This window comes from Mycobacterium sp. SMC-13, assembly GCF_045311035.1.
Lineage (GTDB): Bacteria > Actinomycetota > Actinomycetes > Mycobacteriales > Mycobacteriaceae > Mycobacterium.
Map to the genome: position 1 here is coordinate 56,460 of NZ_JBJIAI010000020.1, position 49,653 is coordinate 106,112.

Genomic DNA, 49,653 nt, shown 5'->3' on the forward strand with positions numbered 1-49,653 from the left:
GAGATGTGGGGAAGGGAGATCGTTGCGGGGTGCACGGGAGCTCCGGCGAGCAGCGGCGCGAAGGCAACCGCTCCGGCGACGCCGAGAGCAATACCCGGATTGAGCCGGGGACGGGCGATAGATCGGGCGTGAGACATGGGTGTGTTCCTTCGGGAAAGAGGGTGACCAGGCGGGTCAGAACACCCGTACTCTATATTAAGACACCATAATAAGACGATAGATGTTCGGATTTATTTACCTGCAGGGGAGTATTCGGCCCCAGTTGTGTACACGCTGTGCTACATCGGGGATACACTGTGCTACATGAAGAGTTACGGCGTCCGGGAGCTACGCCAGAACGCCACCGAGGTGCTCCGCGAAGTCGCCAGCGGCGAAACGGTGATCATCACCAACAACGGCCATCCCGTCGCCCAACTGATCCCACCGGTCACCAACCCCTGGGCCGCACTGATCGCCAGCGGGGAAGTCACCCCCGCCCGCACCGGCCCCCGCGCCATCCTCAGCCGCACCTCCGGACCCCACACCCCAGCAGCCGCCGCCCACCTCGAGGACATGCGCCGAGGCGAGCGGTGATCTACCTCGACACCACGGCCATGCTCAAACTCATCGCCCCCCAGACCGAAACCCCGGCCCTGACCGACTACCTGGCCGCCCGCACCGACACGGTGTGGTTCACCTGCTCACTGGCCCGCGCCGAACTGCTGCGCGCCACCGCCGCCATGGCACCCGAGGCCACCGACCACGCCCATCACATCCTCGACGGCCTCGACACCGTCGCCATGACCGACCGCCTGGTCGCCGCGGCCGCCGCCCTCAACCCGCCGCCGCGACGCACCCTCGACGCCCTGCACATCGCCGCCGCCCTCACCGCCGGCCCCCAGCTCCACACCCTGATCACCTACGACCCCGAACTCACCGAGGCGGCCAGCCGCCACCACATCACCACCACCCACCCAGGAGGATCACTGTGATACGCGCACTGATCACAGCGGTGCTCATCGCCGGCGCCGCCACCCACTACCTCGACGTCCCCCTGGACGCCGCCCTCGGCTACGCCTTCGCCGTCTCCGTCGGCGGCTGGTACGCCTGGCCCGTGCTGCGCCGGCCCCTGCGCTACGCCACCCGTCTCCTGCTGCGCCAGCTGCGACCCCGCCGCCACACCGGCCGCGCCGTCGCGCCCCGACCCGCGCCAGCCCGCGCCGCCACCGCGCCACGCGACGTACCAGCGCAGATCACCCAGATCAACCATCACCACTACTACAACGGGGCGCCCCCACAGCCCGGCGCGCCGATGCGCCCCGACTACACCCTCACAGCCCTGCCCCGTCGAACAGAAGGCCGTATCGCCAGCGATGAAATCCTTGACGGCATCATCGTCGACATCGACGACGACACGACACGATGACCACCACCATGACTGACCCCGATCAGCAGACTGATCACTCCTGGGACAACCGCCGGCTGATCCTGGCCTCCCTCGCGCCGCGCACCATCACACGCCCGGCTCGACGCGGCGCGGCCGCCGCCCCCGACGCGGTCCTGCCCGACGACACCGCCGCCGGCGACAAGAAACCCAGCCTGCTGACACGGGCCCTGCGCGGCGCCGGCCGCGCGGTCGCCGCCGGCGGCCGCGAGTTCAACAAGCGCGTACCACCCAACCGACGCGTCCACACCGCGATCCTCACGGCCGCGGCCCTGGTGGTGCTGCTCGTCGCCGTAGCCGGCGTCAGTTACCTGACCTCCGACGTCACGCCGCAGACCCAGACCAACACCAGCGGCGCCGCACCCCAACCATCCGCGCCGACCCTGCCACCGATCAGCCGGGACACCATCATCAGCGGCGTTCACGCCACCGACATCTGCCCCCGCGACGCGAACTACTCGGACACCAACCGCGCCGTCGACGGCGATTTCAGCACGGCCTGGGTGTGCACCCGGGTCAAGAACAAGGACGGCCAGAACATCCAGTTCGATTTCGGCCGGCAGGTCACACTGAGCCAAATCCGCTTCACCAGCGGGTTCGACGCCGCCGCACCCGATGGCACCGACCAATGGTCCAAGCACCGCATCGTCACCAAGTACATCGTCTATTTCCCCAAGGAGCTCAACCGGCCACCGGTGACCACCGTGACCAACGGCGAACGCGACTGGCGCCCCCTGAGCATCGACCCACCCGCCACCGTCAGCAAACTTCTGATCAAGGTTGCGGAAACCTCTGACCCGCCCCAATCAGCCACCCCGACAAAAGAATCCACGGAGTCCAAACCTGAGGACGTTACCACCGTGGCAATTAGTGAGATTCAGTTCATCGGCGTCGACGGCAACCGCCCCACCTAACCCCCAACACCGCCGGATGGGGCGTCGAACTCCGACGTCGCCGCGTCGGGAATCGACGCCCCGCCCGGCCCCGAAGTACCCACTTCACCCGCTCGGCACCGACCCTGCGGCATGATCGGCCGATGACCGAACTCACCCGCCACAGCACCGCCGTGCCCTCGGTCTACACGCTCATCGGCACCCTCGAAAACGACCTCACCGCAGCCCTGGGCTACACCCTCAGCCGCAGCGCCACCCTGCGCGCCACCATCCTGCGACGGGTCTGGCCGACCACCACACCGCCGCCCACCGACGACGCCACCCTGGAGCTCGAGGTCCGCGACACCGAAGGCCGCACCGACCTGGAAATGCGACTCCCCGGGGCCTTGGTGATCTTCGAGGCAAAACGCGGCTGGCTCGTACCCACCGCCGCCCAGCTCGCCAAGTACGCCGGCCGCATCGCCGAGCAGCCCGACGGCGGGCTGCTGGTCACGCTGTCGCAAGCCTCCACCGACCTGGCCACCGCCGCCGGCCTACCCACCAGCATCGACGGAAGCCCTGTCGTGCACCTGCCGTGGACCGCCGTCCTCGACGACATAACCGCCGCCCGCCGCATGTGCCGGGGCACCGAACGCGTCTGGCTCGATGAGTTGCAGGCCTATCTGAAAGAGGTGATCCAGATGCGCAAACCGGAAGACTGCAAGACCTACTGCGTCGTGCTCAACCAGGCCAAACCCGGGGACGGGGGAGAGCGCACATTCCTCGAGTACGTGACCGACGAGCACTGCTACTTCCACCCCTACGGCGCCGGCAACGGCTGGCCCACCGAGCCGCCCAACTTCATGGCGTTCCGCTGGGATGGGCACGTGCACCGCATCCACCGCGTCACCCACGCCGAAGTGATTCCCTCACTGCTGCACCGCTTTCCGGATGTACCGGCCACCGCGGTGACCACCACCCAGCACGCGTTGTACACCCTCGGGCCGCGCATTCCTCCTTTCGATCCGATCCCCACCGGCAAGAACTACCGCGCCGCACGCCTGTGGGTGCTGCTCGACCAACTGCAAACTGCGCCCACCCTCGCCGACGCGATCGAGGGGACCCGCCGGCTGCTCGGCTGAGCGGTTATGCATGCTGCATAACCGCTCGGTCACAAACACAACACCGCGTCATCACGGGCACCTACGCGCTGTGCACCAGCCACACCAGGGCTCCGATCGCCGCGGCGAGTGGGGTAGCGCCGATTGCGGCCAGTCCGGTGGTGGCCCCGGTCTTGGCGATACAGTAGAAGCACAGCCCCAGGTACACGAAGATGAACAGGCTGAGGATGACGATGGCGGCGATCTTCATGGAGATCGACCCCTTCCCGGTGGTTCTGCGGCCGAGTCTGCGACCCGGCCGTGCGCGCCCGGATATGTGTGGACGTCGCTACACATTCCGGTTGAGTTCGCCGCACTATTGCAGGACCGGGTGCAAACACGGCCCGGTGTGATCGGCCCGACCCTGTACAACGCCCACCGAGGACCCACCAACGCCCGTCACGTGACGAAATACTCCGAATGTCCCCGGGACAACTGAAACCGGCCACTGACCCGCCCACGGCTTCGAGGTTGCGCAGATCGCAGCGCCCCGAGACCAGCTTCTGTTTCTGGCCCCGCGCCCGGCGAGGTCACTGCACACCTTCAAATCCCCCGGCCGCCGCCTACCAGGCGTCAGCCCTCCCGAGCCCGTTTGACGGGTAGCCCTGGAGCCTCCCAATATGCAGCGTGCATCACGGGCCGGTCACATCAACCGGTGCGCCGGGCGCCCCACCAGCGCTTATCGGTGCGCCACCCGTGCGCCAGAACCCTGGCGCACCCATCCCGGACCGCGCCAACCCGGATCGCCGCACGCGCCACCAGGGTTCGTCCATCGTGTCGCATGCGCCACCTACCGTTGATCCATGAACATCGTCGACCAGCTCGTGATCGGCTATCACTGGTCGCCCCGCACCCGGCACACCGCGATCCGCAACACCGGTCTCATTATCGGCTGCCCGCCCGTGGTCAATGCCGCAGGAGGCAACGACTACCGCAGCACCTGGGTGTCACTGTCGCCCACGCCGTCGCAGGCATGGTGGTTGTCCGGGGATGCGCTGGCCGTCGGCGGCTTCACTGCCGAAAGCGCTACCTGGGATCTGTGGGAAGTCGACCTCACTGGCATCGACACCCGCCACGTCATGAGCGGCTACCCCGAAATCCAAGCGCTGCACAACATCCCACCGGATCGGCTCACCTGGATCGCCAGCCGGGACATCACGTGAGCCACCGCCGCGCGGCGGCCACCGGCGACCACCCACTACCGCTCGAATGCGCCGGCTGCGCCCGGGCCTGGCCAGACCAATGCCGCTGCCCCCACCCGGGAACATGCCGTGGCTGCGGCACGCCGCTGCGCAAGCCGTATGCCGTCACCGCCGGCTATTGCACCCTCTCTTGTTTCCTGCAGCAGCCCGCCACCCAGTAGGTGGAACCCGCAGCCAGACCCCCTCGCGTTGCGCCCCACCACCGGCTGATGGTTCACCCAGGTTGGACGACCTCAAAGCAGCGCGCCGCATCCCACGACGCACCTCGCGGCGTGTCCCACACCTCGAGCTGTTTGATCGGAGCCGGCCCGGGCGCCGACAGTGGATAGCTGCCGGCAGGCGGATGCTCTAACGCCCAGTCGTACTCCCACCGCTTGCGGTCGATCGCTTCGAGCGCTCGCTGTCGTGCGGCGCCGCGCTCTTGCGCGGAGTCGTAGCAGTGCACCCCTGGGCGCAGCAATTGTTCAACGGACGCATCATGATTCGACAGCATCTCACCAGACCGGCTGTCAAACCACGCGGTAAGCACAAGCATCGCGATCCCCATAAAAATAATGGCGATCACCACTACCTTGAGTTGGAACATTTCGTCTTTTGATTGCGACGCTTGCGTTTTCAGTGCCTCGATTTCGGACTCCGCTGCAGCGAGCCGCCCTTCGAGCGTCGGCTCGGCTTCGGTATCGGTTTTCGTATCGTGCGCCATGGTTGTCCCCCGAACGTGGTCGATGTCGGGACTGTACCGCCGACGACCGACTTCCCGCAGTCACCTTTCCGAGGCCTCGGGCCGCCGCTGAGAGGTTGGCCATCGTGTCCGGCCTTGGCCTTAGCCTCACATCAGCAGGTGAAAAGCACACACCGAAAGGGGGCTCCGGTGGCCAACCACCTCAACAACGTTCGTCGGCATCGTCGACCAGCCGACACGCAAGAGCCGAGACAGCCATGACTGATCCAATCGTGTTGAGCGCCACCAGCATCTACTCACTGGTGCGCTGGCACGACGAGCAGCAGGTCCCCGATTCGGTCCGCGTCCTGCGGATCGCTGCCGACAGCGGCCAAGCCGTACAGGCGTACCTGCAATGGACCGGCGCCGACTCGCACAACGGCATCACCCTCGACGACATCTACGCCCATCTCGCCGCCACCGCCCTCAGCGCACTCGTAGCGATCGGGTCCCTCGGCGGCGACCCCACCACCGAGATCAGCAAGCACCTCACCGACATCACCCACCGCCTCCATCTGCCCTGAAAGGCACCCATGCCCCGCATCAGCCGCACCGCTGTCCTTGACGCACTCGCACGCCACGTCCCCGAGATCGGGTTCGACATCGTCGACGTCGTCCACGTCGCGATTGCTGACACCCGCTGCAAGGTCTCGGTGAAGACCGATCAGCCCGGCGTCGACGCCGCACAGGTGTGCATCGGGAAAGGCGGCTTCCGCGTCCGGGCCGCCGCCACCACGTTGGCCTTGGATTCGATGTCGATCGTCACTTACAGCGAGGACCCCACCACTTACCTGGCCAACGCCATTGGCGCACACAACATCACACCGCTGAGTGTCACGATCACCGATACCGCCGAGCGCCATGCGCGGATCGTTTTCGACACCACCCCCACCGCCGGCCGGCCGTCGCCGTACGTTCGGGCCATCGGTGCCCGCGGGCTAAACGTCCGCCTGGCTTCGTTCCTCACCGGCTGGCACATCCAGCTCTGCACCCCACTGTGCACCACCGACCGGTGCATTCACCCCACACCAGCGGCCCCCCGAGCGATCGCCTCATGACGTCAACATCATCAGTCGAAATCTGGCAGGACGCCGACACCGGATGGCTGCACTGTGAGCTCGGCACCATCTCTCCGGCGAACGTCTGGCGCACCGACCCCGGCCGCATCCACGACATGGGGGAGCTGATTCTGGTCACCGTCCCGTTCGCGCGCGACACCCGCAACCTCGCCGAACTCGGCATCGAATTCACCGTCACCGACGGCGTGGCCCGCACCGTGGCCACCAACGGAACCTGGCACCACCGTCTCCAGCCCGCCCACTGGCGCGCCGGACTCGTCCCGAAGGGTTGGTCCGAGACCATCATGCTCGGCCGAGCACAGCACTGACCGCTAACAGCCATGCCCAGAGACTCAAGGAGAGAGACCGATGAAACACCCACGCACAGTTGCGATTTCCGATGTGCAGAGAGATGACGCACCGGCTGTCGAGGCACCCGAGGACGATTCGTGGTCGTACACCGATGAAAAGGCCGTTCCGGCAACCGTGACCGTTGAGCCGACCGCCAGCAATGCCTACGGCCCGCCGATCTTCCTGAAAATCCAGCGCGGTGACGATGCCGTCGGCGTCTGGCTCGACCGAGACACCTGGGAAGCGATGTACCAGGCGGGTATTGCCGCCCACGATGTTCGCGTCGAACTTACCGAGCAGGGCTGGACATAGCGACGCTGCTGCACCCGTAGCATCAGCTTCCAGCGAGTGGATGACTGACGCGGGTGCATCCGTGACTGGAATCCCTGTCTTGAGGACGCGGCGTTAGGTGCTGGCGAGGCCAGCGCGTTCTGCGGCTTTGTTGTGGGCGTGGCGGTAGCGCACGAACGCCAGCTTGCCGATGGGGATGGTCAGCGGCCACAGCAGTGGCGTAGGCAGCCAGAGAGCGAGGAAGGCCGACCAACTGCGTACCAGCAGAGGCGGTTTGGTGTAGGGACTGCGGTACTGGGCTTTCCAGTGTTCGGAGGGGTGTTGGCGCCATTGTTCTTTCATGATGAATGCGCCGAATCCGATGTATCCGAACAGGACTGGCGTAGCCACTCCGAGTAGGTAGTTGGTCATGCGGTGGGCTTCCAGAGGACGTGGGCTGGGTAGGCCTCGGGCGGGAAGTAGTCCGAGGGCAAGGGTTCAGTGTCGCCGGGGGCGTACCAGTTGAGCTCGTCGAACTGGTAGACCAGGCGGGTCTTTCCGCGCAGGCCCGGCCCGCGGAATTGGACGACGGACATGTTGGGCAGTGCACCGAGTTCTTCTGTGTCGCTGACCGTTTCAGTCACATCATGCTCGTGGAGGGCGGCTTGCACGTGTTCGGTGTTGTGGGGGTGGCTGCGCCAGCGTGTGGTGATTCGGTAGTTGCCTACGTTGTCTCGCCTGATGTCGCCGTGGGATTGGACGGCGGTGAGCAGCTTTCTCGTGCGGTCGGCTTCGAAGTCGAGCTCGTAGTTGAGCTCGCTGGCGAGCTCACCGGGGGTGTGCCATTGGTCATCGGCCAGGAGTTCAGCGACGATCCGTGTCGCTATGGCGCAATCGGTTTCGCGGTGGATGTCGAATCCGCTCCACGGTCTGATCGGTGGCGGGCTGGTGCACGGGTAGGCGGGGTCGTTACGGACACTGGTCATGGGGAGCTCCTACGGTAGGTGAGCAGCCGCACTGGGCCTCTCGGTGTTTCGGCGCGCCAGTCCGATAGTCATGTCCGTGCGCCGGCTGGGAGCGGATTGCCCGCGGGGTCACTGTTGCGCCCCGGGCATCGGGTCACCGTGGGCGGCGCAGAGCCAGTATGGCTGGGGCCAAGGCTTGCGCCGGCGGTGATCGACGTGGGGCATGACGTAGTGGATTCCGGGTTCGCCGCAGTCACGGCAGCGCGGCTGCTGAGGACGGGGTGGTGTGGTGAAGCGGCTGTGGGCATCGATTAGTTGTCCACCGGCGGGGTCCTCCCGGGGTGCGTCTAGGTCGACGATCTCGCCACGGTAGGGCGGGACGTCCGATTCAGGCCTGCGTGTTGCGCCGGTAGCGTCGGGCCCGGGGTGGTCGCTGACGTCGGGGTCAGGGTCGGGCTGATACCGCCAGTAGGCGCCGCGGTTCGGGCCGGCGGACCGGATGATCCATTCCACACTGCGCTGTTTAGCCAGGGAACGCAGGCCCGGATAGGCCTGGCTGTACCAGCACGCGTGGGTGCAATCGGAACCTGGGGGTGCTGTGCAGCCCTCGAGGAGGGAGACCGGGACGAAGCGTGTCTTGTCGTGGGCGCGGCGGAACGTGTGGTTGCAGCCGTACTGTTTGGTCAACTGCGCCAACACTTCTCGTGTGGACAGTTCCTCGGGGTAGGCGTCGGACAAGACGCGGACGATGTTGTTTCGGACGCGCTGCGTGATCGGGTGGATGCTCATGGTGTTTCCTCGGGGTACTCACGGCACGTGGGTGAATCTGTCGTGCGGTTCGTCCGTGGTGGGTTGCACGGGTGGGTCGAATTCGGTTGTGCTGCAGTGCTTGCAGCTGCGCATCTGGCCCGGCAGGGTCAGGTGTTCGAGGGATTGCCAGGGCGTCCAGTCGTGACCGACGAGGCTGCAGCCAATATGGCTTTGACACTCGGGGCACAGCACTCTGGTTCCGGTGACTGCCCAGTCGTTGGCTGTGAGGTCGTCCTCGAGTCCTTTGGCGTCGGGGTAGTGGACGATGACGCTGTCGTCTTCGCAGCCGCCGAACCCGGCATCGCATTCGTCGCAGCGCGCCTCGAAGCAGACGGTGGTGTGGATCATCGGGCATCTCCCGGGGTAGGGGCGTGGCGGCGGGTAGCCCTTGGGGTTCCGATGAATCGCATGTGCCAGATGGTGCCTCGCAGGTTGGACACGACCTAGCGATCGCGTTTTCGGTGCTGGTCGGGGGCTGGGGAGACATCGGCCGCGGTGTCGCACCGAGCGGGCATCATGAGGCCATGGAGGAGATTCGGACCACCGCTGAGGTTTTCGACGAGGACTTCGGCCGGGGCAATGGCTGGCGGCGCACTGAGGTGAGGGCGCAGGGCCGGCAGGTTCAGCCGAACTCCATCCACACAGTCGCGATCCCTCGGTACGGGTACACGTGGCTCCAGGTGTCGTTGTGTCCGGTCAGCGCCGGGCTGTGGGTCGTGATGTGGATCAACACGATGGCGCTGATGTTCTACGGGATGGCGTACGTGACCAGGAACGTCACGACGGCGGTCGGTGAGCTCAGCGTGCGGCAGCTCGAAGCGTGGGCTCACCAGGTCGGTGTTGAGTGCGGCGATCTGCTGGCGGGCCAGTTTTCCGGCGTCGTCGGGTACCCGCCGGGGCCGGCGGCGGCGGCAACGTTGGCGGCGGGGGCGTTCGTGGGCCGGCGGGTGGTGCGGGCCGTGTCCTCGGGTCTGGCTCCGCGGCGCCAGACAGTTCACATGCCTCCTACGGCCGCCGCTCCGGCAGCGAAGCCGCGCACCCACCTCGACGGTGTCATCCCTTGCCTGGCCGAAGCTCGTGAGAAGCGGGCGGCCAGGATCGCCGGGGTACAGGCGGCGCTGGCCCAGCTGGATGCTGAATGGCTCTCGTATGAAATGGATTTGGACGCCTACTACCTCACCAAGCCGTTGCTGCGCGACCCGGCGGTGGCGCAGACCGCGGCCTACCGGTCGGCGCTGTATGAGCTGCGAGCCCTGGCCGAGGACTTGGGGAGTCGTCGGCTGCGGCCGAACTCGATGAGGCCGAGCGGGCCGCGGAAGCGGCGTTGATGGCTTGGGGCGCAGCCAACGATCACGCGCTGGCGGTCGGGCTGTCTGACCGCAGTCCGACCGAGCGGGCGGCACTGCGGCGGCTGCATGCACTGACCGCTCAGTTAGCTGACCCATCGACCCCGAAGCCGATGTGGCCCAGCCTGATTGGGGCGATCACCCGCGAGATGAGCAAGCTCGCGACCGTGCCGGCGTCGTGGGAACATTTGTCGCGGGTGCCGGCGCTGGAGCAGCGCAATCCCGTGGCGATCGCGGCCACGGACTCGGAGTAGACGGTCATGCCGGCCGGCGGGGATCAACTCGGGTTTGAGTTGTGAACGCGAGCACGATCTACCGCCGCGCTGGGACGGGCTGCGTGTGGAGTGGGGCGACTGGGAGGACACCGGCCGCATGTTCATCTGCCCGTCCCCGAAAAAGCCGTCACGGTGCGGAAAATGCGGTAGTACGCGGCCGCCGATGATTTGTTCTGGCCGGGTGTGGACCGACTCGAGTACGGCGGTACGTGCAATTGGGCGGGCGCGGTTACAGGGTGGCCGGCATCTGGTCGGGTTGATGTCGGCGTTCCGTTGCCCCGAGTGTGAGCACGACAGCGTGATCGACTGCAATGGGCGGCCATGGGATTTGGACGAAACGGACTATTCGGACGAGGGTTCGTTCGATGTGTCCGGGTAGCCGCCACGGCCGTGGGCCGGCGGTGGCCGACCTGGTGCCGGCTCAGCGTGTGTCCCGGTCGAGGATGTGGGCCAGTTTCGGGCGGTGATGGCGACCCCGCTGGTGTGTGCACAGCGGCTGGGTAGGGCGGTGGCGAGCAGTGCCTTCGCGAGGTCGGGGGGCGTGGGTGCTCAGGTTGGTGGTGATTACGTTTGAGGGTTGGTCCAGGGTTGTTGGGCTCGGCGGATCGCTTCGGCGTTCTCGGCGATCGCTTGGCGACGCTGGATTCGGAGGTCTCGGGCGAATCGGCGCTGCAGGGTGTGTTTCTGGCGGTTGCTCAGGAGCGGGTGTTTGAGGATGTCGAGCTGGTGGGTGGTCAGGGCGGCGGGTTCGCCGGCGCCGTCGCGGCCAGTGATGACGATGTTTCCGCGCAGGATGGGAACGTCGCGGGCGGTGAATTCGGTTGTGGCCAGCAGGAGTTCGGTGGCCATGGTGTTGGGGCGCATGAAGGCTCGGTTGGTGCTGCGGGTGAACCAGAACACGATGCGGTCGGCGGTGGTGCAAGTTTCCAGCTGGGTGTCGCGAACCAGTTCGACGATGCCGTCGGGGGGTCGCACATCGACGAGGTACAGGGTGCCGGTGTGACTGGCGTGAGCTACGCGGAGCATCGGTGTGGCCCTTTCGTTAGTGGGTCAGCTGGTCAGGGCGCGGCGGTGCACGGCGGCGATGCTCTTGGTGACGTTGGCGGTGAATCGTTCGGGAACGATAGCGCCGGCGGTGTCGAGCAGGCTCAGTGCCTTGGTCAGGGCGTTGTGGGCAGCCGTTTCGGTGACCGCGGGGTCGTGAGCCTGGCGCATCAGCTTTTGGGCCTGGTCGAGCTTGCGGCGTTCGTTGTCGGTGAGCCAGTGGTCGCCGTGGCTGATGCCCAATCGCGCTTTGCGGCGGGCGTTTTCGTCGGCGACGCCGAAGGCCCGTTGGGCGGCCTTGGCCGCGTCGACGAACTTGATGATGATGTCGGTGTCGGCGGGAACACTCTCGGTGCGCAGGTTTCGCGCGGTGTCGTAGGCGGTGTAGAACGCCGCGGTGGCTGGCTCATTGACGTCGGCCAGCAGGCGGCGGGTGAAGTACACCGATTCGGGGTCGGTCTCGAATTCCATCAGGGCTTCGCTGGTCTCGGCCAGGGCCTGGGTGCCGCGCTGCCACAGTTCGGCCTGGCCGGCCAGGCGGGCGGTGGCGGCGCGTTTTTCCATGGCGCGAGTGGTTCGCCGGCGGACCAGGACGATGCCCATCGGGATCGCCACGCACAGGGTGAGCGCGATGACGCCGACGACGGCCACGGTGGCCATGTCGACGGGTGCGGCCGGCGGCGGTGGTCCGGCTGGGGCCGGGGTGGCTTGTTTGGCCACTTCCTGCATGCTGCTCATCAGCCGGGGCAGGGTGGTGATTATGGTCAGCACGATCAGACCGCCCATGACCGTGGTGATGATCGATCCGAATCCGCGCATCAGAGAATGCCTTTCGATGAGCTTGGTGGGGTTGGCCGGGCGGTGGTCATCGCAGGCCCAGTCGATCGAGGGCGGTGGTCCAGTCGGTGGCGATCGCGTTCTGGGCATCGACCAGGGGGACGCGGCCGGAGCAGACCGCTGCGGAAAGTTTGTTCTCCACAATGTCTTTCGGGTTGTTCACACCGTCTTTGGGTTTGCGGCCCGGGCTGGGTGGCTCGACCCAGAGGTTGCGGGGGTCGTTGGGGTCGCCGCCGAGCACCAGGCTCACGAGGTGGTCGTACTCAGCGTCGGCCATATCGCCTGTGAATGAGTAACTTTGGGCGTTCGCGCGCTTTTCAGGGCGCGTGATTTCCACGCCCGGGCGGATCGACTTGGTGTAGCCCGCTTTGCAGACGGTGCTGGCGAGGGTTTTCTGGGTGACCTTGGGGCTGATGGCTCCGGGGGTGCAGCGCGGATCCGGTAGTGGTTCGCCGGCAGGGGTGTAGCGGTAGTGGCAGCTGCCGGCCGGGGGCTGGGGCTGCACGGTGTAGTTGGTGGGTCCGGGCCCCACGGCGAGCGGCCCGCCTGCCGGCGTGGGTGCGGTTTGACTGCCGGCGGCCTTCATCACCTGGAAACCGTGCTGGGCGGGCCCAGCGGCGCAGCCTGTGAGGGCGAGCGCTGCGGCCGCGGCGGCGGTGAGGGTGATGGGGAGGCGGTTCATGGAGGCCTTTCGTACAGAGGGTGGGTTCAGCGGCGGGCGAGCACGTCGGAGAGGCCACCGAGGTCGGACATCATGCGGTAGGTCAGCCCTGCCAACTCTTTGTGGTCGAGCTGCACGTAGAAGGCGTAGGCGCGGGCGGCGATGGTGATGATCTGCACCAGGAATTGCCGTTCACGGTCGGACTCGGTGCTGTTGAGGTAGACGCTGAATGCGCGGGTGAGGTCGCGGTCGAGTCCGCGGGCCGTGTCTAAGTCGTCACCGGCGAGGTCGGCGAAGCGAATACCCGCCTCGATGTGATTGGCGAATGTCATTCGCCAGATGTCGGGGTTTGCGTTGCGGCAGTCGGTGCCGTTGGCCGACATACGGAGCTTGGCCAGCTGGGCACGAAGGTCGATGCCCAGCTGGGGGTGGGTGGCTTCGCAGGAGTCGGCGTAGGCGGCCAGCGCGACGCGGGCGTGGGGGTCTTTGCCGTAGCGCAGGATGAACAGTGGCCCGGGCACGGGGGTTCCGTCGGCCTTGGTAACGATGTATTTGGCGTAGAGGCCGCGGTTTTCGTCGGACAGGGTGCTGGTCATGGTCGGAGCCCTTTCGGTGTGCGGTGATGGTCGGCGGACCGGGCGGCCCGGAGCTGTCGTGAGCCGGCGGCCAGGGTGGTGGTGGTCCAGACGGCAATGGCAACGACGGGCACCAAGGTGTCGACGACGGTCGGTGTTTCGCAGCCGTGGGTGCTGATGCAGCTGGCGGTCAGTGCGATCAGGAAGGCGATGCCGGTAGCGGGAAGGGCCGCGCACAGGCCGATGACCATCGCGGAGGCCGCGTGGCTCGCGATCAGCAGAACCGGGTGGTTCCGCTGAGGCTGTGGGTGGATGTCCTGCATCGGCCGACGGTAACGCCGGAGTCGGACACGGTGGCCAATGTCTTGCGTAGCAACGGTTTTCGGCGCTCTGGTGGGGCTAGGCCGCGTGGCGAGCGGTGGAAAAGACCGGTGTGGCGAGGGTGTGTGGCGCGCGCAGGGGCAGCGCGATGCTGCGGTGCGCGGCAGTGGTCAGGGCGTGGCGCAGGATGGCGGCCAGGACGCGGGCGTCGTCGAGTGCTTCGTGGGGGTTGGTTTGGGTGATGCCCCAGTGGTGGGCCAGGGCGGCCAGGCTGAGGCTGTTGGTGCCGAGGTTGAGGCGTCGGGCGAGTTCGACGGTGCATAAGGCGGTGGTCACGGGTAGTTCGGTGCCCGAGCGTCGGGCTTCGGCGGCCAGGAACGCGTAGTCGAAAGCGACGTTGTGGGCCACCAGGATTCGGCCGCGCAGGAGGTCGGCGAGGGCCGGGGCGATGGTGGCGTAGTCGGGTTGACCGGCGAGCATCGCGGGGGTGAGGCCGTGGATGTTGGTGGGCCCGGGGTCGACGCCGGGGTTGAGCAGGGTGTGCAGGGTGCGGTCGACGGTGCCATCGGGGTGCAGGGTGAGGGCGGCGATGCTCAGGACCCGGTCGGTTTGGGGGTCGGTGCCGGAGGTTTCGACATCGACGACGACGTAGTCACTGGTGGTCATGGGTTCAGCTTGCCGGGTGGGGCCGACAAGTAGAGGTGTCGGGTTGGCGGCGGTGTGTTCGGCGCCACCAGGCAATCGTTATCGAATCGTTATGGTTCGGCTGTCGGAATTGCCTTTGCCAACTTTCGTGACTTTCCCTTGCCTGGCTGTTGGAATTTTGGTGTCAGGACCTCCCCTTGGGAGGGTTTACCGTTGAGAAATGGGAGGAGTTATGGGGGTGAATCGACGCGCTAACTGGGCTTTTGGCGGCCTTTTAGGCGCGTCGGACCATGCCCCTGCGCACGTTGGCTGTGGTAGCGGAATTCGTACCTTCCTGCGGTTTTCCAGCCCATTGAGTTTGCTGGAGTCACGGTATGGGCTACGCGGTCGTTCCGGGCGGGCGTTGGCGAGCCCGTTCGTAGGCGGCCCGGTACTCCGCAGGACTGATGCCCAGCAGGCCGGCGAGGGTGGTCGCGTTGGCGTCGGTGAGCGCGGAGTCGGCGCGTTCGATGCCTTTGAGGGTGCTGGTGGCGATGCCGGCCGCGGCGGCCAGTTCGGGCTGGGTCATGCCTCGTATGACGCGCCAGTCTCCGGGGTAGCGCTCGTCGACGGGCACTTTGACGACCTGCTCAATGGGGGTCTTGAGGTAGGCCATGACACGGGCGAGCAGGTCGATTTGCGGGGTTCCCTTGCCGCGCTCCCAGTTGAAGAGGGAGGCCTGGGAGACGGCGGTCATGCGGGCCAGGTCGGCCACGCTGATGTTGGTGTTGCGGCGGGCCTCGGCGAAGGCTTCTGCGCTGAATCCGCGCAGGACTCGGCGCGTCATGCGCGGCCTGCGGATCGGGTCATAGTCAGACAGGTTCACCGAACGCCCCTCAAATCTGTCAATGTTGGTGTCTTACTTTTTCGTCTTAGTTTAGAGTATGGTATCGGCAGGACCGCATGATGAGGAGGGATTCGGTGAAGTTGCCACACCTGTTGCCGCAGCGTCCGATGCCCGTGATGCCGGAACTGGCCGGTTTCGAGCCCCGCTACGACACCATCTCGGCCATCCCGACGAACGCCCAACCCACCGAGGGCCTGCGCCCGCTGTACTGGTGGGCACGCGACCTGCGCAGCCGCGGCGACATCTTGACCGACGTCCGATTCGACATCGCCACCAAGGCCGCGACTGTGACCGTGCGCCTGGCCTCGTACCAGAGCGTCACTGTGGTGCGCCGCGCCGACCTCGCCGCCGCGCTGCCAAGCGACCTTCCGTCACTGATTGCCGAGGCGATCTGGCGCCTGGGCGCGCTGGGCTGGACCGCCGATCTGTTCTCGATCATCAAGCTGCTCGGCCAGCAGGGGCTGATCGTTACCCCGGCCCCGGTACGGCAGTGCACCGACTTCATCCCCGGATGGCTCACCCAGCCCGACCGACGCGTGCGGATGGCCTACTGGTGGGCTCAGACCCTCAAACGGCACGGCTGGAAGCTCTACGGCTGCGGCGACCCGATCGCTCGTGGTGGGTTCGTCGCCGAGATTCCGAACGCTGACGGCGGACGGGACCTGGTGATCTACCCGGGCACCATGCCCAGCGATCACACCGAGGCGTCGGCATTGGCCAAACACCTTTCCCGGCTGGACAAGAACCAGCGGCGTTTGGTGGCAGAACTGATCGGTGACACCGTCACCGGCGAAGGCCGGGTGAGCTGATCATGGCCGGCGCGTACAGGTTTCGCGGGGTGGTGATAGCCCTGCAGCTTTGATGCCGCGGCCGCCGACCGCGGCCCACATTCAGCACATCTGCATAGCGGTGACCCTTACCCCAGAAAGCAGAGAAGCCCCCGTGAGGGGGCCACTCCAAAGGGGTTGGACGGGAAGCGCGAACTTCGCGTCCGGGTCTCCCCAATTAAGGAGAGATGACTTTGCTCGGTCAATCTCAGGGTAGAGGCTACGCCTCACCTGAATCAAGTGTTCCGGCCTTAAATGTTCTTTCTACGGCCCAGAACTGCGCGAACAGTGTTCGCAGCAACGGCGGTTCGTCGATCGCGCCGATTTCTGCCCCTGGTAGCTGGCGCGGGCGAGCGACGTTCGACGAGTGCCCCATGTGCGGCAAAGAGCCGATCGAGCCGGTCCGCGTCGACGGGCAGATGGCGTGCCGTTCGTGCACCGGTTCGTGCCTGGTGTGCGGGGACCCCTGCGTGCACGGTGACGAGGCCTGCAGGCAGTGCCTGCAGACGGCGTGGGCGGTGCCGGCATGAGGACGATCCCCCATCTGATCGCCGCGGCCTGCACCGCCAGCGATCCCGACGCCCGCCACGGTCACGCCGAAAACGCGATCTGGGACGAATACGCCCGCAGCCTGGTCGCGTTCCCGCGAACCTGGCTCAGCCTCGAAGAGGGCGCCATGGTCCTGGCCGAAGAGATCGACGAGGTGTGGGACGAGGTCCGCGCCAACCACATTGGGCTCGCCCAGAAGGAAGCTGCCCAGGTCGGCGCGATGGCCCTTCGGCTGATCGCCGATCTGTACGAGCACTCACCGGACCCCTTGCAGCGCGGCCGCATCGCCGCGGACGAGGTGCACCTGGTGGGGCCGCTGGTCGGTCCGCGGGGCCGGGCGCTGGCCTCGAGTCATGAGGGGATCGGGTTCCTCAAGCGTGAATTCGACGCGCTCTGGTCGGCGGTGCGGTTCGACGACCCGGCCCGCGAGCTCGCCGCGCGCGTCGGCGCCGCCTCGGTGCGGTTCATCGCCGAAACCACGAGTGCCCGTGCGGCATTGGCGGTGTCGGGCCGATGATGACCGTGACCGGGTCGCAGTGGCAGCGGCGGGCGATCTGCTTCCTGGAGACTCCTGATGCTCCGGAGTTGTGGAAGGCCGACCGCAAGCCGGTGCTCGCTGTGCGGGTGCATCTGGAGCGGATGTGCCAGCGCTGCCCGGTCCGGCGTGACTGCGCCGCCGAGGCGGTCGCCAACGAAGAACAGGCCGGCATGTATGCCGGCGTCTGGGTTCCCGAGCGGTCGAGTGGTAACCGCAAGGCCTGGGCTGCGGCGATGCAGCGCCTGGAGCTCATCGCCGGTACCGCGGCGCGGCCCGATCAGGACCTGGGGGTGTCGGCATGATCGCCGAGAGCACCGCCCCGGTGCGCCGGCGGCCGCGGCAGACCGGGTTTTCCGGTGTGGCCAGCGCGGCACGGTTGCACCTGTGCAAGGCGTCTCGGGACGACGAGGCGGTTCGTAACCGTCACATCGCCGCCCTGCTGGCGTTCACCCCCACCGTGGAGCGCACCGCAAACCAGATGCGGATCACGTTCGAGGACGGGTCCACCGCCATGTGGGCCTACGGGGTGTTGCCCAAAGGGGACGTCGAACTTGCCGAGGTGGGTAAAGACGGCGGCGTCATCGTGGTCACCAACCCGCAAATGGTGTTGGGCCCCTACGGCTTTCGCGATGGCCGGTGGGTATTCGGGCAGGGGATGGGTGCCGCGCTGGGCATCAGCCGCGGCGCGGTCCATGCCGCCGGCACCTTCAACAAGCACGGTTTGAAAGTGGCGTGCCCCAACACGCCGATGATGTTGACGCTCACCGCGGTGATGACGCGGCTGGGCATTACCGCCAAGCCCACCGAGGGGGAACCGCGCGCCGCGATCAGCGCCGGCGACGTTCCCGCGGCCCTCGATCGGCTCGGTATCGCAGAAGTCGCTGACGCGTATCAGCAGCTTCGTGACTCGAATGTTGTGAGGAAAAACGCATGAATACTCTTGTCGGACAGTCAAAGTCGGAGGCGCGGTGGATCGCTAACCGGATCGCGGCCCACCGGATGAATGAGCGGGGTCAGTCGATCGATGTGATCGCCGACCACCTTCGGGTCACCACCCGGTCAGTGACCCGCTATCTGGGGTTGCCGTGCCCGCCGCCGCCGCAGCCGGAGGTCGAGCTCAAGGATTTCATCTACCGCGGTGCGTGCGGCTCGTTTCCTGAATTGGACTGGACTACACGCAGCACCACGATGCAGGCCGACTGCAAGGCCGTGTGCACCTACTGCCCGGTGCTGGCTCAGTGCCGGACCTACGGGCTGACCAAAGGGCTGCAGGACCGCGGGGTGTGGGGAGCGCTGACCGCGAACGAGCGGGCCCGGATGGTCCGCCAGGGTGCCGTCGCCTACCCCGCAGAGGGTGTCGATGATGACGAGCGGGGTGCGGCATGAGCGCCGCGGTGGGTGCGACCGTCCCGGCCGCGATCGCCGGCGCCTACATCGACGCGATCGCCGTCGAGGACATGTTCGTCGACGAGAGCTACCAGCGGCCGGTGGACCTGGCCCGGGCGCGGTACTACGCCGCGCACTGGGATCGCCGCCTGGCCGGGGTGATCGAGGTCAGCGATCGCGGCGAGGGTGTGCGGCCCCGGTACGCCGTCATCGACGGACAGCACCGGTGGCAGGCTGCCCTGCTGCGTGAGCCGGCGTCCCTGCTGGTGGCCAGCATCCATGAAGGACTCTCGGTGGCGGACGAGGCGCGGTTGTTCGATCGGCTCAACCGCGAGCGCCGGCGGCCCTCGACGTGGGATCACTGGCGGGCCCGCAAGGCCAGCGGTGACCCGTCGGTGGTGGCGATCGAGAACGTCGTGATCGGGTTGGGTCTGCGGATCGATCCGGCCCCGCGGGCCGGCAACGTGCGGTGCACCGCCACGCTGGAGAAGCTGGCGGCCCTCGGGGGCACCAAATTGGTCGGCGAAACGCTCAAGCTGATCACCGAGGTGTGGGACCGGGATGTCGATTCGTTCGACGCGCCGATTGTGCATGCTGTCGGGCTGATTCAGCACCACCTGCGCGATCGGATCGATCCGCACCGGCTGATCGACACGTTGTTTGATGTGACCCCGCGGTCGTTGAAGTCACACGTCGCGGCCTTGGAGGAGGCGATGGGTCTCACCGGTACCGCCGGTGTGCGGACCGCGACCGCAATCATGTTGCGCTACAACAAGAACCGTCGTGTTCCGGGTAAGCCGATTTTGGTGAGCGCCCGCAGTTTCGGTGGCGGTTCACGCAACGCCCGCTCCCGCGCCCTCCCTGCGAAAACCGCCTGAACGACACGGTCTTTTAGAAAGAAGCGTGTGATGTTGTTCTCCGAATCAATCTTTGGCAAGCCTTCGGTGTGCGCTGTCGTTCCGGTGGGCCGTTGACATGGCCGCCGATCTGCAGGTGCGCCGGCACACGATCACCACCGCTGACGGAGTGGATTTGGCTGTGGAGGAGTACGGCTCCGCCGATGCCGAACACACGGTGTATTTCTGGCACGGTCTGTGCTTGAGCAAGCTGGCCTTCATGCCGCAGATCACGTTGCTGCGGCGCCGTTTTGGCGACGCGGTGCGGATGGTTGCCGTCGATCACCGCGGTCATGGACATTCGGGCTCAGCGGCGATGGCCAGCTACACCATCGCCCAGCTCGGCCGCGACGTGGCCGCCGTGCTCGCCGGGACCGGGGGGCGTGGGAGCTGCACCCTGGTGGGCCATTCGATGGGTGGGATGGCGCTGCTGGAGTACCTGCGGCTGCCGGCGAGCTGGCGGCCGATGGACCCCGATGCGCTCGTGTTGGTCGGTACGGCGGCCGGTCGTCTGGCCGAGCGGGGCGCCGGCCGTCTGCTCGGCCTGCCGCTGCTGGGTGCGCTGGCTGAGGTTGTCGAGCACACCCACCATGGCGACAGGGCGGTCCGGGCGCTGGTGCGGCCGGTGTGCCGGTCTGTGGGCAGGGTGTGCGGCCTGTGCGACGCTGACCGCGACACCCTCACCGCGACGGTGGCCAACGCCGTGTACACCACACCGCTGACCACTGCGGTCGGGTTCCTGCCCAGCTTGAAGTCCTACGACGCGTACGGCGTGCTTCCGACGATCACGGCCCGCACCACCGTCATCAGTGGCGGCGCGGACCTGCTGACACCGCCTGCCCATGCGCGGGACCTGGCCGACGGTATCGACGGCGCCACCCACCGGCACCTGCCGGCAGCGGGGCACATGTTGCTGCACGAGGCGCCGCACGTCGTGGCCAACGAGATTGCCCGCACCATCACCACTGCCACGAGTGCATCCCACCAGGACGTGTCGGGCGAGGCTGTCCTGACGGCAGGAGCTTTGGCGGTGGCGCAATGAGCCGCACCGCGGCCGCGCACACGGTGGCCCTACGCGATCAGCTGGCAGCGGCCCTGCGCGAGTCCGACGTGCCGCTGATGACACCGCAGCTGGCCGAGCTCTCGGGGCTTCCGTGGGTCGAATACAGCTGCCTTGGCCTGTGCGCCACGGTGCATGCGTACGCCGAGCGGGTCGGCCACCGCATCGTCGACTGCCGCGGCGACGGGCCCCATCGTCTTGCTGCCCCGCCGACGGCGACCGCGGTGTACCCGCATCTGCGTGCACTGGAGAAGGACGGGGTGATCGCGCGGGTGCGCTACCCCAACCGGGAGAGCATCCGGCAGGCCACGCTCAACGGGACGCTGCATCAGCATCTGATCGAGCACGGCGGAAGTCGTTGCGTGCATTGGCAGTACATCCATAACGCCGCCGATGACGCGTTCGCTGCACTGACCGCAGCGATGGAGGACCAGTGAACCTTATGGACACGAAACCGATTCAACACCAAAGAAATTGCGGCGGGAGGCGACCAATGGCTGATCACTCGTCGATCGAGTGCAACCGGGGCGGCGGGCCGATCTGGCTGCCCTACAGCCGCGCCAAACTGATCGCAATCAAACGCTGCCCCGATTGCGGCTGCCACCCACCAACACAGGGCCACAACCCCAAGTGCCCCACCAACGCGCCGGGAGCCGGGGACGGCAGCGATGTTGCCTAGCCGCAGCACCGATGACCTGGAGGTCCGATGAGTGTTGGTACGCGTATCGAATGGACCCGCGGCGATGACGGCGCCCCCGGGGCGACGTGGAATGTCGCGGATGGCTGCACCCGCGTCTCCGAGGGCTGCTTGCACTGCTACATCGAGCGCCAGATTCCATTTCGTATCGAGCACAGGCGATTCGACGGCAGCGATATCGGATCTACGACCGGGGTTCGGTTGCACCCACAGCGGCTCGCTTTTCCGCTCAGCTGGGTCAAGCCGATGCGGATTTTCGTGTGCAGCATGGCTGACCTGTTTCACAAAGAGATCCCCGACGAGTACATCGCGCAGGTGTGGGCGGTCATGGCGTTGGCTCCGCGGCACACCTTCATCGTGTTGACCAAGCGGCACGACCGGATGCATTCACTGATCGGGTCGCCCCGCTTCGCCGGCCTGGTGTATCTAGCCCTCAATTCGATGCTGGCCACCTGGGCGCGTCGGCACCGTATTGCCGACGAGACGATCACGGCGGCGCTCGACGGCTTCGCACGCGGCAACTTCATGGTCCTGCCGAACGTCTGGCTGATGGTCACCGCGGAGAACGCAAAGTGGCTACGCACACGCGGGGATTCCTTGCGGCAGACACCGGCAGCGATCCGGGGCTTGTCGATTGAGCCGCTGCTGGAGCCGATCCACGATGCCAACCTGTCGGGTTTCGACTGGGTCATCGTTGGAGGCGAGTCCGGTCCGGGCTCGCGGCCGATGCACCCGGATTGGGCTCTGTCGCTGCTGGATCAGTGCCAAACCGCTGGCGTGGCGTTCCAGTTCAAACAGTGGGGCGACTGGCTCGGCGTCTTAGGACCAGAGCACGACTTCGGGGACCCGCACGGCTACGTCAACGTGCTGACCGGCGAGCTCGCCGACGAAGACACGGCCATAGCAGCGGGCGGCTCCTGGAATGCCGTTTGGCGCGTCGGCAAGAAAGCGGCCGGACGCGTGCTCGACGGCCGCACCTGGGATCAGTTCCCTCAGTCGCCAAACCTGTTGCACGCCAATGGAAGGGGTCGGCCATGACGCTGACGTTGGATTTGAACCTGCCGGTGTGGGGTCACGTCGATCGTGACGCGGAGTTCTCCGACGATCGCCGGTACCGGTACTGGCTGACCCGACGGTGGGGCTCGGGGCCGGCGCTGATGTTTGTGTCCCTGAATCCGTCAGATGCTGACGAGCACAAAGACGACCAGACCACCCGCCGCGACATGGATTTCGCCGAGCGGTTCGGCTATCACGCAGTCACGTTGCTGAATTTGAGCGATGTCGTGATGACCGACCCGAAAGCTGTTGCGGGCATAGTCGATCCGATCAGCTCGGTCAATGACGAGCACCTCGACCGGGAAGCGGCCCGCCATGACCTGATTGTGTTCGCGTGGGGCTCGAACGCCGACCCGGCCCGGGCCCGGGCGGTGGCCACCCGGTTGTGGAACATCTGCCGGCGCACCGGTGGGGCGGTGGCCTGCCTGGGTTGGACGACTGACGGTCAGCCGCGGCACCCTTCCCGGCTGTCGAAGAACACTCAGTTGTCGACGTTGACCGCGGACGCGCACCCCGATTTCGTCGACGTCGACCCGCGGTGGGTGGCGCTGCTGACCGATACGGATGTCCTCGACGGCCCCGAACGTGGGGTGTCCCGGTGAGCGCGGCGCAGCGCGCCCCGCGCACTGGCCTGGATGCGTTGGCGATCGCCGATCACGTCGTGGCGGTACTGGGGCGGCGGGTGTACCGAGCGGCGCGGGAGATCGCGCTGCAGGACGGCATCGAGCAGGTACTGCGGGAGCACGACTTTCGGGTTGACCGCGAATACCGGCTGAGCAAGCAGGACCGGCCCGACTTCCTGGTCGATGGCTGCGTGGCCGTCGAGGTGAAGATGCGGGCCAGCGGGTCGGCGGTGCTGTCCCAGTTGGTGCGGTACGCCGCCCACGACCGGGTGCAGGCCCTCGTGGTGGCCACACCGCGGTTGTCGTCGCTGTCGGGGATGCCGGCCGAAATTCTCGGTGTGCCGGTGCGGATGGTGGCGCTGCCGGGGCCGGGGTTATCGCTGTGACGGCACGGGTTGTCGGCCATTACCGGTGGCTGCCAGAGGGGGTCTGGGAGATCGAGGCCGCCCCGGACGTGATGATCCGGCTCAAGCGGATTTTCGCGCGGGTGGCCGCTACGGCCCGGGGCACCGTCACGGTGACGGGCACACTCGAGGTGGCGCGGGATCTGGAGTGGCTGACCGACCGGCACCCGATGAAGGCCTCCGCGGAGGATCGCAAGCGGTTGCGGGCGATGGCCAACGAGCATCGGCGCCGGGAAAGCACGGTGCAGGAAATCTTGGCCGGCCGGCAGCTGACTGTATCCGGTGGGCCGGGCTGGGTGTCGCCGACGGTTCCGCTGCGGAGCTATCAGCGCACAGCACGTGACCTGGTGTGGGCCACGGGCGGGGTGCTGGTCGCCGACGAGCTCGGCGCCGGCAAGACATTCACCAGCCTGGCGCTGTTGGAGCAGCCGCAGGCACGTCCGGCCCTGGCGGTGACGCTGACCGGCGCGATGCCCAAGCAGTGGAAGAAACAGCTCGCGGAGTTCTACCCGGAGCTGACCTCGATCGAGGTGAAGACCGGGAAGATTCATTCACTGCAGCGCCGCGGCCGCACCGCCGATCTGATCGTGCTGAACTACGCCAAGCTGGCCAAGTGGCAGCACCACCTCAAAGGTGTTGTGCGCACAGTCATTTTCGATGAGGTGCAGGAGCTACGCCGAAACGACTCGGACCGGTACAAGGCCGCGGCAACCGTTGCCGGAGCTGCCACCTACCGCATCGGCCTGTCGGGGACACCGATATTCAACTACGGCGGCGAAATCTTCAACGTCATCGATGTGCTGCGACCGGGGGCGTTGGGTGACCGGTACGAGTTCGCGCGTGAGTGGTGCCACACCTCGGGTCTGGACACCAAAACCAAGGTGTACAACCCGACGGGGCTGCGCTCACATCTGATCTCACAGGGCCTGCTGGTGGTGCGCACCCTGGAAGAGGTGGGTATCGAAGTGCCACCGGTCATTACGGTCGAGCAGCCGGTTCCTTCGGATCCCAGTGTGCTCAGCGAGCTCGACGGCAACGCGGTGGCGTTGGCCCGGCTGATCCTGGACCAGTCGGCGAACCCTCGCGAACGGTGGTCGGCGGCAGGGCAATTCGACTGGATGATGCGTCAGCACACCGGCATTGCCAAGGCAAAGTTCGTCGCTGATTTCGTGAAACTGATCCTGCAGAGCGAGCACCGAGTGATCCTGCTCGGTTGGCATCATGCCGTGCAGGACATCTGGGCCGAGCGACTGCGCGCATATCGGCCAGCGATGTACACGGGCCGGGAGACGAACAACCAAAAACAGCGGTCCCTGGACGATTTCATGGCCGGCCGCTCGCGGGTCCTGATCATGTCGCTGCGCTCGGGCGCAGGCATCGACGGCCTGCAAAATGTGGTGAACACGTTGGTCTTTGGCGAGCTGGACTGGTCCCCGGCGGTGCACAAGCAAGCTATCGGGCGGGCCAAGCGCCCGGGGCAGACCAAACCGGTGCGCGCCTATTTTGCGACCACGGACTACGGATCCGACCCGATCATGCTCGAAACGCTCGACATCAAGCAGATGCAGGCCGACGCCCTCATCACCGGTGCCGGTGACGCGGTGGGGCAGTCGGCACCAGAGCGGATGACGCCCGAGAAGTACGAGCAGATCAAGCGTTTGGCCGCCCAGTTTTTGCAGCAGGCCGCGCGGCCGCAAGCAGTGAGGAGGACTGCGTGAGTAGGGGGAGGGCACCGTCGGTGGAATCTGTTGGAGGCATGCGGCTTCCGCAGTACCGGTTCGGTATCGGCGCAGGGGGAGCGCAGTGGCGGTTGCTGCATGCGGTGGATTTGAAGCGGCACGGTCCGCGGATCGCCGGAGCCGTCGCCAGGGGCGCTCGCCGCTCTGATGTCGAGGTGTTCTCGGTGTGCGGCACGCGCGCCCAGTACATGCGTCGAATGGGTCAATTCACTTACGACAGTGAGTTTTTGAGCCAGGGCCGGTGCGAACGGTGCGGGTGGGTCGTGGCCCTCAACATGGGGACCGTCGAGCAGGAAATCGACCTGTACACGCGGGCCGGCGCCGGCAGGGACCACGGCCTGCTGCGGCAGGTGTTCACCGCGATCCTGGCCGATCTGCCGCCCGGGGCCGCGGCCGAGGCCGGCCACCGGTCCGATCTGCTGGCCCATGTCTCCCGGCACCGGCCGACGGTGGCGGTGTGCGAGGCCTGCGCGCAGCAGCACAGCGTCGCCGACGTGCACGGCGCGGGCGTCACCGCGTGCCCAGATGCCGTGCTGGTCTGCGCGTCGTGCACGTTCACCGCGGGGCCGTGGGGTGGCGAGCGGCAGGGGTTGACCACTGGTGAGTGCGTCGTCACCGCCCCGTGTTCGGTGCTGGCGGCCACCGCTCGGTACTACGAGCTGCTCGACAACGCATGGGGAGTGGCCTGATGGCCAACAACCCCCGCTGGGCCGAGATCAGCGCTGACATCAACGCGCAGCGTGCCAGCCACGCCGGCCGGCAGCAGGCCGCCCTGGCGCGCCGCGCGGTGGCGGCCCTGGCCGAGCAGCAAGCCGAAGCACATGTGCAGCGGTGGATCGCGGCGTTGGAGCACCGCATCGCCAACCCCGGCGGGTCTCTGGCCGAGCTCGGCGCGTCGATGACGCCGCCGATGACCAAGAACGCCTACGCGGCGCTGTTGCGGCGGGCGCTGGCCGCCGGCGGTGTCAGCAGTGAACAAACCCCGGCCGATCACTCCGGAAAGGACTGAACCGTGCTCAAACGCTTGATCAGCAAGGCAGCGACGTGGAGGGGGCGACGGATCGTGCTGCCAGGTGCGCGGGCCCGTGACAACCTGCAGCTCGACCGCGATATCGCGGAGTCGTTGACCGATGAATCGTTGGCGTGGGCGCTCGGAACCTGGCGCGCTCGCTACCTGTGACTGCTGTGACAGGTGTCGATTCCTGCGACATCGGCCCTGGTGGTGCTGGCATCACTGCCGCGGGGTCGTGTCGGTTCACTTCTGCTGGCCAGTGGCGTGGTCGGATGCAGGGTAACGACTCGGTAAAGGAGGTTACGCAGCTCAACTAACCATCTCCGCTTGAGGAGATTTTGACAACTGGATAGCGGGACTCAAGAGGTCTGGACACCCCCAAAGGGACATCCAGACAAGTTTCTGAGAGACGAATCAACGGAGCGCCAACTCCGGACTTCCAGACAGACATCCCCCGAAGGGGATGTCTAAGGAGAGTTTCTAAGAGCCGAACCTCGGAGCGCCAACTCCGAGCCTCTGTGAGATCGAAGCGCCAACTTCTTTCTCAAGTCCCCGGTAAACCGAGGGAAGACCAATGCAACGAGGTCCTTCTCAGGGTAACCCTTACCCTGAGCAAAGCTCAAGACATTCGAGCTGGTTTTCACAAAAACACCCTGTGAACTGCGGATACGCAGAAAATTCATGGGCGTGTCGTGACCGTGAAATTACAGCTCGGGAAGTTTGCTACAACGCCCAACGCGGGCAGGTTTCTGATGCCGCGCGCGGTCCACGACGGTCCGCATCCCGCACCGCGGCACCCCGCAGCCGGGTACGCGGCGCGGGCACACAACGCGTCGTCTTCGCCGACGGCGAGATCACGCTGCAGTACGCGTGCTCGCGCTCGGCGCGGGCCGAGGCTCGCCACGCGCGCCGTGAGTGGATCGTCCGCGTCAGCGAGAAAGCCGACGAGGCCAACGAGGCGCCGCTACCCATGTGGACCAGCCGCAAAGGCTGGCTCACCGAACTGTCCGCGTGGCTGGCCACCGAGGACGGTCTGGCGGAATGCGCTCGCCTGCACATCCGGCCCGACCGTGTGCTGCGCGCAGCGATGGTCCTGGCCGCCCACGCCGACCACAGCAGTGGCCGGCACTGCGCGGTAACCAATGCCACGGTGGCCCAGGGCGCCGGGTGCTCTGAGCGCACCGTGTCGACGGTGCGCAGAGTGCTCAGCACTGCCGGCCTTGCCGTTCTGATTCGGCAGGGGCACGGGTCCCGAGAGTCGGCCCGTGGGGCCTGGCGGCCCGCCGTCTGGCATCTGGTGAGCCGCCCGAAGCCTGTGGACAAAGCGACCGGCGCTCGGGCGGTTTGCGATCTACCGCCATCCCGTAGGGATAGGCGGGTATCTCCAGAAAGATCTTCCTCACCAAGCGCACGCGAGCGTGCGCGGCGACCCAAATCCAATCCCCCCAAAACGGCACCGAAGCGGGGCCCGCGTCGCTGCGCTCCGCGGCCTCTGCATGTGCAGCTGCTCGCGGCCGACCTCGTCCGTGAGGCTCCGCTGAGCTTCGGGCAGGGTCACATCGGCCACATCTGCGATGCGCTGATGGCTTCCGGCCTGGACCTGGCTGCCTGGACGGGCAAGTCGCTCATGCAGGCGCTGGACGCTGACACGAAAGCCCGTGGTTGGAACTCGCCGAAACGTGTCGAGCGGCCAGGGGCGTTCCTGCTGGCGCGGTTGCAGCTGCTGCCGACACGACCCGCGGTGGTCGAGCCCGGTGGCCTGGCAGCACGGCGGGCGGCCCGCAAGGCCTCGACGGCCCAGGAAGCCACCGGTGAAACCCGCCAGAGCGCCGCGGCCCGCGCTGCGCGCTGGTACGCCGACGTCGTCGCGGTCACCACCGAGGCCCAGCGGGCCCGGCTGCTGCGAGCCCACAAGGCCACGGTCGGTTCCGTGGTCGACGAGGTGTATGCGATCGCCGGGGCGGGGCGGCGGGTGGCCCGGCTGTACCCGGAGCTGACGCTGACCGACGCGCTGACCCAGTGGGCTACCGACGTGCTCGGCGAGGAGCCCGAACCCGCTACGGCACAGCAGGTTCCGGCGTTCACGTCGCTGAGCACCGATCTGCTGATGGACCTGGCGATCGGCAATTGCGACTGCGTGGTGTGCGGATCGCACAGCGCGACCCGGCGGCCGCAACTGCCGCTGAAATCGATGGTGTGCGACCAGTGCTGGCAGGTCCTCGCCGCCGAGCTCGACGGGGCCAGCGACCTCGAGGAAAGGATGCCGGCATGACCGACTTGGACGACCCACCGGTGCGTGCACGACGCCGCCAGCCGGCGGCCGATGAGCGGGGCGACTATCGGCAGCCGCCGCACGATCTGGCTGCCGAACAGTCGGTGCTGGGCGGGATGCTGTTGAGCAAGGACGCGATCGCCGACGTGCTGGCCAAGCTGCGGCCCAGCGACTTCTACCGGCCGAACCACGCCGAGGTGTATGACGCGATCTTGCACCTGTACGGGTCGGGCGAGCCGGCGGATGCGGTCACCGTGGCTGCCGAGCTGGATCGGCGTGGTGTGCTGACGCGGATCGGGGGAGCCCCGTACCTGCACACCCTGATCTCGATGGTGCCAACAGCCGCCAACGCCGGTTTCTATGCCGGGATCGTGGCGGAGAAGGCGATGCTGCGGCGTCTGGTGGAGGCCGGCACCCGGATCGTGCAGTACGGCTACGCCGGCGCTGAGGGTGCTGATATCGCCGCTGTGGTCGACCGCGCCCAAGCCGAGATGTTCGACGTCACCGAGCAGCGCTCTTCGGAAGACTTCGCGGTGCTCGACGATCTGCTGCAGCCGACGATGGACGAGCTCGACGCGATCCAGTCCGGTGACGGCCTCGGTGGTGGTGTGCCGACAGGGTTCGCCGATATCGACGAGTTGACCACCGGCCTGCACGGCGGGCAGATGATCATCATCGCGGCCCGCCCTGGTGCCGGGAAATCGACGCTATCCCTTGACATTATGCGGTCGTGCTCGATCAAGCACCGGATGCCCAGCATCATTTTCTCGCTGGAGATGAGCAAGTCGGAGATCGTGATGCGGCTGCTGTCAGCGGAGGCACGGATCAAACTCGGCGATATGCGCTCGGGTCGGCTCAGCGATGCCGACTGGGCCAAGATGGCCCGGCGAATGGGGGAGATCAGCGAAGCCCCGCTGTACATCGACGACTCAGCGAACCTGACCATGATGGAAATCCGCGCCAAAGCTCGCCGGCTCAAACAGAAAACCGATCTGCGACTGATTGTGGTGGACTACCTGCAGCTGATGACCTCGGGCAAGCACTTCGATTCACGCCAGGCCGAGGTGGGTGAAATCTCCCGCAATCTCAAACTTCTGGCCAAGGAACTCGATATCCCGGTGATCGCGGTCTGCCAGCTCAACCGCGGCCCTGAGCAAAGAGTCGACAAAGTGCCGCAACTGTCCGACCTTCGCGAGAGTGGCAATTTGGAGCAGGACTGCGACCTGTGCTTTCTGATCCATCGCCCGGACGCCTACGATAGAGACAGTCCCCGCGCTGGTGAAGCGGACGTGATTTTGGCGAAGCATAGAAACGGGCCCACGCGCACTTTCACGGTGGCGTCCCGCCTGCACCTCTCGTGCTTCACAGACCTTGCTAGGCACTGAAATATGTTGCGTAGCAACAAGAATCGTCCTGTCACGGGCTGTGTTCTGTTGTGTCGCAGAGAATTTACCATGCGCCGTGCACGGAACCGCGTATCGCGGTTATGGAGGCTGCATTTGCGCCCGCCCGCCTCGCACCCACTCGCAGGCCTCGGGCCGAATAGCCGATATTGCCCGTTACCGCGATAGCGCCGATGATTTGAGTAAGCAATATCCTCAATCCAGGAGGCGGTCGTGAACAGGATCAACGTCGACACCACAGCCGACGGCTGGTTCGACCCAGGCGCATCCATCCTCTACACCGAAGACCTGCGCTGGGTCGACTTCACCGACGAAGACGAACTCGATGACTCCGAGGATGCCGACGAGCGCGGCTACTACGTAAGCGCCGCCACCGGAACCGATTACAGCCACGAATGCCTCTACCGCACAGCCGACGGACGCTGGGTTCTCAAGGAGTGGACCGACCAGAAGCGCGCCGGAACCTACAAGTTCATCTCCGCCTCGGCCGCCGCGACCTGGATTGAAATCAACGAACCACGCACGGTCCCACCGCCGCGCGGCCGCCCAGAAGTCGGTGAACAAGTCCACCTGCGACTATCGCCCACGCTCAAGACACAACTCGACCGATTCGCATCCACCGACGAGCTCACACGAGCAGAAGCTATGAGCCGGATCCTTGCGGCGAGCCTCACAAGACTCGCCAGATAGCGCAAGTCCCGCAAGCGAACTCGAGGTCGGGCGCACGCCGACCGCTCGGAACCTCAGGTACTCGAATGACCGCCACCACCATGGAACAGTGCCCTAGTTAGATGCTGCGGGTGCGCCGCTGAACAACCAGTACTCCACCCACTGGCCATCGATACCCAACCGGTCTCCGACGGCCGCGGCGTCGCGGCAGTAGTTGAGCCAGCGCTGCTTGTTGTTGATCTGGCGGGGATGCGCCGGCCAGTGCCTGGCGGCTAGGCCGTTGATCACCCGCTGATCGAATACCAGCGGCGCGGCCGGCAAGCCAGCGCCGATACCGGTCACCCACAACCATTTGGTGAAGAACCGGAAGTCTAGGCCCGGTAAGCGATAGATGGCCGACCACCCGTCAGCGAGGTCTCCCCGGCGGATGGCCCCTGCTGACCTGTCCAGCATGGCGTCCAGATCGGGGCTGGCCAGCGCCTGGGCATGCCGGCCGTAATACCGATTGGTAGTGCCCACACCCCACAAGAGTGTGACGACGAACGCCCGGCGACGGTCTGCCACCGTATCGAGGTCACGGGCGAGGGCGGCGAGGTCGGTGCGGTGCACACCCCGCCCGTACTGGTCCAGCGCCCACGCGACGTCGTGGTCACCGGGATTCCACCGCCGCCACGCTCGGGCATTCGATGACATCGCCGGCTGCGTGGCCGGGTCAAAGCGATCGCGAATCACCTGACCGTGCTGCGTGACGACGTGGTCGACCCATTGCTGATGAACGTCGACGCCGGCCATGACCGACAGCCTAGGTCGCTGGTGCGACAACGGGCGGCGCGATGAACGTATTCAGGACGGCGCCGGCGCATACCTACCGGCGCGCAACAGGGGCGCACCGGTCTCATGCAGGAAAGAGGTTTTGATGGCCGCGGCCGGCCACAGCAGCAGATGCGACAGCGGGACCAGCGTCACCAAACTCAAGGTGGGGTCAGGTGCGGCGCCGATCGAGCCGTGCCCGGTGCGGATCAGGGTGCGCCAGCCGCGGACGGTGTCCGAGATGGTGAAGCCCGGCGCCAGCTGGTCGACGGTCCACGGCAGGGGGAGAAACGGCAAGTCCAAATCCTCGCGGAGATCGTCCGCGAACAGGGCCAACAGGTAGCGCTCCAGGACTTCGGCCTGGGCGACGAACAGTACTGGACGCTCCCCGTCGTCTTCATCGGACTGGGTGAGCTGCAGGCGGTCGACGCCGCGTCGGCGGATGAAATACCGTGCGGAAGAATCGGTTTCGGAGCGGAAGACCACGGTGCCGTCCTCGTCCTCGGTCATGGTGTAGTTGGCGGTCTGCGCCCAGGCCCGTGTCTCGGCGCTGAGGATCAGTGGGGAGGTCACGCCGGCGGTTTCACGCTGTAGCTCAGCAGCTCGGTCAGGTCGGCGTCAGCACCAACAGCCTGGCGGTCTTGCATGATCACACAATCGGGCATCGCCTTGTCCTACCGGCTCGGGCGTGGGGCCGACGTCGTTGAAGGTGCCGGTGGCCAGAACCTGTCTTCGTAAAGGTATGTGGTGACCTCGACGCAGTGCTTGTCGTCGGGGTGGTCGGAGACCTCACCCATCTCGTTGGAGCCGTACGGCATCAGTGGTCCCCCGGCGTCAAACCTGCGGTGGTTGGCTTCGTAATCGAGCCGCCGACGCAGGTAGTAGTTGTCGATCCGGGCTGCGGCAAGTACGGCATCGGTGGCCGAGTCGAAGCAGTGAAGGCCTGGTCTAGCCAGACCGCTCACTGAGTCAGCTGGTGACTCGATGCGCGTGGTACCGGCCACAGTCTGGGGAGCCGCGCTGGTGGTCGGTTGCGGTGATGTTGCCGGGGTGCAGCCGACCGCGCAGATGAGCAAGGTCAAAACGAATGTCGCGACCGACCCAGCTTTCAGGGCTGCGGGCATGGCCTCCCTCTCTGCCTAGTGAGGTTCTCAGAATAGAGAAAAGGGGGGCCTCATGCGTTTGGGTGTGATCTCTCCGGTCGCCGGCCGCCGCCTGGCTTAGGAGACCGCCGCAAGACTGCCGGCCACCGATCTCAAGCGGAACAAACCGTAACCCCTGGCGATGTCCTGCGTCCGCGCGCGACGGTTCTCTCGAGCCCGAGTGATATGGAGTATTCCAGTTCCGGTGGCCCCGTTGCCATCACGCTCATTTGATAAGCCAGTTCATCATCAGCGCTGAGCACCTGGACGATTGGTGTCGACGGCGGGGACGCGACGGGACGATCGGGGCCGGGGTCGCGGCGGCCACCGAGCCAGGCGCGCCACGCTTGCCGATCCTCGCGATACGCGGCGATGCGTTGTGCCCGTTCCTCGTCGAGCCGGTATTGCTCGGCGACATCGTCCAATGTCGTCGGACCGACATTCACGCAGCCGTGCGCACGGCTGACTAGCCCCAACCGGCCGAGCTCAGCGACGCTGTCATAGGTGGAGCTCAAGGATGTTCGTGCCGCCACGGAAATCTCACGGACAGAATGCAACCCGGCCTCGGTGATCGTCTCAAAGATTCGTCGGTGCTGGTAACCGATCACAGCCCATGCGGGGTGCACATCCACCACCGCCGGCCGACCAGAGCCGCCGGGGGCAGGATCCAAGACGTCGGGCTCAGTCAGTGCGTAACGGTCAGCGGTAAGCCCTGACCCTTTCGCCACCAGGAGCACAGGCGAGCCGGGCATATCCCGCAGCAAGCGCAGCACCGCCCACACGGTCGATTCCGACATCAAACCCGAGGCAATCGACAGCGACCGCCCCCCAACCGCAACGGCAGCAACCCCATTGACCACCTCACCAGCCCGCGCGGCCGATACCGCCAGCCCCTGCAAGACCGCAGCCACTTTCCAACGCTGGGGATGAGCGCGCAGGGTTAGGTCGCACCACCAGATGGCGTGCGCGAGCCACCGTTCGTGTAGGGGCCAGTCTCCCCTACCCCCTGTGTGCTTTGTCTTGTGCGTGTCAGCGTGGAAAGTGCTCAACTGCGCAGCGACCCATCGTTGAGCTGCCTGCCAGTCACGGTGCATCGCCCGTTGTGCCCGGGTTCCGTAGCGCGCATAGGCCGCGCCCAAACCGCCGGCCCATTGGTCGGCCATCAGCTGCTGAATGTCAGCGAGGGTCGCACCGCGCCAGACCACATGAGCGAGAACCGATTGGCGCGCTTCAGACCGACTAGGCCAACGGCCATCCGACGGCATCGCCCCGGTGCGTGCGAACTGCTCTACAGCAGCAGGAATCGGGCTGTGGCGACGGTAGACGGGCCTTAGGGCAATGGTGGCCACCTCATCTCCCTCGAAGGCCTCAGACAGCGTCGGTGAAGACGCCAACCGGGTCGACGAGGCCACAGCGGACGACTGCTCGGCGGCGAGCAGCGCGCTCAGCGCTCCAACGAACTCGAGGCCGCTACGGCGCGTGAACGCCTGCTCGGCCTGAGCGACACTGCCTTTGAGCACCCTGATTCCGCCCTCACGGCAGACCGAACCCGGGACGGTGATGCAGCCGGTGACGTCGTTGAGCATCGGTGTGGGATCAAGGGTCGGGCAGCGGGCGGCGAGCGCGTACAGAAGCGGCCGAAGTTCGTCGACGGTGGCGGCGCGCTGCAGCGGGATCAGGATGTGCGCGCCACCGGAAGTGGATTGATCGACGACAGCTGAGCCATCACAATCCTTGACCCAGCACAGGATTCGCTGAGCGTCGCGGGCAACAGCTTCTGGCCCCAGCTTTTTCGCATCGAGGTCCAGAGCGAGCAGCCGACTGCGGCCGCGGTTGTACAGCGGAACAGCCGCCGGCTGCTCTGGCACTTTCCGCGTCAGCGCGTAGGCGTGCTCAAAGCCTTCCTCGGCAGTCCACAGGCGCATGGTCGGTCGGGCTGCCATCAAGGGCGCCAACGACTTCCACACGCTTTCGCCTGCGGTCGTGACACAGTCGTGTCCGACGCGCGGGGTCACAGCGACGCCGGCTGCATGCGAGCATGCGCTATCATCAAGTGTCCCTTCAGGGGAAATGGATATGCACCACCGGCCGAGCGGGAACTCGGCTCACGAAGCCTTCGGCCTGCCAGCCGGGGGCTTCGAACTTTTAGACAGGTGGATAACCCTCTTGCCAGTCATCAAGCGGCAGAGGTGAATTCGGCATCTGGATCACACTGAGCGGTATCCGGTGGCCTTTGAGGCCGATGCACTCATCACGCCGTAGCGCGTGCGTGAAGTGTCAGGCATGCGCCTGGCTGTTGGCCGCCTTCGGTTGGCGGCGTACTGGCATGTGGACCTCCCACTCCCTCAAATCGAGTCGACAGACTGAGGAAATGGTCGCATGCGAAAACGCGGTCTACCGCGATAGACACGCGGTAGACCGCAAACTGAAGTGACGCCTGTGACTACAGGGACAGCGGCTTACGAGGCCGTCGCCAGCGCCCCAGAATCACTGTTAGTCGAGGCCAACGCGGCTTCAAGGTCGCCGGCCAGACGGTACCTCGCCAGGTCGTTCGCATTCTTAAAACCAAGCCTGACCGCGTACGCGTCCAGGGCGTCAGCCACTTCGTCAGTGCCGATGCGGAAAGACACCACGCGCTTCAACTTGCGGTTCTCCGACCCGCTCACGCTCCGTCGCGCCTTCTCTGTCCCGCTCTGTCGTGCCATCGCCCGGCTCCTTATCCGCTCAGTCCGAAAACAAGTCATCTGCGACCTGCGCAAATGTCCACTAATAGGACGTTGAGAGAAGAATAGGGCGCCACCTAGCCTGCGCGGTGTACCGCGTGCGGCGTGTCGCCCACCAAGTACGCATTTGAGGTCTTCTTACCGGACATCGGTGCACGTCAAGCCGCTGCCGAAACCATGCCACTGCCGGTACGATAATCAATGCTCCAAATTGGAGCCACACCCTGCACTCTTGGACGGCGGCATGACACTGGAAGCGAGCCCACAACCGGGCCGACCAGCCATGACCGCGCGCGAAGCAGCCCGAACTATGCGCCTGGACGTGCGCACCGTCCGCCGCATGCTCGAAAGCGGCGAGCTCGCCGGGTACGTCCAACAGGGCTCTAAGCAGCGGCGTTGGTACGTCTACGCCGACCAAATCACCTCAGGCCCCGCGGCTGGCGCCACCGCTGCCCGCAGCGGAGACGCCGCCCTTGCCGCCGAGGTGCAACGTCTCCAAGCCGTCAACAGCAGCCTCGCCGAAGCCAACACCGAGCTGACCGCGAAACTTCTGGCCGCAGAGGAAAGCAACCGAGTTCTATTGGCGGCCCAGGCCACCCAACGCGAAGCCTTCATCCAGTACCGAAAGTCGGTCGACGACATCCTCAGCGGAGTCGCCGGCTACCGGCAAGCAGCCGAACACTTCGAACGCGCCACCGCCGGTCTACAGACCAGCGGAGCGCTCCTCACCAGCGTCATAGACAACTACGGCGAAGCGCTTACCCAGCACGGCATCCCAGGCCATCTCGGCGCGCTCATGGACGGCCCGCCAACCAACTCCTGACGATGAACGTCGGCATCGCACGGTACGGCGAATCTCAGCGTCTCTGATGCGTGTGATTGCGGTGCGCTCGAGTGCGGCCGCTTGCGCCGTCAGCCGTGAGAGACTGCCCAAGCGACGGCGAAGTACGTGAGGATCAGGCCCATCCCCATGAGCATGGGCCCGATACGGTAAGTGGCGGTGTGAGTGTGAGCCTTGTTGATGCGGATGTAAATCAACGGAGCTGCAATCAGCCAAAGGACCACCGCAACGTAAGAGCCGATATGCAGGGCGTAAAAGGAGAATCCCACCGCGGCGAGGATAAAAGTCACAAGAAACCAGAATCCAATTCCGGTGGCGAGACCTATCGCTAGGAACCCCATCCACTGAATCCGGTTCTTACTCATACGTTCATTCTACGGCGGCTGCCCGACACTTATTCGCATGAGTGGTGCGAATCTCATCGTTTGACCCCAGAGTCATTGACCAGGCCCGTAAGTAACGTATCCCTTGGCATTAGCAATGTTTCGGGTCAAGTTGTTTATGTACGGCTGCCACACAGCATGAGCAACGCCTGTGTACCCCGACCTTAGCGCGGGGCTAAGAATCGGAATATCTTCTGATCCCGGCCCTTGCGTGATGAGGCCATGGGTGGCGAGGTGGAGTTGACCGCCCTGTTCGAAGAACCGGAAATGAATGATGCTGTCAGGCCCATCGACATGGCCGGGAAGGGTCACGAATTCGATATCGATTGCCGACGCAGTTCGCTGGACTTCGGTTACACGCACCGGAAAATCCAACAGTTTCTGCCCGGCGGTACGGATTTCGAGTGGGAGCTCGTCACCGACGTTAGGGAACCCTTTCGGCGCTCCCCCCATGGGAAAATTGCAATTGAAACAACGGTGGAGCTCGTTCCAGACATCGTCGATCGATGCCACCGAACCCGCGTTAACCGGCAATTGACCGTTTTTGAATGCTTGGATTTCACTGGTGAAGTCAATGTTGTACTGCCACGGCGTTTCCGGTAGCGGCTGCTGCGGGCTCAACGGAGCCGTGGTGTAGTCCACAGCTTGGGCTCCTGTGCCCTTCGGCAACTCGTCACCACCGGCGCCGGCGTTCATCGCTTTCAAGCCAGCAGCCTGCTCGGCTGCCACGGACTCCTCCACCGTCGCTGCTGACCGGCCTTGATACTTGGAAACGATCTCGATGATTTGCGCCTGCCCAGCCGGCGAATCCGGATCGGGGACTGCAGAAATCTCAGCGGCCTCCATCCGCGAGTTCGCCAAGATCGCGGCCGCACCCTCTATGTTGATCCGTCTACTGGTGTCTACAGCCTCGGCGCCGGCATCGAGCATCTGCGCAGCACGCTCGAACGGCAGATGATCCGTACTGGTTGCTGGGGCATAGGACCGCAACACCGCATCGGAGAAGTCCGTCCCGATCACGCCCGCGCGGACACCGAGGATACGAGGGATGAAATTGCTGCGGACCCCGGCACTCAAATCACGGAGACCCCCACCACCTTCGGCATTGGGTCCAAACATCTCGAAGTAGCGGCGGTGCTGTTCCTGCGAGGCTTCAACGAACGCATCCAACAGGGCCACCGGGCAAATCTAACGCCTTCCCCTATCTCGCGACACGCCCATCAACAACTTCTCGGGTCTGGCCGGCTAACGAGCTCCGATCGACGTGGTGACTGCCCTGCTCGCTACTGCATTGGCGTTCGCCAGACACCCTGACCGCCAGGCCACAGCGGCTCCAGCCGAGCTCGCGCAGCCCGTGCACACCCCGGTGTTGTCGGGGTAGGTGTGCAGCCATGCGCACGGGCCGATGACGGTGTCGCACGCGGCGTAGTCGGTGCAGCCGCAGAGATCCGGCACACCCCGCGGATAGCGCCACTCGATACGGGTGATCTCCGTAGCCGGGGTGACGCCGTGATGGGTGGCGCAGAAGAACTCGACGAACTCGGCCGGCGTCATATCGGGGAACCCTTCGGCGGTGACGTCGTCGGCGGTGATGGCGTTGAGGGGTTCGCGGCATATCGAGACGACGTCGACGGTGACGATGCGGTCGAGCTGCTCGCCGTGGCGACCCCCGCGGACCTTGGGGCACAAGGTCAACTGATCGCCGGGTTTGAGCATCTGCCACCCCACGCGGCGGGTGACCGTCTTGCGCCGTGAGCGCACCGCGTCAGTGGTGAGAGCCACGCTCATCAGCCGCGCCATGGTGGCTTACCGCCGCCCTGGCCGCGGATCGACGCCTCGGTTCCTGCGGACGAATTTCACCAAGTAGTAGCCGGCGACGATCGCGGCGATCACGAAGGCGAAGATGTAGCCGATGTGGTAGCCGGCGCCGCGGAACATGGCGTTGATGAACTGCTGGAATGGGTCAGAGTGGTGGGCGGTCATCGGCAGGTGGTGCGTCATGGTGGAACCTTCCTTTGATTGAGTGATGCTGGCTGTCAGTGCTTTTCGGCGGGAGTGCCGGTGCGGCGGCGTCGGCCGCCCCGCGGATTTTTGGTCTCGTCCCAGACTGTCTTGAAGGCGCGCACGGACGCCCGGGTCCAGAGACGGCCGGTGGGCGTCTGTAGGACCGGCCGGGGGAAGTCGGGGGAGGCGGCGAGCTTGTCGGCGCGCTGAGGTGACACACCCAGCTCGCCGGCGACCTCGGTGAGACCGACCAAGTCGAGGTCGATCGGTGCGGGGTGGGCCTTTTCGGCCGCCGCGTCGACGCTGGACAGGACGTACAGGCGAATCGGTTTGAGTAGGCCGGTGGCGGCCGCGGCGGTGCCCAGGGCGGCCGTGGTGGCCTGATCCAGGGTGTCGGCGTCCACCTCGAGTGTCACCTGCAGCCGGCCGTCGTTGTGGTCGTAGGCCAGGTCGACGGCGCCGAGGGTGTCGCGCAGTGCGTCGGTGTCGGCGGGGGACAGGCCCGGCGCGGTGTAGGTGAGGTAGGTGGTCCAGTTCATCGGTGCCGTTTCTGTCCGGGTCGCCGCCGGCGGCGAACCATAACTGTTGATCGGCTCAATGGTATGGGTCATGCGGGCCGGGCCTCGGCAGGTGCGTCGCCGGCCGCGCCGGCGGGGACGTCGACGCGCAGTTTGGCCCGGGTGAGCACCGTCTGCAGCTGGCCCTTGTAGTCGCCGGTGCCCGAAACGGTGGCCGAGACGATGGTGACCAGGTCGCCGCGGGCAATGCCCAGCAGGTTGGCTCCGGTGCCGGAGGTCTTGAGGACCTGGCCGGTGGGGAGCTTGATGACCACCAGTCGCTTGTAATCGGTGCCGTAGCCGCGGAATCCGGTCGTTTCAAACGACGCCACGACCTCGACGCGGCCGGTGAGGCCGCGCAGTTTGTCGCCGACGTCGCCGGCAGGAGTGTTGTTCAGCGCGTCGCGGCGGGCCTGCTCGGCGTAGGCCTCATCCCAGGCCGCGGCGTACTCCTCGGCGGCGTAACGCGCGGCATTGGCGGCGTAGGTGGCCTGCTCGGCGTCGTGGCGCAGTGCGGCTTTGACCTGGCGGCGGACCCGTGCGCGGATGGCGGACACCTTCACCAGGCGGTACCCGACCCCCATGCAGGCAAAGCAGCCCTTGATGGCGCCGGCGCCGCGGGGGTTCTTGATCTTCCAGCCTGAGACACCGTGAAAAAGGCCGTCGCCGCCGCACTTCCAGCATTCCTCCCGAACCACGTCGGTGCCGATGGCGGTTGGGTACGGGTCGGTGTACACGCGGGGATCGCCGCTGCTGACAGGTGCGGTCGTGATGACGCTCATGGTCTCGGCTCCCTCCAGTGACCTGAACAACTTGCGAGGACCGCAATACCCATAACCATTAATCGAATCAACAGTTAGGGTTGACTCAATCAATAGTTTGTGGTGAAGATGGAGACATGAGCACGAACAGCACCGCCACCGCCTACACCAAGGCCCAGGCCAAAGAACACGACGCGAAGCTGGCCGAAGCCGCAGCGGCCCTGTACACCGCGCAGGTCCAGGCGAACAACGCCGCCAACAACATTCACCGCGCAGCCGGGGACACCGAGCGGCGCCGCGGCCGCAGCAGCGAGCCCACCTGGACCATGACGCTCGCCGACGCGATCACCGCGGCCGAGGCAGTGGCCGGCGGCAACGTCGAAAGCCTCGGCCCCATCGCCGCATGGCGTCTGGAGCGCGCACCACAGCGCGCCGCCGAAGCACTCGCCGCGCACACAGCGGCCCGCGCTGCGGTCACCGCTGCCCGCGCCGTCGTCGAGCAGCTCGAAGAGGTATGGCGCACCCACGGCCAATGGAGCCGGTTCTTCGTGGTGCAGGGAGGGCACATCCACAGCTCGACGATGTGCCACAGCCTGCGCATCACCACCCGAATCGGTTGGCTCCCCGACCTTTCCGGCGAGTCCGAGGCAGACGCCGTGGCGGCCTACGGCACCGTTCTGTGCAGCAAGTGCTTCCCCTCGGCACCCGTGGAATGGACCACCCAAGCACCCAAGCCCCTCAACCCAAACGAGTGCCCAGGCTCGCGCAAGTACGTGCCCGGCGCCAACATGCGGCTGTGCAGCCCTCGCGGAACATGCCCGGAGTGCGGACAGTACGTCAGCGTCACCAGCACAGCCAAGGCCCGCAAGCACGACCGCCCAAAAACCGCGGCCCCGGCCTGAATGGCGGAGGGAAAGCCCTGCTGACCTGCCCCGAAACCGATCTATCGACCGTGTCCATTCGACCTGTTACGCTCCGGCCATCATGCCCGAACGCACGCGATTTGCATTGCGCTGCAAACCGATTCGGGCCATCCCGGCCGACGTCGCTCCACCTCCACACGAAGGGAAGTAGCTCGACATGACCGTCCTCGACGACGCCCCCACCCGCAACGGCCACACCGTGGCGACGACGGTAGCCACCACCGCCCTCCCGGACAGTGCGCCGGCAGCGGCGCCGCCGGCGGCCCCGATCAAGGTCGACATCCCGGCTACTGCCGACCCGGCACCGGGCCCGGCCGCGCCGGCCAAGACGCCCGAGCAGCGCGCCCGGTCCCAGGCCCGCCAGTTCTTCTGGGGGTGGTTGCTGTTCGCCATGGCGGTGTCGATCGGCGGCAACGTCATCCATGCCTGGATGAGCGCCCCGGTCGATCGGCGGTTCCTGGCAGCCATCGCGGCCGCGGTGCCTCCCGCGGTCCTCTTGGGGTCGACGCATTCGGTTGCCCTGCTCATCCGCACCCGGCGCCGCGACTATCGGCTCGTCGACGCGATCGTCCTCGGGGTCGGCATACTCCTAACGGTTGGTGTCGCGGTGTGCGCGTTCACCATGTCGTTCTTCTCGCTGCGCGATCTGATGCTCATGCTCGGCGTCCTCGGTAGCGTCGCTTGGCTCTGGCCCGTGGCGGTGGACCTGTCGCTGATCTGCTCCAGTCTGGGCCTGCTGTCGCTCACCGAGCCGGAAGCCGGCGCTACCGACGTCCCCGTGGCACTGACCGCGGCCGTGGCGACGGTCGAGGCTGCAGCGGCCAACAACGGTCCGAGCACCCCTGCCGAACGACGGCTGTGGTGGGAATCGATCGCGGCGGTGGTCCGCGACGAGGTCTCCGATTACCGCAAGGTCGCCGACCTGAGTCACGGGAAGCTCGGGGAAATCCTGCAGCGGATGTACGACGAGAACGAATCTGGCCGCAGCATCACCGATGCCACTGGCCTTCACCACCGGGAAGTCAAGGCCATCAAGGAATCCGCGGACGGCGTCCTGGCCCGTACCGCTGTCGTCCCGGTCCCGGCCGGCGCGGCCTGAACCACCGAAAGGTAACTACGTGACCGACATCGTGAGCTTCATCTCCGAGCACAGCACCGCGGTGATGATCGGCGCCGGCGCCGGCATCGTGGCCGCCAAAGTGCTGCACGCGATCGAGCGCGTCAGCCGCCTGGTGCTGAGCGCGGTCGTGCTGGCCGTGGCCGGTGGCGGTGGTGCCGGGTTAGCCTCGAACGCACTGAGTTCCCTCACGACGTTGAAGTAGATGCCGCTGTCCACCAGCGCCGACACAGCTTTATGGCGTTGGTGGGGAGCCGGTTTCATGATTTGTCGGCAGGACCATGTAGTCTCGGTATCGCGGAGCAAGCCATTGGGGCGGGCTCGAAAATCCCAGCGAGGGGAACGGTTTCCATGGCCACTGCACCAATTTTCTACCTTGGCACTCACATCGACGGTTGGCTCAATCATGTTGGTGTGCCGCTGTTTGTCTCCCACCGGCGCCTCGCCCGCCGCAAGGCCCTGCCGCAAGCGCGGATGGGCTGGGCGCTGGACAGCGGCGGATTTTCCGAGCTGTCTCTGTACGGCGGGTGGCGTACCACCCCCGAGGACTACGTGGCCGCGGTGAAGCGCTACGACCGGCAGATCGGCAACCTCGAGTGGGCCAGCCCGATGGACTGGATGTGTGAAGAATCGATGCTCGCCAAGACCGGTCTCACCGTTCTGGAGCACCAGCGCCGCACCGTCGCCAACTTCGTTCTGCTCGAACAACTCTGGCGTGACAGCGATGACCAATGGCACCCCGAGTCACCGTTCATGCCCGTACTCCAAGGCGGTCAAACCGCCGAGACGTACCTGCAGTGCTGGGACATGTACGCCGCGGCCGGCGTCGACCTGTCCAACTACCCGCTGGTCGGGGTCGGGTCGGTGTGCCGGCGCCAGCACACCAGTGAAATCCGCGACATTCTCGAAGCGATCCGCGACCGTGACCCCGAAGTACCCCTCCACGGCTACGGTTGTAAAACCCTAGGTCTCAAGCTATTTGGAGACCTCCTGTCGTCAGCAGATAGTTTGGGGTGGAGCTTCAACGCTCGAAAGAACCCGCGTCTGCCGGGGTGCACCCACACCAGCTGCTCCAACTGCGTCAAGTGGGCGCTGCGGTGGCGCCGTGGCATCGTCCCCGGCGGCTGCGCCGAACACGGCGAACCCTGCGACGGCACGATCGGCGCTTGCCACATGCGCGACCTGTGGGCCATGCGTGAACAGGCCGCGGCCGCCGCGACGATCGCCAGCTGAACGACCGAACGATGGAGGCGAGCCTGATGACCAGCGCCAGAGCGCCGAAGTGCATCCTGCCGGGCTGCACCAACCCCAGCAGCGAGCAAGGCCGGCCCTGCGACGAATGCCTGGCCACGTGCAGCGATTTCCTGCGGATGGGCGCCGGGCCGGCGATGACCGCCGAACAACAAGCCGCTCGCGACGACGCGATCAGGCATCGGTACATGCTGCAGCGCGAATGCGCAGCCCGCGCCATCGCGCCGGAGGACATGTCCCGACCGATCGTTGACCCACGGCAGGCAGAGCCTGAGCGTAAGCGCAACCAACGCTGCTGGCTTTGCGAGGAGCGGCACACCTGTACCAGGTGCGAGCGCGGATGGGAATGCGACAACTGCCGCACAGTGGCGTAGCCCGGCGCAATTAGTGTGTTGAGGGCGCCCAGCGCAGGGGAAAATGGATTAGACAGCCCGCCACAAACGGTTAGTGGCGGGCACCAAACGAGGGGGATATGCGGCGGTGCGACCCGACCACTGGCTTAAGACGGCCGCGGACACACCGCTGCGTGAGCTCGTTGCCGGCCTCGACGCAATCGGTAGCGCACCGATCCCCTACGCCCGGATGCCGGTACGGGCCCGCACCGCCTTCGGCGCCGAATTCTCCACCTGGGCCGACATCGCTGGCGAGACGGTGCAATCACTGCTGAGCTATCCATACGCCGGCGACGCGACGGTCCTGGCGCTGGTGGACGCGGCCGAGGACACCGTGAAGCGCTACCGGATGCCAGCGGCCATCAAACGGGTCGGCGCGGTCGCAGCCACCCGGCGCCTCCTCGACGAGCTCGACGACGCCGACCGACTGATGCTGTCCGGGCGGCTGTTCGGGCCGCAGCAGTGCACCATCCAAGACATCGCCGAGCAGATCGGCGTCCACTGGGCCTGGGTGAGCAGGCACCTGCCACGAGCGCAGGCCAGATTCGCCGAACTGCTCACCGACCCCGCCCACCGGGAAGTCGAAGAGTGCGCCCGAGAGCTGGCCGGCCAACTGGGTTCGTACACCCCGGCAAAGGCGGTGACCGCCGCCCTGCGGCAGCGCGGTATCCAGCCAGGCAGCGAGGTCGCCCACGTGCTCCTGTACGTGGGCGGGCCGTACACGCCGGCCGGCGAATGGTGGCAGACCGAAGGTGGTCAAGAGCGCGCCGCGGCAGCAGCCGACGCTGTATTCGCCCGCTACGGGGCACCGCCGGCCGCCCAACTGCACCAGGTCCTCGAACAGGCCGGCATGACCCCAGGCAGCGCCGCGGCGTACGCCAGCAGCCACCTCCAGGTGAAGCGGTACCGCGGAAAGTACGTCCCGTGGGGCGACACGGCGGCGGTCCGAGCCGAGGCCGTGCTGCACATGCGCGGCACTCCCGCCACTGTCGATGAGATTCTGTCCGCGATCGGATCCGACATCGACCAAACCGAAGGGTCGCTGAAGACCCTGCTGTACAAGGGAGATCGCTTCATCCGCACCAGCCGGCGTCGGTGGGGACTGCGGGTCTGGGACGTCGAGGAGTACTCCGGAATCGCCGACGCCATCGGTGCCCGCATCGACCGCGCCGGCGGCAGCATCCGAGTCGACGAGCTCACAGCCGACGTCCTAGCCAGCTTTCCCGATATCGCCGAGGCGTCAGTCTTCGCATACACGCACACGCTGGCGTTCATCATCAAAGACGGCATCATCAGGCGCCGCAAAGCAGGTGATCGCTGGCCCAAAGTCCCCGACCTGAACAGCGTGCGGGGCGCATTCCGCAACGGGGACAACAAAATCAGCTTGTCGATACCAGTCGATCGCGAGCTGCTGCGCGGTTCGGGGCTAGCACTGCCAGTTGCGGCCGCGGCCGCACTCGGAATCAAACCGTCTGGAGATCGCCAGTTCGCCGGCCCCCAGTGCATCGTGCGAGTGACGTGGCCACTGACGTCGACACGTGGCGCTCGAGTCGGCTCCCTGCGTGAGGCTGCGGGCGTCGTGTCAGCCAAAGACGGCGACACACTCTTGCTGGCCTTCGATACCCGCGCCCGCACCTTCGGCGTAGAAGTCATTCGCCCCGACACCCCAATCGGGCAGCGGATGCGCCGACATCTCGGCCACCGCGACGTGACCGACACCGCCCTGAGCGAAGCGTTGGACTGCAACCCCGACAACATCGAGCGCGTGCTGCGCCGGCGCGGCGATGACGCCCTGGCCGACTACGCGCGCACCGTCCTGCGCCGAGGACGGGCCAACCGGTCCGCGTAGTGATGACACTTGCCGCCAAGGCGGTCAGTCCGGGTTCGGCCGGCGTCGACGACGCGCCAGCGCCACCTCCCCACCCGGCACAGGGCTGGGGAGGTGGCGCGCCATAACACGTTGGAGCTGTGGGCGTTTGAACCGAATCTGTCGGTGTCGGCCGGTAGAATCGTCGACGTAGGGCTGGCCAGTGGGGCAGGCCCACGAATCCCGGAAGGGGAGTTGTTGTGACTGCTGTTTTGGATAGCTCGGTGAGCGTCGAGGGTCAGGGTGCTGCGGTGCCGGAGGTGAACACCTTGAAGGCCAAAGCGCTGCATACGGCGTTGTCGGATGCCATCTTGTTCACCACCGCGAAGGCGTTGGGTCTGCCGATGCTGGAGACGATCCGTCTGGAATTCGGCGGTGGCCAGTTGATCGCCGTCGCGACGGACCGGTTCACACTCGGTGCCTCACGTGTCGAGTACAGCGGTGCGGCGTTCGACATGCTGTTGGAGGCGGCGGACGCCAAGACCCTCATCACGATGGCCAAGACCGCAAAACGAGATGAGGGCTGGCGGGAGGTCACCGTCGAGGTGACCGACATCGAGTTCCGGCCCCGCGTGACGTTCCGCTTCAACTCCGGGGAATCGGTGACGGTGCGCGGATCGGACCTGGATTTCCCCAAGTGGCGGCTGCTGATCCCGGCGGACAGCTCGCGCATGGGAACGACCGTTGGCGTGGGTTATGACCCGTCGAGGCTGGTGCCGTTCACCAAGGTCCGCCCGAATGAGGGCGGTGCTCGCCGGCGAATTGCGATGTACCCCACGGTGGCCTCCAATGGCCGGCCGGGCCCGACCGCCGTCCGGATCGGGGACAACTTCACCGGCGTCGTCTTCCCGGAGCGGCCCGATGACGACGGGGCGTCGTGGTCGTATGCCCGGCCGGACTGGCTGGCGGCGCCGGCCAGCGTGGCCGCCAGCGGCCCGGAAGGCGGTCGCTGATATGACCGCCGCGCCGGCGGGCGCCGGCGTCCTGGAGCCGCGCGACAAGACCGTGGTGATCAGCTGGGTCGAAGAGTCCCACCACTCGGTGACGGTGCGAGTGCGGCCCGACTTCGATGTCACCGAGCGCGATCTGGGCAATGGCCTCGCGCGATTGCGCGACAACGGTTTCGAGTTCGTCGAGCGGGCGGTGATCGACGTTGTCGACGTCGAGGAGGATCCGACGGCGGAGTTCTTTGATCCGCCCCGATACGACGATCCGGAGCCGGCCGCCGGCGGCGACAGCACTGATGTGGTGATGATCCCGGGGCAGGTGTGGACGGCGTTCCTGGAGCAGGAGCTGCAGCTGGACCGCGAGCACTCCGGAGATGTGCCGCTGGCAGGGGTGATTGCAGAGATCTGCAAGCTGGCAGCTGAACACGCTCAAGACGCGGGCGCTGCCGAGTAGCCTTTGGAGGTGCCGGCTGCAGCGCCCCTCGCTGCGGCCGGCACCTCTTCTCACCACCTCCCCACCCGGCACGGGGTGGGGAGGTGGTGCGTTATATCGCTGGGGCGGTGAGCTGTTCGCCGGATTGGCTGTGGTTGTCGGCGGGTGCCGGTAAGATCGGTGATGTTGGCAAGCCATGGGGCGGGCCTCGAAATCCCAGCGAGGGGGAGCAGTCATGAGCGATCAGGTCGCGATCATTCTGGTGGGGTTGCCTGGCGCTGGTAAGAGCACCTGGGCGGCCGCGTGGTGCGAGGTCGAGCCGCAGCGTCGGCAGGTGGTCAATCGCGACCAGGTCCGTTTCGAGTTGTTCGGTCTGTATAGCGGATTGAGTGACGAGCAAGAGGCTGTGGTGACCGACATCGAGAGCCTGCGCGCTGATCGCGCGCTGGGCGCGGGGCAGTCGGTGGTGATCGATGCGACCAACCTGGAGACCGAGTTTCGTGACGGGTGGGCGGAGCTGGCCGCCCGTCATGGCGTGCCGGTGCAGATCGTCACGATTGGTACGCCGTTGGCGGAGTGCTTGCGCCGGAATGCGGCGCGCGGCGCGGCTGGCGGACGGTTGGTTCCGGAGGATGTTATCCGTGAGATGGCGGCTTCTGTCGATTCGGTATGACGTTGGTGCAGTGAAGTTTTGGGCAAATCGTTGTCGGTGGCTGTCGGTAGGATCGGTGGTGTTGGCAAGCCATGGGGCGGGCCTCTAGATCCCAGGTAGGGGAAGCCCCGCAGGCCTTCGGGTCTGCGGGGCACCTAAGCGAAAGAGGAGTGAGTCGGATGGGTGAGCGTTCTGCGGCGGCGTTGAAGTTTCGTTTGCGTGAGCCGAACTGGTGGATGGCATCCGATGGTGCTGGCCGGTGGGAGTACTGCCGGCATGGCGATGGTTTCTACTACTACGGGTGGCGCGGTGTCGTCGATGGACAGCAGGAGTCGGTGAGCTTCGGAGGGCATGCGCGGCAGGCGGACGTGTTGTACGTGATTGAACAATCGCGGGACGGTATCGAGCAGGTAGTGCGGGAGCGGCGCGCGAGGAAAGAGGAGGTGTGTCATGGCTGAGGTAGCCAAAAAGGCCGGCGTTGCGGCGTGGACGGGTGCGTGGCGCCTGCCCACCGACCGTGCCGACCACAAGAAAGCGGTGCGGCGGCAGCGCCGGCGGGACCGGCGCGAGCTGGCCGACGCACGCCGCGACCGGGACCGCAGCTAGCCGATCCCCAGCCGTGCACCATCTCACCACCCGGCACGGGGTGGTGAGATGGTGCGGTAATCCGCTGCGGCGGTGGGCATTTAGCCGACCTTTGTCGGTGGCTGCGGATAAGATCACTGACGTAGGGCACGCCATCGGGGCTGGCCCGCTAATCCCAGGTAGGGGAATGCCATGACAGCTGTTATCGAGTCATCTCCGGTCGTTGATCGGATGCGTATTCCTGCCGGAGTGGTGACCCGGTCCATGGTGGTGGTGCGTCCAGTGCCAGGGCATGTGTCGGTGCACGATGCGCGGACAGAGCTCGCGACGGTGTCGGTGCAGTGGGGTGACGTGTTCATGCGGTTCACCTCGGCGGCGCAGGTGCACGCGGTCCTGGCAGCCTTCGGTGCGGCCCGTGAGGCTTTGCGCGGGGTGCAGGGCACGGTGCCTACCGAACCGTCTGGCGCAGCCTTGGACTGGCCGTGGGTCGCGGTGCTGTCGGTGACGTGGACCCGGCCACCGGAATGGTCGGTGGTCCCTCAGGAGCGGTTCGACACGATCCAACGCCGTACGATCCACTGGGCCGACGTGCACATGGGGCCGGTGCTGTGGCGCATTGTCGACTGGGCAGGGTATGAGGCCGCTCTGGAACTGCTGCGCAACGTGCACAGGACCGCCGTGGCGTGCTTCACCGATGGCGGCAAGTTCCGTACCGATCCGTCGAAGATCGATGCGCTGACGGCCGCTGGGGTACCGGCATGATCCGGCTGGCGGTGCGCTTGGTGCGCGCCGCGATCATCGTCGCGGTCCTGGCCGGTGCCGCCAGCTGGGCCCTGGATGCGCCAGTGAGCCTGATGCTCGGCTACGGCCTGGCGGCCTGGTACCTGTGGATACTGGTCAGCTGGGGCCAGCGGCTGCTGCGGCGCGTAGTGCGAACGAAATGACCGGTCAGAAGGCCGATAGGCCGATCAGGCTGAGGCAGCTGGTGACGGTGGTTTACGAGACCACTTACACCAAGGGAGGAAGCGTTGGAACTGCTCCAACTATCGGGGCTCGACATGGCACACGTGCCCGACGATCCGACCAGCCGGCAACTCGCGGAAATCTTGGCCACCGCCGCGAACACGGAGTCTCTTACGGGCCACGACGAGCTGTACACCCGCCTGACCGACGATGCCGGCGACTGGGTTGACACGACCGATGTTGGCGATTGGCGGGCCCCCTGATGCAAGGGTGTGCCGGCGGCGCGGCAGCTCGGGACGACGATGACGGAAGCCAGGGTCTACAGTGACGGGGGAATCAGCAGTTACATAGACCGGTGCCCGCAGATCCGCCCCCCGAATCTGCGGGCACCTTTGTATCGGGATACGGCGCGGAGCGCCGGTAGTGTCGACACGAGTAGACAGGTTGAAAGACAGGCGATTTCGGCGATGCGGTGTAGTATTACGGTATGACGTTGAACAGCAAGCCAATTCGGGAACACCGCGCAAGCGGTGGCGCCAACCGCGAAAGCGGTTGCAGCGCAACGAATACCCGAACGATCGGCCACAACGTCACCACCACGGCACCGCGCCAGCGGCGCGAATCACGAAAGACCAACCGCCGCAATCACATTCAAGCCAGCCGCGTAAGCGGTTGGCGGACAAGGTAACTCGCGGGCGGGCTTGCCCGCCCGGGGGTGGGAGCCGGCGCAGCCGGCTCACCAAGACAGA

71 protein-coding genes and 1 pseudogene (1 of these 72 cut by a window edge) are annotated in these 49,653 nt (G+C 66.1%); 46 read left to right on the forward strand and 26 right to left on the reverse strand.

Features of this window, described 5'->3' with window-relative positions; genetic code table 11:
• On the reverse strand, nt 1-137 hold the 5' end (the start) of the coding sequence (locus ACJH6I_RS24080; protein WP_406784628.1) for a hypothetical protein. Its footprint begins 1,891 nt before the window's first position; the window shows 137 of its 2,028 coding nt (coding positions 1-137); it begins with the start codon at nt 135-137; its stop codon lies beyond the left edge, outside the window.
• Between the two features lie 166 nt (nt 138-303).
• Between ACJH6I_RS24080 and ACJH6I_RS24085 the strand changes: the two genes are divergently transcribed.
• From ACJH6I_RS24085 to ACJH6I_RS24105, 5 genes are all read left to right on the forward strand, one after another.
• Nucleotides 304-573 carry a type II toxin-antitoxin system Phd/YefM family antitoxin gene (locus ACJH6I_RS24085; RefSeq protein WP_406784629.1) on the forward strand — a complete coding sequence of 90 codons (270 nt, stop codon included), beginning with the start codon at nt 304-306 and terminating at the stop codon, nt 571-573.
• Nucleotides 570-971, forward strand: coding sequence for a PIN domain-containing protein (locus tag ACJH6I_RS24090; RefSeq protein ID WP_406784630.1), 402 nt, complete (start codon nt 570-572; stop codon nt 969-971). Before ACJH6I_RS24085 ends, ACJH6I_RS24090 begins: the two co-directional genes overlap by 4 nt.
• A complete protein-coding gene (locus tag ACJH6I_RS24095; protein WP_406784631.1) occupies nt 968-1,405 on the forward strand; it encodes a hypothetical protein in 438 nt (145 codons plus the stop codon). Before ACJH6I_RS24090 ends, ACJH6I_RS24095 begins: the two co-directional genes overlap by 4 nt.
• An 8-nt stretch (nt 1,406-1,413) precedes the next feature.
• Complete coding sequence (locus tag ACJH6I_RS24100) at nt 1,414-2,337, forward strand: discoidin domain-containing protein (RefSeq protein WP_406784632.1); 924 nt, start codon at nt 1,414-1,416, stop codon at nt 2,335-2,337.
• A 122-nt stretch (nt 2,338-2,459) separates the two neighbouring features.
• On the forward strand, nt 2,460-3,437 hold the full coding sequence (locus ACJH6I_RS24105) for a hypothetical protein (protein WP_406784633.1): 978 nt from the start codon (nt 2,460-2,462) through the stop codon (nt 3,435-3,437).
• Nucleotides 3,438-3,498: 61 nt separating this feature from the next.
• Here ACJH6I_RS24105 and ACJH6I_RS24110 read toward each other — a convergent pair whose 3' ends face one another.
• A complete protein-coding gene (locus tag ACJH6I_RS24110) occupies nt 3,499-3,666 on the reverse strand; it encodes a hypothetical protein (protein ID WP_406784634.1) in 168 nt (55 codons plus the stop codon).
• Nucleotides 3,667-4,258: 592 nt separating this feature from the next.
• Between ACJH6I_RS24110 and ACJH6I_RS24115 the strand changes: the two genes are divergently transcribed.
• Nucleotides 4,259-4,618: a hypothetical protein gene (locus ACJH6I_RS24115; RefSeq protein ID WP_406784635.1), complete on the forward strand. Its 360-nt coding sequence runs from the start codon at nt 4,259-4,261 to the stop codon at nt 4,616-4,618.
• Between the two features lie 253 nt (nt 4,619-4,871).
• Here ACJH6I_RS24115 and ACJH6I_RS24120 read toward each other — a convergent pair whose 3' ends face one another.
• A complete protein-coding gene (locus ACJH6I_RS24120; protein WP_406784636.1) occupies nt 4,872-5,360 on the reverse strand; it encodes a hypothetical protein in 489 nt (162 codons plus the stop codon).
• Nucleotides 5,361-5,596: 236 nt separating this feature from the next.
• Between ACJH6I_RS24120 and ACJH6I_RS24125 the strand changes: the two genes are divergently transcribed.
• The 4 genes from ACJH6I_RS24125 to ACJH6I_RS24140 all read left to right on the forward strand — a co-directional run bounded on the left by ACJH6I_RS24125 (nt 5,597) and on the right by ACJH6I_RS24140 (nt 7,099).
• Complete coding sequence (locus ACJH6I_RS24125; protein ID WP_406784637.1) at nt 5,597-5,902, forward strand: hypothetical protein; 306 nt, start codon at nt 5,597-5,599, stop codon at nt 5,900-5,902.
• A 9-nt stretch (nt 5,903-5,911) separates the two neighbouring features.
• Nucleotides 5,912-6,436 carry a hypothetical protein gene (locus tag ACJH6I_RS24130; RefSeq protein ID WP_406784638.1) on the forward strand — a complete coding sequence of 175 codons (525 nt, stop codon included), beginning with the start codon at nt 5,912-5,914 and terminating at the stop codon, nt 6,434-6,436.
• The gene (locus ACJH6I_RS24135) at nt 6,433-6,765 is read left to right on the forward strand and encodes a hypothetical protein (protein WP_406784639.1); all 333 of its coding nucleotides are present in this window, start codon (nt 6,433-6,435) and stop codon (nt 6,763-6,765) included. Before ACJH6I_RS24130 ends, ACJH6I_RS24135 begins: the two co-directional genes overlap by 4 nt.
• 73 nt (nt 6,766-6,838) lie before the next feature.
• Nucleotides 6,839-7,099, forward strand: a complete 261-nt coding sequence (locus tag ACJH6I_RS24140; RefSeq protein ID WP_406784640.1) for a hypothetical protein — start codon at nt 6,839-6,841, stop codon at nt 7,097-7,099.
• A gap of 93 nt (nt 7,100-7,192) precedes the next feature.
• Here ACJH6I_RS24140 and ACJH6I_RS24145 read toward each other — a convergent pair whose 3' ends face one another.
• From ACJH6I_RS24145 to ACJH6I_RS24160, 4 genes are all read right to left on the reverse strand, one after another.
• Nucleotides 7,193-7,489 (reverse strand): hypothetical protein, encoded by a 297-nt coding sequence (locus ACJH6I_RS24145; protein ID WP_406784641.1) that lies wholly within the window; start codon nt 7,487-7,489, stop codon nt 7,193-7,195.
• On the reverse strand, nt 7,486-8,043 hold the full coding sequence (locus ACJH6I_RS24150) for a hypothetical protein (protein WP_406784642.1): 558 nt from the start codon (nt 8,041-8,043) through the stop codon (nt 7,486-7,488). The genes ACJH6I_RS24145 and ACJH6I_RS24150 overlap by 4 nt, the downstream gene beginning before the upstream one ends.
• Before the next feature lie 108 nt (nt 8,044-8,151).
• A complete protein-coding gene (locus ACJH6I_RS24155; protein WP_406784643.1) occupies nt 8,152-8,811 on the reverse strand; it encodes a hypothetical protein in 660 nt (219 codons plus the stop codon).
• An 18-nt stretch (nt 8,812-8,829) separates the two neighbouring features.
• Nucleotides 8,830-9,180, reverse strand: coding sequence for a hypothetical protein (locus tag ACJH6I_RS24160; protein ID WP_406784644.1), 351 nt, complete (start codon nt 9,178-9,180; stop codon nt 8,830-8,832).
• 176 nt (nt 9,181-9,356) lie between these two features.
• Here ACJH6I_RS24160 and ACJH6I_RS24165 point away from each other — a divergent pair, with 176 nt between their 5' ends.
• Both ACJH6I_RS24165 and ACJH6I_RS24170 read left to right on the forward strand, forming a co-directional pair.
• The gene (locus ACJH6I_RS24165) at nt 9,357-10,160 is read left to right on the forward strand and encodes a hypothetical protein (RefSeq protein ID WP_406784645.1); all 804 of its coding nucleotides are present in this window, start codon (nt 9,357-9,359) and stop codon (nt 10,158-10,160) included.
• Nucleotides 10,160-10,432, forward strand: a complete 273-nt coding sequence (locus ACJH6I_RS24170; protein ID WP_406784646.1) for a hypothetical protein — start codon at nt 10,160-10,162, stop codon at nt 10,430-10,432. The genes ACJH6I_RS24165 and ACJH6I_RS24170 overlap by 1 nt, the downstream gene beginning before the upstream one ends.
• 585 nt (nt 10,433-11,017) lie before the next feature.
• On the opposite strand, the gene ACJH6I_RS24175 is transcribed toward ACJH6I_RS24170, so the two are convergent.
• The 7 genes from ACJH6I_RS24175 to ACJH6I_RS24205 form a co-directional block, all read right to left on the reverse strand.
• Nucleotides 11,018-11,479, reverse strand: a complete 462-nt coding sequence (locus ACJH6I_RS24175; protein WP_406784647.1) for a hypothetical protein — start codon at nt 11,477-11,479, stop codon at nt 11,018-11,020.
• A gap of 24 nt (nt 11,480-11,503) precedes the next feature.
• Complete coding sequence (locus ACJH6I_RS24180) at nt 11,504-12,316, reverse strand: hypothetical protein (protein ID WP_406784648.1); 813 nt, start codon at nt 12,314-12,316, stop codon at nt 11,504-11,506.
• 46 nt (nt 12,317-12,362) lie between these two features.
• Nucleotides 12,363-13,016: a hypothetical protein gene (locus ACJH6I_RS24185; RefSeq protein ID WP_406784649.1), complete on the reverse strand. Its 654-nt coding sequence runs from the start codon at nt 13,014-13,016 to the stop codon at nt 12,363-12,365.
• Between the two features lie 26 nt (nt 13,017-13,042).
• Nucleotides 13,043-13,591: a hypothetical protein gene (locus tag ACJH6I_RS24190; RefSeq protein WP_406784650.1), complete on the reverse strand. Its 549-nt coding sequence runs from the start codon at nt 13,589-13,591 to the stop codon at nt 13,043-13,045.
• The gene (locus tag ACJH6I_RS24195) at nt 13,588-13,893 is read right to left on the reverse strand and encodes a hypothetical protein (protein ID WP_406784651.1); all 306 of its coding nucleotides are present in this window, start codon (nt 13,891-13,893) and stop codon (nt 13,588-13,590) included. The genes ACJH6I_RS24190 and ACJH6I_RS24195 overlap by 4 nt, the downstream gene beginning before the upstream one ends.
• Nucleotides 13,894-13,969: 76 nt before the next feature.
• On the reverse strand, nt 13,970-14,557 hold the full coding sequence (locus ACJH6I_RS24200) for an exonuclease domain-containing protein (RefSeq protein WP_406784652.1): 588 nt from the start codon (nt 14,555-14,557) through the stop codon (nt 13,970-13,972).
• A gap of 358 nt (nt 14,558-14,915) precedes the next feature.
• Nucleotides 14,916-15,401, reverse strand: a complete 486-nt coding sequence (locus ACJH6I_RS24205; protein WP_406784653.1) for a helix-turn-helix domain-containing protein — start codon at nt 15,399-15,401, stop codon at nt 14,916-14,918.
• 95 nt (nt 15,402-15,496) lie between these two features.
• Between ACJH6I_RS24205 and ACJH6I_RS24210 the strand changes: the two genes are divergently transcribed.
• The 16 genes from ACJH6I_RS24210 to ACJH6I_RS24285 all read left to right on the forward strand — a co-directional run bounded on the left by ACJH6I_RS24210 (nt 15,497) and on the right by ACJH6I_RS24285 (nt 26,377).
• Nucleotides 15,497-16,231 (forward strand): hypothetical protein, encoded by a 735-nt coding sequence (locus ACJH6I_RS24210; protein ID WP_406784654.1) that lies wholly within the window; start codon nt 15,497-15,499, stop codon nt 16,229-16,231.
• Between the two features lie 544 nt (nt 16,232-16,775).
• Nucleotides 16,776-17,315 (forward strand): hypothetical protein, encoded by a 540-nt coding sequence (locus tag ACJH6I_RS24215; protein ID WP_406784655.1) that lies wholly within the window; start codon nt 16,776-16,778, stop codon nt 17,313-17,315.
• Nucleotides 17,312-17,638 carry a WhiB family transcriptional regulator gene (locus tag ACJH6I_RS24220; RefSeq protein ID WP_406784656.1) on the forward strand — a complete coding sequence of 109 codons (327 nt, stop codon included), beginning with the start codon at nt 17,312-17,314 and terminating at the stop codon, nt 17,636-17,638. Before ACJH6I_RS24215 ends, ACJH6I_RS24220 begins: the two co-directional genes overlap by 4 nt.
• Nucleotides 17,635-18,270: a hypothetical protein gene (locus ACJH6I_RS24225; protein WP_406784657.1), complete on the forward strand. Its 636-nt coding sequence runs from the start codon at nt 17,635-17,637 to the stop codon at nt 18,268-18,270. Before ACJH6I_RS24220 ends, ACJH6I_RS24225 begins: the two co-directional genes overlap by 4 nt.
• Nucleotides 18,267-18,722 carry a WhiB family transcriptional regulator gene (locus tag ACJH6I_RS24230; protein WP_406784658.1) on the forward strand — a complete coding sequence of 152 codons (456 nt, stop codon included), beginning with the start codon at nt 18,267-18,269 and terminating at the stop codon, nt 18,720-18,722. Before ACJH6I_RS24225 ends, ACJH6I_RS24230 begins: the two co-directional genes overlap by 4 nt.
• The gene (locus ACJH6I_RS24235) at nt 18,719-19,600 is read left to right on the forward strand and encodes a DUF6551 family protein (protein WP_406784659.1); all 882 of its coding nucleotides are present in this window, start codon (nt 18,719-18,721) and stop codon (nt 19,598-19,600) included. The genes ACJH6I_RS24230 and ACJH6I_RS24235 overlap by 4 nt, the downstream gene beginning before the upstream one ends.
• A 97-nt stretch (nt 19,601-19,697) precedes the next feature.
• Nucleotides 19,698-20,660, forward strand: a complete 963-nt coding sequence (locus ACJH6I_RS24240; protein ID WP_406784660.1) for an alpha/beta fold hydrolase — start codon at nt 19,698-19,700, stop codon at nt 20,658-20,660.
• A complete protein-coding gene (locus tag ACJH6I_RS24245) occupies nt 20,657-21,115 on the forward strand; it encodes a hypothetical protein (RefSeq protein ID WP_406784661.1) in 459 nt (152 codons plus the stop codon). The genes ACJH6I_RS24240 and ACJH6I_RS24245 overlap by 4 nt, the downstream gene beginning before the upstream one ends.
• 56 nt (nt 21,116-21,171) lie before the next feature.
• On the forward strand, nt 21,172-21,357 hold the full coding sequence (locus tag ACJH6I_RS24250; protein ID WP_406784662.1) for a hypothetical protein: 186 nt from the start codon (nt 21,172-21,174) through the stop codon (nt 21,355-21,357).
• A 27-nt stretch (nt 21,358-21,384) separates the two neighbouring features.
• The gene (locus ACJH6I_RS24255) at nt 21,385-22,413 is read left to right on the forward strand and encodes a phage Gp37/Gp68 family protein (protein WP_406784663.1); all 1,029 of its coding nucleotides are present in this window, start codon (nt 21,385-21,387) and stop codon (nt 22,411-22,413) included.
• Complete coding sequence (locus tag ACJH6I_RS24260) at nt 22,410-23,033, forward strand: DUF1643 domain-containing protein (protein ID WP_406784664.1); 624 nt, start codon at nt 22,410-22,412, stop codon at nt 23,031-23,033. Before ACJH6I_RS24255 ends, ACJH6I_RS24260 begins: the two co-directional genes overlap by 4 nt.
• The gene (locus ACJH6I_RS24265) at nt 23,030-23,440 is read left to right on the forward strand and encodes a hypothetical protein (RefSeq protein WP_406784665.1); all 411 of its coding nucleotides are present in this window, start codon (nt 23,030-23,032) and stop codon (nt 23,438-23,440) included. The genes ACJH6I_RS24260 and ACJH6I_RS24265 overlap by 4 nt, the downstream gene beginning before the upstream one ends.
• Nucleotides 23,437-25,176, forward strand: a complete 1,740-nt coding sequence (locus ACJH6I_RS24270; protein ID WP_406784666.1) for an SNF2-related protein — start codon at nt 23,437-23,439, stop codon at nt 25,174-25,176. Before ACJH6I_RS24265 ends, ACJH6I_RS24270 begins: the two co-directional genes overlap by 4 nt.
• Nucleotides 25,177-25,196: 20 nt before the next feature.
• On the forward strand, nt 25,197-25,886 hold the full coding sequence (locus ACJH6I_RS24275; protein ID WP_406784667.1) for a hypothetical protein: 690 nt from the start codon (nt 25,197-25,199) through the stop codon (nt 25,884-25,886).
• Nucleotides 25,886-26,206 (forward strand): hypothetical protein, encoded by a 321-nt coding sequence (locus ACJH6I_RS24280; RefSeq protein ID WP_406784668.1) that lies wholly within the window; start codon nt 25,886-25,888, stop codon nt 26,204-26,206. The genes ACJH6I_RS24275 and ACJH6I_RS24280 overlap by 1 nt, the downstream gene beginning before the upstream one ends.
• A 3-nt stretch (nt 26,207-26,209) precedes the next feature.
• Entirely contained in the window at nt 26,210-26,377 is a 168-nt protein-coding gene (locus tag ACJH6I_RS24285; RefSeq protein ID WP_406784669.1) for a hypothetical protein, read from the forward strand.
• 555 nt (nt 26,378-26,932) lie between these two features.
• Here ACJH6I_RS24285 and ACJH6I_RS24290 read toward each other — a convergent pair.
• A complete protein-coding gene (locus tag ACJH6I_RS24290; RefSeq protein WP_406784670.1) occupies nt 26,933-27,208 on the reverse strand; it encodes a hypothetical protein in 276 nt (91 codons plus the stop codon).
• A 499-nt stretch (nt 27,209-27,707) separates the two neighbouring features.
• Between ACJH6I_RS24290 and ACJH6I_RS24295 the strand changes: the two genes are divergently transcribed.
• From ACJH6I_RS24295 to ACJH6I_RS24305, 3 genes and pseudogenes are all read left to right on the forward strand, one after another.
• Complete coding sequence (locus ACJH6I_RS24295; protein WP_406784671.1) at nt 27,708-28,481, forward strand: hypothetical protein; 774 nt, start codon at nt 27,708-27,710, stop codon at nt 28,479-28,481.
• 68 nt (nt 28,482-28,549) lie between these two features.
• Nucleotides 28,550-29,866, forward strand: a pseudogene (gene dnaB, locus ACJH6I_RS24300) (replicative DNA helicase); the annotation flags it as partial.
• Between the two features lie 231 nt (nt 29,867-30,097).
• A complete protein-coding gene (locus tag ACJH6I_RS24305) occupies nt 30,098-30,574 on the forward strand; it encodes a hypothetical protein (protein WP_406784672.1) in 477 nt (158 codons plus the stop codon).
• A 93-nt stretch (nt 30,575-30,667) separates the two neighbouring features.
• On the opposite strand, the gene ACJH6I_RS24310 is transcribed toward ACJH6I_RS24305, so the two are convergent.
• The 5 genes from ACJH6I_RS24310 to ACJH6I_RS24330 all read right to left on the reverse strand — a co-directional run bounded on the left by ACJH6I_RS24310 (nt 30,668) and on the right by ACJH6I_RS24330 (nt 35,210).
• On the reverse strand, nt 30,668-31,345 hold the full coding sequence (locus tag ACJH6I_RS24310) for a hypothetical protein (RefSeq protein ID WP_406784673.1): 678 nt from the start codon (nt 31,343-31,345) through the stop codon (nt 30,668-30,670).
• A 51-nt stretch (nt 31,346-31,396) separates the two neighbouring features.
• Entirely contained in the window at nt 31,397-31,936 is a 540-nt protein-coding gene (locus tag ACJH6I_RS24315; RefSeq protein WP_406784674.1) for an Imm61 family immunity protein, read from the reverse strand.
• Between the two features lie 101 nt (nt 31,937-32,037).
• Nucleotides 32,038-32,328 carry a hypothetical protein gene (locus tag ACJH6I_RS24320; protein ID WP_406784675.1) on the reverse strand — a complete coding sequence of 97 codons (291 nt, stop codon included), beginning with the start codon at nt 32,326-32,328 and terminating at the stop codon, nt 32,038-32,040.
• 290 nt (nt 32,329-32,618) lie between these two features.
• Entirely contained in the window at nt 32,619-34,448 is a 1,830-nt protein-coding gene (locus ACJH6I_RS24325) for a hypothetical protein (protein ID WP_406784676.1), read from the reverse strand.
• A 516-nt stretch (nt 34,449-34,964) separates the two neighbouring features.
• A complete protein-coding gene (locus ACJH6I_RS24330; protein ID WP_406784677.1) occupies nt 34,965-35,210 on the reverse strand; it encodes a hypothetical protein in 246 nt (81 codons plus the stop codon).
• 250 nt (nt 35,211-35,460) lie between these two features.
• Between ACJH6I_RS24330 and ACJH6I_RS24335 the strand changes: the two genes are divergently transcribed.
• Complete coding sequence (locus ACJH6I_RS24335; protein WP_406784678.1) at nt 35,461-36,051, forward strand: helix-turn-helix domain-containing protein; 591 nt, start codon at nt 35,461-35,463, stop codon at nt 36,049-36,051.
• A gap of 89 nt (nt 36,052-36,140) precedes the next feature.
• Here ACJH6I_RS24335 and ACJH6I_RS24340 read toward each other — a convergent pair whose 3' ends face one another.
• From ACJH6I_RS24340 to ACJH6I_RS24365, 6 genes are all read right to left on the reverse strand, one after another.
• The gene (locus ACJH6I_RS24340; protein WP_406784679.1) at nt 36,141-36,434 is read right to left on the reverse strand and encodes a hypothetical protein; all 294 of its coding nucleotides are present in this window, start codon (nt 36,432-36,434) and stop codon (nt 36,141-36,143) included.
• Between the two features lie 72 nt (nt 36,435-36,506).
• Nucleotides 36,507-37,631 carry a hypothetical protein gene (locus ACJH6I_RS24345; protein WP_406784680.1) on the reverse strand — a complete coding sequence of 375 codons (1,125 nt, stop codon included), beginning with the start codon at nt 37,629-37,631 and terminating at the stop codon, nt 36,507-36,509.
• 66 nt (nt 37,632-37,697) lie between these two features.
• Entirely contained in the window at nt 37,698-38,240 is a 543-nt protein-coding gene (locus tag ACJH6I_RS24350; protein ID WP_406784681.1) for a hypothetical protein, read from the reverse strand.
• 18 nt (nt 38,241-38,258) lie between these two features.
• Nucleotides 38,259-38,453, reverse strand: a complete 195-nt coding sequence (locus tag ACJH6I_RS24355) for a hypothetical protein (RefSeq protein ID WP_406784682.1) — start codon at nt 38,451-38,453, stop codon at nt 38,259-38,261.
• Nucleotides 38,454-38,488: 35 nt separating this feature from the next.
• Nucleotides 38,489-38,995, reverse strand: a complete 507-nt coding sequence (locus ACJH6I_RS24360; protein WP_406784683.1) for a helix-turn-helix transcriptional regulator — start codon at nt 38,993-38,995, stop codon at nt 38,489-38,491.
• A 68-nt stretch (nt 38,996-39,063) separates the two neighbouring features.
• On the reverse strand, nt 39,064-39,795 hold the full coding sequence (locus tag ACJH6I_RS24365) for a hypothetical protein (RefSeq protein ID WP_406784684.1): 732 nt from the start codon (nt 39,793-39,795) through the stop codon (nt 39,064-39,066).
• Between the two features lie 116 nt (nt 39,796-39,911).
• Here ACJH6I_RS24365 and ACJH6I_RS24370 point away from each other — a divergent pair, with 116 nt between their 5' ends.
• From ACJH6I_RS24370 to ACJH6I_RS24435, 14 genes are all read left to right on the forward strand, one after another.
• Complete coding sequence (locus ACJH6I_RS24370; protein ID WP_406784685.1) at nt 39,912-40,676, forward strand: hypothetical protein; 765 nt, start codon at nt 39,912-39,914, stop codon at nt 40,674-40,676.
• Between the two features lie 178 nt (nt 40,677-40,854).
• On the forward strand, nt 40,855-41,796 hold the full coding sequence (locus ACJH6I_RS24375) for a DUF2637 domain-containing protein (protein WP_406784686.1): 942 nt from the start codon (nt 40,855-40,857) through the stop codon (nt 41,794-41,796).
• A gap of 19 nt (nt 41,797-41,815) precedes the next feature.
• Complete coding sequence (locus tag ACJH6I_RS24380) at nt 41,816-42,019, forward strand: hypothetical protein (protein WP_293023768.1); 204 nt, start codon at nt 41,816-41,818, stop codon at nt 42,017-42,019.
• A 209-nt stretch (nt 42,020-42,228) separates the two neighbouring features.
• Entirely contained in the window at nt 42,229-43,047 is an 819-nt protein-coding gene (locus ACJH6I_RS24385) for a hypothetical protein (protein ID WP_406784687.1), read from the forward strand.
• Nucleotides 43,048-43,058: 11 nt separating this feature from the next.
• Complete coding sequence (locus ACJH6I_RS24390) at nt 43,059-43,439, forward strand: hypothetical protein (RefSeq protein WP_406784688.1); 381 nt, start codon at nt 43,059-43,061, stop codon at nt 43,437-43,439.
• A 106-nt stretch (nt 43,440-43,545) separates the two neighbouring features.
• Nucleotides 43,546-45,306 carry a hypothetical protein gene (locus ACJH6I_RS24395; protein WP_406784689.1) on the forward strand — a complete coding sequence of 587 codons (1,761 nt, stop codon included), beginning with the start codon at nt 43,546-43,548 and terminating at the stop codon, nt 45,304-45,306.
• Between the two features lie 218 nt (nt 45,307-45,524).
• Nucleotides 45,525-46,277 (forward strand): hypothetical protein, encoded by a 753-nt coding sequence (locus ACJH6I_RS24400; protein WP_406784690.1) that lies wholly within the window; start codon nt 45,525-45,527, stop codon nt 46,275-46,277.
• A gap of 1 nt (nt 46,278) precedes the next feature.
• A complete protein-coding gene (locus ACJH6I_RS24405) occupies nt 46,279-46,725 on the forward strand; it encodes a hypothetical protein (RefSeq protein WP_406784691.1) in 447 nt (148 codons plus the stop codon).
• Nucleotides 46,726-46,939: 214 nt separating this feature from the next.
• Nucleotides 46,940-47,377: an AAA family ATPase gene (locus tag ACJH6I_RS24410; protein WP_406784692.1), complete on the forward strand. Its 438-nt coding sequence runs from the start codon at nt 46,940-46,942 to the stop codon at nt 47,375-47,377.
• A 158-nt stretch (nt 47,378-47,535) separates the two neighbouring features.
• Entirely contained in the window at nt 47,536-47,814 is a 279-nt protein-coding gene (locus tag ACJH6I_RS24415; RefSeq protein WP_406784693.1) for a hypothetical protein, read from the forward strand.
• Nucleotides 47,807-47,962: a hypothetical protein gene (locus ACJH6I_RS24420; protein WP_406784694.1), complete on the forward strand. Its 156-nt coding sequence runs from the start codon at nt 47,807-47,809 to the stop codon at nt 47,960-47,962. The genes ACJH6I_RS24415 and ACJH6I_RS24420 overlap by 8 nt, the downstream gene beginning before the upstream one ends.
• A 171-nt stretch (nt 47,963-48,133) precedes the next feature.
• A complete protein-coding gene (locus ACJH6I_RS24425) occupies nt 48,134-48,703 on the forward strand; it encodes a hypothetical protein (protein ID WP_406784695.1) in 570 nt (189 codons plus the stop codon).
• On the forward strand, nt 48,700-48,885 hold the full coding sequence (locus ACJH6I_RS24430) for a hypothetical protein (protein WP_406784696.1): 186 nt from the start codon (nt 48,700-48,702) through the stop codon (nt 48,883-48,885). The genes ACJH6I_RS24425 and ACJH6I_RS24430 overlap by 4 nt, the downstream gene beginning before the upstream one ends.
• 84 nt (nt 48,886-48,969) lie before the next feature.
• Nucleotides 48,970-49,167: a hypothetical protein gene (locus ACJH6I_RS24435; protein WP_406784697.1), complete on the forward strand. Its 198-nt coding sequence runs from the start codon at nt 48,970-48,972 to the stop codon at nt 49,165-49,167.
• Nucleotides 49,168-49,653 lie beyond the last annotated feature (486 nt).

Excerpts from the sequence above, each read along its gene's own strand:
- ACJH6I_RS24085 (WP_406784629.1), top strand. The coding sequence starts at position 304 with ATGAAGAGTTACGGCGTCCGGGAGCTACGCCAGAACGCCACCGAGGTG.
- ACJH6I_RS24100 (WP_406784632.1), top strand. The coding sequence starts at position 1,414 with ATGACTGACCCCGATCAGCAGACTGATCACTCCTGGGACAACCGCCGG.
- ACJH6I_RS24105 (WP_406784633.1), top strand. The coding sequence starts at position 2,460 with ATGACCGAACTCACCCGCCACAGCACCGCCGTGCCCTCGGTCTACACG.
- ACJH6I_RS24110 (WP_406784634.1), bottom strand. The coding sequence starts at position 3,666 with ATGAAGATCGCCGCCATCGTCATCCTCAGCCTGTTCATCTTCGTGTAC.
- ACJH6I_RS24115 (WP_406784635.1), top strand. The coding sequence starts at position 4,259 with ATGAACATCGTCGACCAGCTCGTGATCGGCTATCACTGGTCGCCCCGC.
- ACJH6I_RS24120 (WP_406784636.1), bottom strand. The coding sequence starts at position 5,360 with ATGGCGCACGATACGAAAACCGATACCGAAGCCGAGCCGACGCTCGAA.
- ACJH6I_RS24125 (WP_406784637.1), top strand. The coding sequence starts at position 5,597 with ATGACTGATCCAATCGTGTTGAGCGCCACCAGCATCTACTCACTGGTG.
- ACJH6I_RS24130 (WP_406784638.1), top strand. The coding sequence starts at position 5,912 with ATGCCCCGCATCAGCCGCACCGCTGTCCTTGACGCACTCGCACGCCAC.
- ACJH6I_RS24135 (WP_406784639.1), top strand. The coding sequence starts at position 6,433 with ATGACGTCAACATCATCAGTCGAAATCTGGCAGGACGCCGACACCGGA.
- ACJH6I_RS24145 (WP_406784641.1), bottom strand. The coding sequence starts at position 7,489 with ATGACCAACTACCTACTCGGAGTGGCTACGCCAGTCCTGTTCGGATAC.
- ACJH6I_RS24150 (WP_406784642.1), bottom strand. The coding sequence starts at position 8,043 with ATGACCAGTGTCCGTAACGACCCCGCCTACCCGTGCACCAGCCCGCCA.
- ACJH6I_RS24155 (WP_406784643.1), bottom strand. The coding sequence starts at position 8,811 with ATGAGCATCCACCCGATCACGCAGCGCGTCCGAAACAACATCGTCCGC.
- ACJH6I_RS24160 (WP_406784644.1), bottom strand. The coding sequence starts at position 9,180 with ATGATCCACACCACCGTCTGCTTCGAGGCGCGCTGCGACGAATGCGAT.
- ACJH6I_RS24165 (WP_406784645.1), top strand. The coding sequence starts at position 9,357 with ATGGAGGAGATTCGGACCACCGCTGAGGTTTTCGACGAGGACTTCGGC.
- ACJH6I_RS24170 (WP_406784646.1), top strand. The coding sequence starts at position 10,160 with ATGGCTTGGGGCGCAGCCAACGATCACGCGCTGGCGGTCGGGCTGTCT.
- ACJH6I_RS24175 (WP_406784647.1), bottom strand. The coding sequence starts at position 11,479 with ATGCTCCGCGTAGCTCACGCCAGTCACACCGGCACCCTGTACCTCGTC.
- ACJH6I_RS24180 (WP_406784648.1), bottom strand. The coding sequence starts at position 12,316 with ATGCGCGGATTCGGATCGATCATCACCACGGTCATGGGCGGTCTGATC.
- ACJH6I_RS24185 (WP_406784649.1), bottom strand. The coding sequence starts at position 13,016 with ATGAACCGCCTCCCCATCACCCTCACCGCCGCCGCGGCCGCAGCGCTC.
- ACJH6I_RS24190 (WP_406784650.1), bottom strand. The coding sequence starts at position 13,591 with ATGACCAGCACCCTGTCCGACGAAAACCGCGGCCTCTACGCCAAATAC.
- ACJH6I_RS24195 (WP_406784651.1), bottom strand. The coding sequence starts at position 13,893 with ATGCAGGACATCCACCCACAGCCTCAGCGGAACCACCCGGTTCTGCTG.
- ACJH6I_RS24200 (WP_406784652.1), bottom strand. The coding sequence starts at position 14,557 with ATGACCACCAGTGACTACGTCGTCGTCGATGTCGAAACCTCCGGCACC.
- ACJH6I_RS24215 (WP_406784655.1), top strand. The coding sequence starts at position 16,776 with ATGAGGACGATCCCCCATCTGATCGCCGCGGCCTGCACCGCCAGCGAT.
- ACJH6I_RS24220 (WP_406784656.1), top strand. The coding sequence starts at position 17,312 with ATGATGACCGTGACCGGGTCGCAGTGGCAGCGGCGGGCGATCTGCTTC.
- ACJH6I_RS24225 (WP_406784657.1), top strand. The coding sequence starts at position 17,635 with ATGATCGCCGAGAGCACCGCCCCGGTGCGCCGGCGGCCGCGGCAGACC.
- ACJH6I_RS24230 (WP_406784658.1), top strand. The coding sequence starts at position 18,267 with ATGAATACTCTTGTCGGACAGTCAAAGTCGGAGGCGCGGTGGATCGCT.
- ACJH6I_RS24235 (WP_406784659.1), top strand. The coding sequence starts at position 18,719 with ATGAGCGCCGCGGTGGGTGCGACCGTCCCGGCCGCGATCGCCGGCGCC.
- ACJH6I_RS24240 (WP_406784660.1), top strand. The coding sequence starts at position 19,698 with ATGGCCGCCGATCTGCAGGTGCGCCGGCACACGATCACCACCGCTGAC.
- ACJH6I_RS24245 (WP_406784661.1), top strand. The coding sequence starts at position 20,657 with ATGAGCCGCACCGCGGCCGCGCACACGGTGGCCCTACGCGATCAGCTG.
- ACJH6I_RS24250 (WP_406784662.1), top strand. The coding sequence starts at position 21,172 with ATGGCTGATCACTCGTCGATCGAGTGCAACCGGGGCGGCGGGCCGATC.
- ACJH6I_RS24255 (WP_406784663.1), top strand. The coding sequence starts at position 21,385 with ATGAGTGTTGGTACGCGTATCGAATGGACCCGCGGCGATGACGGCGCC.
- ACJH6I_RS24260 (WP_406784664.1), top strand. The coding sequence starts at position 22,410 with ATGACGCTGACGTTGGATTTGAACCTGCCGGTGTGGGGTCACGTCGAT.
- ACJH6I_RS24280 (WP_406784668.1), top strand. The coding sequence starts at position 25,886 with ATGGCCAACAACCCCCGCTGGGCCGAGATCAGCGCTGACATCAACGCG.
- ACJH6I_RS24310 (WP_406784673.1), bottom strand. The coding sequence starts at position 31,345 with ATGGCCGGCGTCGACGTTCATCAGCAATGGGTCGACCACGTCGTCACG.
- ACJH6I_RS24325 (WP_406784676.1), bottom strand. The coding sequence starts at position 34,448 with ATGGCAGCCCGACCGACCATGCGCCTGTGGACTGCCGAGGAAGGCTTT.
- ACJH6I_RS24330 (WP_406784677.1), bottom strand. The coding sequence starts at position 35,210 with ATGGCACGACAGAGCGGGACAGAGAAGGCGCGACGGAGCGTGAGCGGG.
- ACJH6I_RS24340 (WP_406784679.1), bottom strand. The coding sequence starts at position 36,434 with ATGAGTAAGAACCGGATTCAGTGGATGGGGTTCCTAGCGATAGGTCTC.
- ACJH6I_RS24350 (WP_406784681.1), bottom strand. The coding sequence starts at position 38,240 with ATGAGCGTGGCTCTCACCACTGACGCGGTGCGCTCACGGCGCAAGACG.
- ACJH6I_RS24355 (WP_406784682.1), bottom strand. The coding sequence starts at position 38,453 with ATGACGCACCACCTGCCGATGACCGCCCACCACTCTGACCCATTCCAG.
- ACJH6I_RS24360 (WP_406784683.1), bottom strand. The coding sequence starts at position 38,995 with ATGAACTGGACCACCTACCTCACCTACACCGCGCCGGGCCTGTCCCCC.
- ACJH6I_RS24365 (WP_406784684.1), bottom strand. The coding sequence starts at position 39,795 with ATGAGCGTCATCACGACCGCACCTGTCAGCAGCGGCGATCCCCGCGTG.
- ACJH6I_RS24370 (WP_406784685.1), top strand. The coding sequence starts at position 39,912 with ATGAGCACGAACAGCACCGCCACCGCCTACACCAAGGCCCAGGCCAAA.
- ACJH6I_RS24375 (WP_406784686.1), top strand. The coding sequence starts at position 40,855 with ATGACCGTCCTCGACGACGCCCCCACCCGCAACGGCCACACCGTGGCG.
- ACJH6I_RS24390 (WP_406784688.1), top strand. The coding sequence starts at position 43,059 with ATGGAGGCGAGCCTGATGACCAGCGCCAGAGCGCCGAAGTGCATCCTG.
- ACJH6I_RS24405 (WP_406784691.1), top strand. The coding sequence starts at position 46,279 with ATGACCGCCGCGCCGGCGGGCGCCGGCGTCCTGGAGCCGCGCGACAAG.
- ACJH6I_RS24410 (WP_406784692.1), top strand. The coding sequence starts at position 46,940 with ATGAGCGATCAGGTCGCGATCATTCTGGTGGGGTTGCCTGGCGCTGGT.
- ACJH6I_RS24415 (WP_406784693.1), top strand. The coding sequence starts at position 47,536 with ATGGGTGAGCGTTCTGCGGCGGCGTTGAAGTTTCGTTTGCGTGAGCCG.
- ACJH6I_RS24420 (WP_406784694.1), top strand. The coding sequence starts at position 47,807 with ATGGCTGAGGTAGCCAAAAAGGCCGGCGTTGCGGCGTGGACGGGTGCG.
- ACJH6I_RS24425 (WP_406784695.1), top strand. The coding sequence starts at position 48,134 with ATGACAGCTGTTATCGAGTCATCTCCGGTCGTTGATCGGATGCGTATT.
- ACJH6I_RS24430 (WP_406784696.1), top strand. The coding sequence starts at position 48,700 with ATGATCCGGCTGGCGGTGCGCTTGGTGCGCGCCGCGATCATCGTCGCG.